This is a genomic window from Streptomyces echinoruber (assembly GCF_014651135.1).
Classification (GTDB): domain Bacteria; phylum Actinomycetota; class Actinomycetes; order Streptomycetales; family Streptomycetaceae; genus Streptomyces; species Streptomyces echinoruber.
In genome coordinates, this window is record NZ_BMWH01000010.1 from 57672 (window position 1) to 115342 (window position 57671).

Genomic DNA, 57671 nt, shown 5'->3' on the forward strand with positions numbered 1-57671 from the left:
TCGTAGGGCGGCGCGGCCGGGTAGCCGTTCGCCGTCACGCTCGCCACCTTCGGCACCGCCGGCGCGTCGAAGTCCACCGGCAGCGCCCCGCCGACCGTCTCCTCCAGCGACTTGCCGGTGCCGCCCTTCTCCGGCGTGACGTGCAGGACCGCGAAGTCGTACGGCGCGCCCTGGCCGCCCGAGGAGGAGCCGTGCTCGATCCACTGCTCGGAGGTCTGCGCCCAGTCGCTCCACCACACCCCGTAGGGGGCCACCTCGTCCCGCGTGGCGTTCTGCAGCTGCTGGGCCGACTCGCCCCGGTTGTTGTACGACGGCACGAACGCGATGTTGCGGTACCAGCCGCCGGCACGGCCGGCGTGCACGCAGTGGCCCGCCGTCCACACCAGGTTGGACTTGCCGGGGTGCGCCGGGTCCTGCACGACTGTCGCCGAGCAGACCATGTGGCCCTCGGGCGAGTCGAAGAAGACCTTGCCGGCGGTGGCGGCGTTCGCGTGGTACGGCGGCGGCACGGCGCGCGCCCGCACCGGCGCCGGAGTCGGATCGGTGACGCCCTGGTCACCGGAGATGTCGTTGGTGTCGACGCCCTTGTCGGCGTCGTCGGCGCCGCGCATCCGGTCCGGGTCCCACAGGCCCTTGATGATCGGGTTGATGAACTCGTCGGCCTCGCGCAGCCAGTCGTCCCGGTCCCAGTTCTTCCAGGCGCCGTTCTTCCACTTGTCGATGTCGATCCCGTGCTCCCGCAGCTTCTGGCGGAGGTGCTCGGGAATCTTGATCTTGCCGTCGCCGGTGCCAGAGGCGGTCGCCGACGCCGACGCCCGGCTCTCCGCGTCCGTGCCGCCGGAGCCGCAGGCGGTGGCGGTCAGCGCCAGCGCGGCGGCGAGGGCGACGGCGGCCAGGGAGCCCGGGCGGCGCGCCCCGGGCGCGGTTTCCGCTCGGGCGGGCGCTCGGCGCGCTGGGCGGGACGGCCGTATGGGTCGCATGGTGTGACTCTCCTGGGGTGAACGAACGCTGTGGCACGGGCCGTTGACGATGCCGTCGACGGCGCTCCGAACGGCACCACACCCTATGCGGTCGCTGTGCGGGACCGCCGACGGAACGGCAACGGTTCCGTCACGGGAAGGATCTTGGAGCAACCCGTAACCCCGTGCGCGATGCGGGGTTGGTAGCGGTGAGGGTCCTGATGTCCGCTTGCGGCCCCGGCCGCCCGGCCCGGGAACCTCGCGCCATTTCATGCCACCTCGCACCATCTCGCATCACTTCGCACCCACTTGCCTTCGGACAGCGGAAGGACAGGCATCCGTGACCGTGACCGAGTCTGCGCCCGGGGAGTACGTGCCGTCAGCGGGGCGCACGGCGCACGCCGGGGGCGTGCAGGACGGCATCCTGCGGCGCCAGGCGGCACGCGAGTCGGCCGCGCGCACCTACGCGCGCTCCCTGCCGATCGTGCCGGTACGGGCACGCGGGCTCACCATCGAGGGCGCCGACGGCCGCCGCTACCTCGACTGCCTCTCCGGCGCCGGCGCCCTCGCCCTCGGCCACAACCACCCGGTCGTGCTGGCCGCGATCCGCAAGGTGCTCGACTCCGGCGCCCCGCTGCACGTCCTCGACCTCGCCACACCCGTCAAGGACGCCTTCGTCACCGAACTGTTCCGCACCCTGCCGCCCCGACTCGCCCGCCACGCGCGCGTGCAGTTCTGCGGGCCGGCCGGAACCGACGCCGTGGAGGCGGCGTTCACCCTGGTCCGCGCCGCGACCGGGCGGTCCGGCCTGGCCGCGTTCACCGGCGCCTACCACGGGATGACCACGGGCGCCCTCGCCGCCTCCGGGGGCGCCGCGGACGTACGCGTCACACGGCTGCCGTATCCCCAGGAGTACCGCTGCCCGTTCGGCGTCGGCGGCGAGCGGGGCGCCGAACTCGCCGCCCGCTGGGCCGAGTCCGTCCTCGACGACCCCAAGTCGGGGGTGCCGCTGCCCGCCGGGATGATCGTGGAACCCGTCCAGGGCGAGGGCGGGGTGATCCCCGCCCCCGACGCGTGGCTGCGGCGCCTGCGGGAGATCACCGCCGCCCGGGGCATCCCGCTCATCGCCGACGAGGTGCAGACCGGCGTCGGACGCACCGGTGCCTTCTGGGCGGTGGAGCACAGCGGCGTCACCCCCGACGTCATGGTGCTCTCCAAGGCCATCGGCGGCAGCCTGCCGCTGGCCGTCGTCGTCTACCGCGAGGAACTCGACGTGTGGCAGCCCGGCGCCCACGCGGGCACCTTCCGCGGCAACCAGCTCGCGATGGCCGCGGGCACCGCCACCCTCGCCTACGTCCGCGAACACCGCCTCGCCGAACGCGCGGCCGTGCTCGGCGAGCACCTGCTGGGCCGGCTCCGCGACTTCGCGCGCGCAGTGGACTGCGTCGGGGAGGTGCGCGGGCGGGGACTGATGATCGGCCTCGAGTTCGTGGACCCGGAGGGGGAGCCGGAGCGGGCGCCGGAGGCCGGCCCGGGGGACCCGGCCGCCCCCGGCGCCGGTCCCCGCCCGGCCGCCCCCGCCCTCGCCGCCGCCGTCCAACGGGAGTGCCTGCGGCGCGGCCTGATCGTCGAACTCGGCGGGCGCCACGCGAGCGTCGTACGGCTGCTGCCCCCGCTCACCCTCAGCGACGAACAGGCGGCGGCGGTGCTCGACCGGCTCACCGACGCCATCGAGGCGGTGGCGCGCGGCCACGGCGGTCACCGCGACGGGTGAGCCGGCCGGCCCGCCCCACGTCGTGGCCTTCGTACGGCACCTGGCCTTCGTACGGCACCGCCCATCGCAGCGCGGCCGTCCCACGGCACCGCTTCCCGCGGCGCGGCCCACGGTGCGGCACCGCCCCCGCACGAGCCCTCGCACGCCACCGTCCCCGCACGCCACCGTCCCCGTCCCCGTGCCCCACGGGGCACCAGCCCCGCCGACCGGGAGAGAACCCGATGACCAGCCACCCCGCCACCACCGAAACCTTCCCCCGGCAGCGCACCCGGCAGCCCGGCGCCGGCCCGGCACCCGCCGACCCGGCCGGCCCCCTGGAATACCCCGACCCCCTGGAACATCCCGACCCGCACACCGCCGCCGACGCCGCCGCCGTGGAGAACCTGCTGCGCTGCTGGGCGCGCGAGCAGAACCTCGCCGCCCCCGGCGACGGCATCCTGCGCGTCCCCCTGCCGGCCAGCGGCACCGCCCTGCACGTCCCCGTGCACTCCTGGTCCCCGACCGGCCGGCACCGCTTCGGCCCGCCGCGCCTGGCCGGCGCACCCGAGGACGCGGCCCCGGCCGACGCCCTCACCGTTGCCGCCCTGCTCGGCCGGGAGGCCCCGGCCGGCGCGGACATCACTGACCTGGTCGCCCGCGTCGCCGACTCCGTCCGCCGCACCGCCGGCTTCCTGCGGGCCCGCCGCGAGCGGCCGGCCGACGGCCCCGACCGGTTCCTCGCCGCCGAACAGGCACTGCTGCTCGGCCACCCGCTGCACCCGGCCCCCAAGAGCCGCGAGGGCCTGACCGAGGCGGAGTCCGAGCGGTACTCCCCGGAACTGCGCGGCGCCTTTCCGCTGCACTGGGTGGCCGTCGCCCCCTCGGTCAGGGCCGCCGACTCGGCCTGGACCGAGCGCGGCCGGCCCGTGCCCGCCGACCGGCTCACCGCCCGGCTCGCCGGTCCCGGGCTGCCGCTGCCCGACGGCTGGGCCGCGCTGCCGCTGCACCCGTGGCAGCTGCGCGAGGCACGGCAACGCCCGGATGTCGCCGCCCTGTTCGACGCCGGACTGCTGCGCGACCTGGGCGCCCACGGGCCGGACTGGCATCCGACCTCCTCGGTGCGCACGGTGTACCGCTCCGGCGCGCCCGCCATGCTGAAGCTGTCGCTGGGCCTGAGCATCACCAACTCCCGGCGCGAGAACCTCCGCAAGGAACTCCACCGCGGCGTCGAGGTGCACCGCCTGCTGCGCACGGGCCTGGTAGGGCAGTGGCGGGCCGCCCACCCCTGCTTCGACATCGTCCGCGACCCGGCCTGGCTCGCCGTCGACGGCCCCGACGGGACACCCGTGCCCGGGCTGGACGTGGTGATCCGCCACAACCCCTTCCGGCCCTCGGACGACGTCTCCTGTGTCGCGGGACTCGTCTCGCCCCGGCCCTGCGCCCCCGGGGAGACGGCCCTGCGGTCGCGGCTCGCCGAGGTCGTCGCACGGCTCGCCCGGCGCACCGGCCGCCCCCGCGGCGCCGTGGCCGCCGAGTGGTTCCTGCGCTACCTGGAGCACGTGGTGCGGCCGGTGCTGTGGCTGGACGGCGAGGCCGGCGTCGCGCTGGAGGCACACCAGCAGAACACGCTGGTCCTGCTGGACGCCGACGGCTGGCCCGCGGGCGGCCGCTACCGCGACAACCAGGGCTACTACTTCCGCGCCTCCCGCCGCGCCGACCTGGCGGCCCGGCTGCCCGGCATCGGGGAACGCAGCGACACGTTCGTCCCCGACGAGGTCGCCGACGAGCGGTTCGCCTACTACCTCGGCATCAACAACGTCCTCGGGCTGATCGGAGCGTTCGGCGCGGAGCGCCTCGTCGACGAGCGGCTGCTGCTCGCCGCCTTCCGCCGCTTCCTCGCCGACGCCGCCGCCGGTCCGGCGCGGCTGCGCAGCACGCTGCCCGCGCACCTGCTCGACGCGCCGGTGCTGCGCTGCAAGGCCAATCTGCTGACCCGGCTGCACGGCCTGGACGAACTCGTCGGCCCCGTCGACACGCAGTCCGTGTACGTCACCATCGCCAACCCGTTGCACTGAGCCGTTCCGCTGCGCCGAGTCGACCGTTGTACCGGGCCGTCCCGCCCGCCGACCCCGCCACCCCGCCGAGAGGAGCGTGCCGTGCCGCCCGCCGACGCCGAGACCGGCACCGTCCCGGACGCCGTCCCCGCCCCTGCCCCCTCCGCCTCCGCCTCCGCCGCCGCCGGCGATGGTGACGGTGACGTCGACGGCGAGGACACCCCGAAGGCCGACGGTGACGGGGAGGAGACCGCCGGGCGGGGCGGAACCGGTGACGACCTGCTCGGCGGCGTCGGCGACTGGGGGCCCGTGCCCACGCGCGCGGGCGAGTTCCGGCTGCTCCCCGTGCGGCTGGAGCGGGACCTCCCGCTCGTCGCGCGCTGGATGAACGACCCCGCCGTCGCCGCGTTCTGGCTACTGGCGGGGGAGCGGAGCGTGACGGAGCGGCACCTGCGCGCGCAGCTCGACGGTGACGGGCGCAGCGTGCCGTGCCTGGGCCTGCTCGACGGCACCCCGATGAGCTACTGGGAGGTCTACCGGGCCGACCTGGATCCGCTGGCCCGCCACTATCCGGCCCGCCCGCACGACACCGGGCTGCACGTCCTCGTCGGCGCGGCCGCCGACCGCGGCCGGGGCCTGGGCACCGTGCTGCTGCGGGCCGTGGCCGACCTCGTCCTGGACCGCCGCCCGGCCTGCGCGCGCGTCGTCGCCGAGCCCGACCTGCGCAACGTGCCCTCCGTGGCCGCCTTTCTCGGCGCCGGTTTCCACTACGGCGCCGAACTCGGCCTGCCCGCCAAACACGCCGCCCTCGTGATCCGCGACCGGGCGCTGCGGCACGTGCTGTGACGGGCGGCGGGCGGTGAGGCGTACGGTGCGGCGGACGATGCGGCGTACGGTGCCGGCGTCACCCGAACGGGACGTGCGCACCCGCTTGTCGGTGCCGGGCCGTAGGGTGGTCGGGCTATGACGAAGCCCTCACTCCCCGAACTCCTGCATGCCGCCGTCACCGCCGTCGGCGGCACGGAGCGCCCCGGCCAGGTGGCCATGGCCCAGGCCGTGGCCGACGCGATCGAAGACGGCTCCCATCTGCTGGTACAGGCCGGCACCGGCACCGGCAAGTCGCTGGGCTACCTGGTGCCCGCGCTCGCCCACGGGGAACGCGTCGTCGTGGCGACGGCGACGCTCGCACTGCAGCGCCAGCTCGTCGAGCGCGACCTGCCGCGCACGGTGGAGGCGCTGCACCCGCTGCTGCGCCGCCGGCCCGAGTTCGCGATGCTCAAGGGCCGCTCCAACTACCTGTGCCTGCACCGCCTGCACGAGGGCATGCCGCAGGACGAGGAGGACGGCCTCTTCGACCAGTTCGAGGCCGCGGCCCCCACCAGCAGGCTCGGCCAGGACCTGCTGCGGCTGCGCGACTGGGCGGACGAGACCGAGACCGGCGACCGCGACGACCTCACCCCGGGCGTCTCCGACCGCGCCTGGTCGCAGGTGTCGGTGTCCTCCCGGGAGTGCCTGGGCGCGTCCAAGTGCGCCTACGGTGCCGAGTGCTTCGCCGAGATGGCCCGCGAGCACGCCAAGCTCGCCGAGGTCGTCGTCACCAACCACGCGCTGCTCGCCATCGACGCCATCGAGGGTGCGCCGGTGCTGCCGCAGCACGAGGTGCTGATCGTCGACGAGGCGCACGAGCTGGTCTCCCGGGTCACCGGCGTCGCCACCGGCGAACTCACCCCCGGCCAGGTCAACCGCGCGGTGCGGCGCGCCGCCAAGCTGGTCGACGAGAAGGTCGCCGACCAGCTCCAGACCGCCGCCGAGAGCTTCGAACGGCTGATGGAGCTGGCCCTGCCGGGCCGTCTGGAGAAGATCCCGGAGGACCTCGGCTACGCGCTCATGGCCCTGCGCGACGCCTCCCGCGCGGTGATCTCCGCGCTCGGCACCACCCGCGACAAGTCCGTCCAGGACGAGGACGCCGTGCGCAAGCAGGCCCTGGCGTCGGTGGAGAACGTGCACGACGTGGCGGAGCGCATCGCGAACGGCTCCGAGTGGGACGTCGTCTGGTACGAGCGCCACGACCGCTACGGCGCCTCCCTGCGCGTCGCCCCCCTGTCCGTCTCCGGCCTGCTGCGGGAGAAGCTGTTCGCCGACCGCACCGTCGTGCTGACCTCCGCCACGCTGAAGCTGGGCGGCGACTTCAACGGCGTCGGCGCCTCCCTGGGGCTGGCGCCGGAGGGCGTGGAGGGCGACGACCTGCCGAAGTGGAAGGGCGTCGACGTCGGTTCGCCCTTCGACTACCGCAAGCAGGGCATCCTCTACGTCGCCACGCACCTGGCGCGCCCCGCGCGAGACGGTGACCGCGCCGACATGCTGGACGAGCTGACCGAGCTGATCCAGGCCGCGGGCGGCCGCACCCTCGGCCTGTTCTCCTCCATGCGGGCCGCCCAGCTCGCCGCCGAGGAACTGCGCGGCCGCATCCCGGAGTTCCCGATCCTGCTGCAGGGCGAGGAGACCCTGGGCGAGCTGATCAAGAACTTCGCGGCCGATCCCCGGACCTGCCTGTTCGGGACGCTGTCGCTGTGGCAGGGCGTCGACGTGCCCGGCCCCAGCTGCCAGCTGGTCGTCATGGACAAGATTCCCTTCCCGCGTCCCGACGACCCGCTGATGAGCGCCCGTCAGAAGGCGGTGGAGGAGGCCGGCGGCAACGGCTTCATGGCGGTCGCCGCCACGCACGCCGCGCTGCTCATGGCGCAGGGCGCCGGTCGTCTCGTCCGCGCCTCGGGGGACCGGGGCGTCGTCGCCGTCCTGGACCCGCGGCTGGCGACGGCCCGCTACGGCAGCTATCTGCGGGCGTCCCTGCCCGACTTCTGGTACACGACGGACCGCAACCAGGTACGCAAGTCGCTGGCGGCGATCGACGCGGCGGCGAAGCAGGCGGAGGCCGAGCAGGTGGCGGGGAAGTAGGCGAGGTGAAGTAGGCGGGGGGGAACAACAGGGGTTGGTGTGGCCCGGCCGGGGTCGGTCGCCGGGCCACACCCGGGACAGCACAGGGCCCCGGAACCGGCGCAGGGGTTCCGGGGCCCGGTCAGGGAGGCGGCGCGGCGCGGCCGTGCGGCCCGCCGGTCAGACGCGCCGCAGGACGGCCACCACCTTGCCGAGGATGGTCGCGTCGTCGCCGGGGATCGGCTCGTACGCGGAGTTGTGCGGCAGGAGCCAGACGTGCCCGTTCTCGCGCTTGAAGCGCTTGACGGTGGCCTCGCCGTCGAGCATGGCGGCGACGATGTCGCCGTTCTCGGCGACCGGCTGGCGGCGGACCGTGACCCAGTCGCCGTCGCAGATCGCGGCCTCGATCATCGAGTCGCCGACGACCTTGAGCACGAACAGCTCACCGTCGCCGACCAGTTGCCGCGGCAGGGGGAAGACGTCCTCGACGGACTCCTCGGCCAGGATCGGACCACCGGCGGCGATCCGGCCGACGAGCGGGACGTACGACGCGGCGGGCTTGCCGGCGGTGTCCGCGGGCTGGACGGGAGTGGCCTGGTCGGAGCCGCGGACCTCGTAGGCGCGGGGACGGTGCGGATCGCGACGCAGGAAGCCCTTCCGCTCGAGCGCCATCAGTTGGTGCGCGACCGAGGAAGTGCTGGACAGGCCGACCGCCTGGCCGATCTCGCGCATGGACGGCGGGTAACCGCGGCGCTGCACGGAGTCCCGGATGACCTCGATCACCCGGCGCTGGCGGTCGGTGAGCCCCGAGCTGTCCGCCCGGATGCCTGGAGGTCGACCCGGCAGGGAGCGCTTGGGCCCCTCGGGAGTCATGGCTTCGTTCATTGCGTGCACCGGCTGGATTCGGCCCTGGGAGCGGTCCTGGGCGGTGATGGCGGCACTGTCTGCGGTGGTGGTCACGTCGGCCCCTCTCGGTGGTCTCCCTGCTGGCACAACGGTAGTTGCTTTCGAAAGGTTGCGCCAAACACACGTTCGAGTGAAAATCGGCGGTTAGCCTGACGTGATCATCTGTTTGGGTGTATGGCTGCCCGGGCCTCCGGCGGGCGGGGCACCCGTCTTGCGCTACTCTTCCCCGCCGGGGCGGCTGCCTCGTGGGCCGGTGCCCAGTCTGCCATCCATGATCCGGCCGCAGGTGCGTCCGCCGTGCCCGTGCCGGATTCTGCGCGGGAGTCCCACCCCTCCTCCTCGCGGCGATCACGCCGCCTCCGCACGCGCCCTGCGCGGGGCGCGGGGCGTGCGGCTCCGTCCGGGCGGGCCGGATACCAGGCCGGACGTACGGCCGGAAGCGGGGGCGGATGTGCGGTCCGTGGCCGTCTTCTCACGTGTCGTGAGGCCGGTTCCGGTGGTCTTCGGTTTTTACCCGTGTGGCGGCGTGTCGCGCTTCGTTGTACAGGCCAATCCCCACATGTAGTGGTTGGCTGGCTACAGCAGCCCAGAAGTTGTGGTCCCCCGGGACATCCGGCTCACGATCATCGCCTATGCTGGGGTCTGCTTCGAGGGGCCAGTGGGCCTGTCGAGGCTATTGAGTCTGCTGTGAGGAGGGTTGGGAGTCCATGCACTGCCCCTTCTGCAGGCATCCCGACAGCCGCGTCGTCGACAGCCGTACGACCGACGACGGCACGTCGATCCGCAGGCGCCGCCAGTGCCCGGAGTGCTCCCGGCGGTTCACGACCGTCGAGACGTGCTCCCTGATGGTGGTGAAGCGGTCGGGAGTCACCGAACCCTTCAGCCGGACCAAGGTCATCAACGGCGTGCGCAAGGCATGCCAGGGACGACCGGTCACCGAGGACGCGCTCGCCCTGCTCGGCCAGCGGGTCGAGGAGGCGGTGCGGGCCAGCGGCAGTGCCGAGGTGGCCGCCCACGACGTGGGCCTGGCCATACTCGGCCCCCTGCGGGAGCTGGACCTGGTCGCCTACCTGCGGTTCGCGTCCGTCTACAAGGCCTTCGACAGCCTGGAGGACTTCGAGGCGGCCATCGCGGAACTGCGGGAGGTGACACGGCGCCCCACGGCGGACGCCGGGGACGCCGAGGGCGCCGGGAACGGCGAGAGCGGCTCCGCAGGCGGCGAGGAAGCCGTCGCGGGGCGGACGGAGGAGGGCGGCGGGCCCGGGGGGACGGCTCAGCTCTCCCAGCCCGCGCGCGCCGCCGACTGACCGGCGGGCCGGACGCGGGCGAGGCACCCCGGATCCGGCCGGCGGTGACGAGCGGACGGCCCGTCGGCCGACCGGTGGTCGAACGGTCGAGTGGTCGAGCGGTCGAGCAGACGACGAGAAGAGCCGAGCAGACGTGTTGCGGGTGGCAGCGAGGGCCCGCAACGAACCAGCACAGAACCCAGCACAGAACACCGTGCCACGGAACAAACGGGGCACTTCAGGGCGTTTTTGCCTGTACAGGGAGGCGGCATGACAGAGACGGCGAGCGGTCCGGCACGAGGCTCTCGATCCAGGGGCGCCAAGGCCGGCACCAAGGGACTGCGCATCGATCGCATCCACACCACCCCCGGCGTCCACCCCTACGACGAGGTGACCTGGGAGCGCCGGGACGTCGTCATGACCAACTGGCGCGACGGCTCGGTCAACTTCGAGCAGCGCGGCGTGGAGTTCCCCGACTTCTGGTCGGTGAACGCGGTCAACATCGTCACCAGCAAGTACTTCCGCGGCGCCCTCGGCACCCCGCAGCGCGAGACCAGCCTCAAGCAGCTGATCGACCGCATCGTGAAGACGTACCGGAAGGCCGGCGAGGACCACCACTACTTCGCCTCGCCCGCCGACGCCGAGATCTTCGAGCACGAGCTGGCCTACGCCCTCCTGCACCAGATCTTCAGCTTCAACAGCCCCGTCTGGTTCAACGTCGGCACCAAGCAGCCGCAGCAGGTCTCCGCCTGCTTCATCCTGTCCGTCGAGGACTCCATGGAGTCGATCCTCGACTGGTACAAGGAAGAAGGCATGATCTTCAAGGGCGGCTCCGGCGCCGGCCTGAACCTCTCCCGGATCCGCTCCTCCAAGGAACTGCTCTCCTCGGGCGGCAACGCCTCCGGCCCCGTCTCCTTCATGCGCGGCGCCGACGCCTCCGCGGGAACGATCAAGTCGGGCGGTGCCACCCGCCGCGCCGCCAAGATGGTCATCCTCGACGTCGACCACCCCGACATCGAGGACTTCATCATGACCAAGGTGAAGGAGGAGGAGAAGATCCGCGCGCTGCGCGACGCGGGCTTCGACATGGACCTCGGCGGCGAGGACATCACCTCCGTCCAGTACCAGAACGCCAACAACTCGGTCCGCGTCAACGACGAGTTCATGAAGGCGGTCGAGAAGGGCGGGAAGTTCGGCCTGCGCGCCCGCCTGACCGGCGAGGTCATCGAGGAGGTCGACGCCAGGGCGCTGTTCCGCAAGATGGCCGAGGCCGCCTGGGCCTGCGCCGACCCCGGCATCCAGTACGACGACACCATCAACCACTGGCACACCTGCCCGGAGTCCGGCCGCATCAACGGCTCGAACCCCTGCAGCGAGTACATGCACCTGGACAACACGTCCTGCAACCTGGCCTCGCTGAACCTGATGAAGTTCCTCAAGGACGACGGCAAGGGCAACCAGTCCTTCGACGTCGAGCGCTTCCAGCGGGTCGTCGAGCTCGTCATCACGGCGATGGACATCTCCATCTGCTTCGCCGACTTCCCCACCCAGAAGATCGGCGAGAACACCCGCGCCTTCCGCCAGCTCGGCATCGGCTACGCCAACCTCGGCGCCCTGCTGATGGCCACCGGCCACGCCTACGACTCCGACGGCGGCCGCGCCCTCGCCGGCGCCATCACCTCCCTGATGACCGGCACCGCCTACCGCCGCTCCGCCGAACTCGCCGCGGTCGTCGGCCCGTACGACGGCTACGCCCGCAACGCCGAGGCCCACAAGCGGGTCATGAAGCAGCACGCCGACGCCAACGACAAGGCCGTCCGCATGGACGACCTGGACACCCCGGTGTGGGCCGCCGCCACCGAGGCCTGGCAGGACGTGCTGCGCCTGGGCGAGAAGAACGGCTTCCGCAACTCCCAGGCGTCCGTGCTCGCCCCGACCGGCACCATCGGCCTGGCCATGGGCTGCGACACCACCGGTGTCGAACCGGACCTGGCGCTGGTGAAGTTCAAGAAGCTGGTCGGCGGCGGCTCGATGCAGATCGTCAACGGCACCGTCCCGCAGGCCCTGCGCCGCCTGGGCTACCAGGAGGAGCAGATCGAGGCGATCGTCGCCCACATCGCCGAGCACGGCAACGTCATCGACGCCCCCGGCCTCAAGCACGAGCACTACGAGGTGTTCGACTGCGCCATGGGCGAGCGGGCCATCTCCCCGATGGGCCACGTGCGCATGATGGCCGCGATCCAGCCGTGGATCTCCGGCGCCATCTCCAAGACGGTCAACATGCCGGAGTCGGCGACCGTCGAGGACGTCGAGGAGATCTACTTCGAGGCCTGGAAGATGGGCATCAAGGCCCTGGCCATCTACCGCGACAACTGCAAGGTCGGCCAGCCGCTCTCCGCCAAGAAGAAGGAGTCCGCGCAGGCCAAGGCCGAGCAGCCGGCCGCGGAGCCCAAGGTCGAGAGGGTCGTCGAGTACCGCCCGGTCCGCCGGCGCCTGCCCAAGGGCCGCCCCGGGATCACCACGTCCTTCACGGTCGGCGGTGCCGAGGGCTACATGACCGCCAACTCCTACCCCGACGACGGCCTGGGCGAGGTCTTCCTGAAGATGTCCAAGCAGGGCTCCACCCTCGCGGGGATGATGGACGCCTTCTCCATCGCCGTCTCGGTCGGCCTGCAGTACGGCGTGCCGCTGGAGACGTACGTCTCGAAGTTCACCAACATGCGCTTCGAGCCGGCCGGCATGACGGACGACCCGGACGTCCGCATGGCCCAGTCGATCGTCGACTACATCTTCCGCCGCCTCGCGCTGGACTTCCTGCCCTTCGAGACCCGCTCCGCGCTCGGCATCCACTCCGCCGAGGAGCGCCAGCGCCACCTCGAGACCGGTTCCTACGAGCCGATCGACGAGGAGGAGGTCGACGTCGAGGGCCTGGCGCAGTCGGCGCCGCGGCAGACCGACCTGAAGGCCGTGGCGACGCCGAGGACCGCCGGCGAGGCCGCCAAGCCGGCCCCGAAGGCCGCCCACACCAGCGCCGAGCTGGTGGAGATGCAGCTGGGCATCCAGGCCGACGCCCCGCTGTGCTTCTCCTGCGGCACCAAGATGCAGCGCGCCGGCTCCTGCTACATCTGCGAGGGCTGCGGCTCGACCAGCGGCTGCAGCTGATCCCCGCGGGGCACGGCCCCGGGAGACCGACGGGCACCCGCTGAAGCGCCGCCCGAGGAGAACCCGCTGACGTGCCGCCCGAGGGGCGCCTGCTGAAGGAAGGGGCGCCGGCCAGTGCCGGCGCCCCTTTTCCTGCCGTCGTCTCTTCGCCGCTGTGTTTCTGTCGCTGTGGCTCCGTCGTTGTGGTTCCGTTGTCGTGTTTCCGCCGTGGTGCGGCGGGACGCCCGTCAGGACTGCCGCAGCCGGCCCATGCGCCGGGTGAACGTGGCCGGGTCGTCGTCGAAGCCGTGCACGCCGGGACGGAGGTTCCAGCCGCCGGAGTCGTCGTGCGTGAACTCCGCGACCGTCGCGGCCGTCGCCCAGAGCACACCGCCGAAGTCGTCCTGCACCAGGTCGGTGTAGCCCTCGCGGATGCGCAGGCCCGGATTGCGCACGTCGACGAAGGTGCGGTGACCGTACCGCTGCTGGATGACGACACCGACCACCACGCGCGCGTAGCGGGCGTCCAGCCGCTCCAGCTCCAGCGTCATCACCTCGTCCCAGCCGAAGCCGATGCCGTCCCTGCTGTCCCGGTTGAGGTAGATGGTCCCGTCGGGGGAGCGGCTGTCGAAGTGCACGACGTAGACCGGATCGCCGTACGGGTCGCCCGCCGGATAGGTCGCGGCGACGATGTCCAGGTCGGTGGGCGGGCGGCCCGCCGGGGACGGGTCCCATTTCACCGCCACCTCGACCTTGCGGATGCCTTTGCTGAGGCCGTTCACCAGCTTCCCCTTCCCGTGCCCCGTCGACTGTGCCCTGTCGACTGTGCCCCGTCGACTGTGCTCCGCCTCAACTGCCGGGCGGTGACGGCTGGTTGTCCATCGTGCCACGTGAGTGGGCGGGTCCGCGCGGTCGCCGGGCCGACGAGGGTGACCAACGCCACGCGCGGTGGCCTTACCATGGCGCGGTGCTGGTCAAGTGGATTCGCTGCACCGTGGTGGACCGCCGCGGGTTCGAGCGGGGGCAGCGAAAGTGGGCGGGGCTTCTCGGCGAGCCGGGGTTCCGGGGGCAGGGCGGCGGCTGGAGCCGGATCCGGCCGGGGGTGGCGCACATCTTCGCCTTCTGGGAGAGCCGCGCCTTCTACGACTCCTTCATGGCCCGGTCCCACGACCGGCTGGCCGCGGCCCAGGCCGGTACCTTCAAGGACGCCCAGGTGCGGCTGTTCGACCACCGCTTCGACGTCAAGACGGGCTTCGAACCCCGCTTCACCGACGCCGACCTGGTCCGGGTGGCGCTGGCCCGCGTCCACGAGGAGCGGGCCGAGCACTTCGTCCTGATGCAGGAGAAGGTCTGGAACCCGGCCATGGCGGGCTCACCGGGCATGGTGCGCGGCCTGTTCGGCGAGGCGCCGGGCCACGAGTACCTCGTCCTGTCGATGTGGCAGTCGTCCGCCGAGCACGGCAAGTACCGCGTCGAGCGCCTGGAGCGGCTCGCCCTGCGGGCCCAGACCGAGGCCGACGTCAAGGCCCTCACCGGTGACATCGTGGAACTCGAGCCGAGCTGGATCGTCTGACCCGCCTCGCGCGTGTCGTGCCGCCGTTCGCCTCGTGCGTGTGCCGCCGGTGCTCGGGCGCGCCCGCCGCGCGCACGGTGCGGTGCCTCGCGTACGGCACAGCACGGTGCCTCGCGCGGTGCGCGTGCTTCGCGCGCACGGTGCCGTTCGCGTGTGACCTACACCTTATGGGGCCCCGCGCGTGTCCGCCCGGTCGCCCGGCGATCTAGGGTTTCGGACATGGCACGACCACGGCGCATCGTCCTCGTCCGGCACGGAGAGTCGATCGGCAATGTCGACGACACCGTGTACGAGCGGGAACCCGACCACGCGTTGCCCCTGACCGAGCGCGGGTGGCGCCAGGCCGAGGAGACCGGCGAGAAGCTGCGTGCGCTGTTCGGACACGAGCGGGTGAGCGTCTACGTCTCCCCCTACCGGCGTGCCCACCAGACCTTGCAGGCCTTCCGCCTCGACCCGGAGCGCATACGGGTGCGTGAGGAGCCCCGGCTGCGCGAACAGGACTGGGGCAACTGGCAGGACCGCGACGACGTACGTCTGCAGAAGGCCTACCGGGACGCCTACGGCCACTTCTTCTACCGCTTCGCGCAGGGCGAGTCCGGCGCCGACGTCTACGACCGTGTCGGAGGCTTCCTGGAGAGCCTCTTCCGCAGCTTCGAGGACCCCGACCACCCGCCGAACGTGCTGCTGGTGACCCACGGCCTGGCCATGCGGCTGTTCTGCATGCGGTGGTTCCACTGGACGGTCGCGGAGTTCGAGTCCCTGTCCAACCCGGACAACGCCGAGACGCGGATGCTCCTCCTCGGCGAGGACGGCAAGTACACCCTGGACCGGCCGTTCGCACGGTGGCGTGATCCGGAGCCGTACGGGGTCACGGGATAGGGCGGCGGCGCGGTGAACGCCGGCTCCTCGTGCGGCGGCCGCCCCGACTCCCCGGCCGGTGCCTCCGGCCGGACTCCCGTTGCCGGGCCCGCGCGACCCGTACGGGTACTCTCCGTCCTCGATGGGAACTCTGCGTCACGGTCCGTGCGTTGTCGTGGCGAGCGCCGTGTCACCGCCGTGGTGGTGCGGCGGATGCTGCGACGTGGGCGGGGAGAGGTGTCATGCCGGTCTTGCGGATCGTCCTGGCCGTGCTGTTCGGGACCGTGGGCACGGGGAGCGCGGGCGGACGGCAGCCGGTGAACGCCGTGCGCGGCGGCGCGGCCCGGTTCCTCGCGCCGGGTGCGCGGGAAACCGGGCCGGGGGCGTGGCTCGCCCCTGTGCGCCGGTGGCCGTCCAGCGCCGTGCGGTCGGCGCCGGGTGCGTCGGCCGCGCCGTCACCGCCGGCGGCCCGGGCCGGGTCAGCCGATGGCCGGGCCGGCCGTGCCTGCCAGGGCCTCCAGGTCGCTCTTGCGGACCCGGATCACGAACCAGGCGGTGAGCAGGGCGAGCACGGCCATCGCGGCGGCCGGCACGAACGCGGTGGCGATGCCCTGGGCGAGCACCTCGTGGCTCCACGGCGCGGGCAGCTGGTGGGTCCTGGCGAACTCCGCCTTCTGCTCGGGCGTACCGTCGGCCAGGAACTTCGGCAGCTGCTTCGTCGCCTCGTCCTTGCTGGCCGAGCCGAACACCGTCGTCAGGATGGACAGACCGAGCGAACCGCCCACCTGCTGCGTGGCGTTGAGCAGCCCGGAGGCCGCACCCGCCTCGTGCTGGGCGACCCCGGCGACGGCGGTGACCGTGACGGTGACGAAGTTCAGGCCCATGCCGAAGCCGAACACCAGCATCGGGCCGAGCACTCCGCCGACATAGGTGCTGTCGGGGGTGATGAACGTCTGCCAGGTGAGCCCGACGACCACCAGCGCCGACCCGGTGAGCATGAACGGCTTGGGCCCGAGCACCGGCAGGAAGCGCTGCGACAGGCCCGCGCCGATCGTGATGGCGGCGGTCACCGGCAGGAAGGCGAGCCCGGCCTTGATCGGGCTGTAGCCGAGCACGTTCTGTACGAACAGCACGATGTAGAAGAACATGCCGAACATCGCCGCGGCCAGGCTCAGCATGATCACATACGTGCCGGAGCGGTTGCGGTCGGCGAACATCCGCAGCGGGGTGATGGGCTCCCGGGCCCGCCGCTCGGTCAGCGCAAACGCCACCAGCAGGACCACCGCGGCGCCGAACGAGCCCAGGGTCAGCCCGTCCCGCCAGCCGTCCTCCGCCGCGCGGATGAAGCCGTACACGAGAGAGGCCATGCCCAGGGTCGAGGTCAGGGCGCCCGTGATGTCGAAGCGTCCGGGATGCCGCTGCGACTCGCCGATGTAGAGCGGGGTGAGCACCGTGATCAGCACCCCGATCGGCACGTTGACGAACAGCACCCAGCGCCAGTCGAGCCACTCGGTGAGCATGCCGCCCGCGAGCAGGCCGATCGCACCGCCGCCCGCGGAGACCGCCGCGAAGACACCGAAGGCCCGGTTGCGTTCCGGGCCCTCCGGGAAGGTGGTCGTGATCAGGGCCAGCGACGTGGGCGACGCGATCGCGCCACCCATGCCCTGCAGGGCGCGCGCGGCCAGCAACTGCCAGGGTTCCTGGGCGATCCCGCCCAGCAGCGAGGCGAAGGTGAACAGCAGGATGCCGGTCATGAAGACCCGGCGGCGGCCGAGGATGTCCCCGGCTCTGGCGCCCAGGAGCAGCAGGCCGCCGAAGGTCAGCGTGTAGGCGCTGACGACCCAGGTGAGGTCGGTGGTGCTGAACCGGAGTGCGTCTTGAATGTGCGGAAGCGCGATGTTCACAATCGTCGCGTCGAGTACCACCATGAGTTGGCAGGCCGCGATGACGGTGAGCGCGATACCGGGATGCCCCTCCCGGCGTGCCACACGTGGTTTCTGGTCCTGGATCAACGGAGAGGTTGTCGTCACTATGGGTCCCCCACAGGAGCGTTAGTGAACGGTCGCGTTCACTGTCGCCCCCACGGTAGTGAGCCCCTTATAGAGAACGCAAGCGTTCACTTGTGGTGTCGTCGTGTGGAGTCCCCCTCTGCCGCCCGCGGCCGCGCCCGTCCCACCCCGAACAGTTCCGCTCCCTCGCTCCCGGAGAGACAACGATGGCTATCTCGCGCCGGCCGGCCGCACCCGTCCGGCCGGCCTCCCCGCGCCGACGCGGCGCCGTGCTGGAACGCGCGATCCTCGAGGCGGCGCTCGAGCAGCTCGGCACGGTCGGCTGGAACGGTCTGACCATGGAAGGCGTCGCCGCCGGCGCCCAGACCGGCAAGGCGGCCGTGTACCGCCGCTGGCCGTCCAAGGAGGACCTCGTCGCGGACGCCCTGCGCTCGGGGCTGCCGCCCCTGGACCACGCGCCCGACACCGGCAGCCTCCGCGAGGACCTGCTCGCGCTGTGCCGCATGCTGCGCGACGCGATGCGCTCCCGGCCCGGCAACGCGGTCCGCTCGGTGATTCACGAATGCGATCAGGCCCAGGCCGAGCGCTTCCAGAGCGTGATCATCGACGTCGTGGTGGAGCCGGTCGTCAAGCTGATCCGTGAGATCGCCACCCGCGGAATCCAGCGCGGCGAGGTGCGGCCCGAGGCGGCCAATGGCTACGTCTTCGACGCGCTCCCGGCGATGATGATGTACCGCACGAAGATGTACGGCTGCGAATGGGACGACCCCGATCTCGAGGCGCTCGTCGACCAGTTGATGCTGCCGCTGCTGCGCAGGGACGGCACCTGAGAGCGGTGGGCCCCGGTCCCCCGTGCGCCACGGGGGACCGGGGTGTCGCCGGATGATCCGGTCGGCGTACGCTAAGGGCGCCATGCCGTACGAACCGCCTACTCACGCCGTCGAGCGCTCCCTTCGGGCCACGACCGGAGCGAAGGTCATCGCCGGGATCGACGAGGTGGGGCGCGGGGCGTGGGCCGGCCCCGTCACCGTCTGCGCGGCGGTCACCGGACTGCGCCGCCCGCCCGAGGGCCTCACCGACTCCAAGCTGCTGACCGTCAAACGGCGCACCGAACTCGCCGAGGAACTGCGGCAGTGGGTGACGGCGTACGCGCTGGGGCACGCCTCACCGGAGGAGATCGACGACCTGGGGATGACGGCGGCCCTGCGGCTCGCGGCCGTCCGTGCCCTGGAGGGCCTGCCGGTGCGTCCGGACGCCGTCATCCTCGACGGCAAGCACGACTACCTCGGCACGCCCTGGAAGGTCCGCACGGTCGTCAAGGGCGACCGGTCCTGCGTGGCGGTCGCGGCGGCCTCGGTGATCGCCAAGGTGCACCGCGACACGATGATGGCCGAACTGGGCGCCGACCACGCACACTTCGGTTTTGCGGACAACGCCGGGTATCCCTCGCCCGTGCACAAGGCCGCACTGGCGGAGTGGGGACCCACCCCGCACCACCGTTTGTCGTGGGCGTATCTTGATGCGCTGCCCCGGTGGCGGCACCTCAAGAAGGTCCGCGCAGGGGTGGACGGAGGCGTTCCGGAGATCGAGGGCCAGCTCGGCTTCGATTTCTGACGATTCCGCTCGCACTTGTGTGCCACCCGTTCACGCGAGCCGCACCAGCGTTTGATAAAAAACAGCCCATGCCTCTCATTCCCGAGGAGCCTCAGATTCACGAGAGTGCCCAGGGTCCCCGCGCCACTTCGGCCGGCGGCCGCACCGTGCCGAGTCCCCGCCCCGTGCCCGGCCCCCGCCCCGCGGCTCCGCCGCGCCCAGGCCGCCCCGGTGCCCTGCGACCCACTCCCCCGGCGCAGCGCACGCAGCGCGACGCCGCGGCGGCCAGGCCGTCGGGCCCGGATGCTGCCGCCGCCCAGACGTCGGCGACCCCCCAGATCCAGCTGATCCCGGCGCCGGCCGACGGCGCGCTCGACGCCGCCGAGGAGGCCGTCGACCTGCTCCTGGACTCCGGCCGTGCCCCCGGCGACGTGCTGGTGATCACCACCGGTGAACCGCACCCGTGGGCCGCGCACGAGCTGTCCTTCGGCGAGGACTCCTACTGGGCGCAGCACGACGCCGGCGACGACGTCTTCTACACGGACGCCGCCGCGGCCTCCCGCGCCGGTTCCCGTCCCGTCGTGGTGGTCGCCCTCAACGGCGGCAGCGACGCCACCGCGGCCGCCGCGCTGCCGCTGGCCCACTCCAAGGCCGGTTCCCTGCTGATCGTCTGCGGCGACCCGCAGCGGATCAACTCGGTGCTGGGCGCGGGCGTCTGAGGCATTGGCGTACGCCCCGGTGCTGCCCGTGGGTGGACGCGGGAGCGCGTTCACGGGCGGACGCGTGCGCTCCTGCCTGCCGCGGGGCGGTGCCGAGGGGCGGCGCGTGAGCCGTGGTCTGCGCGAACCGGTCTGTGCGTTTCCCCTTGCCGCGGCGTGGATTCACGGCCGGAGGCCGGGCGCGGCTGCGGGCCCACGATGCTGGATGTCGTAGGGCTGGATGCCGGGGTTCCGGTGGACCCGTGGCGGGAAAGCGGGTGCGTGCAGCGGGTTGGCCGGGCGTCAGGCGGTCGGCGGAACCGAGGAGGCGGTCGGCGAGGGCGGCTCAGCGGGCCGCCGCGCGGCGCATGGCCTCCGAGGCGGCGCCGCCGGTGCGGGGCAGGGGAGGCCGGTCGGTGGAGGCGGTGAACGGCTCGCGCGCCGAGAGAGCGTTCGGGCGGCGGCCGCCGCGGCCCTCGCCCATGACCTGCCAGCCGTCCCGGGTCAGGGTGATGTAGGCGCCGCAGCGCAGTCCGTGCAGGGTGCACGCGTCGCGCAGGCCCCACATCCACGCGCCGTCCTCCTCCGTCCAGTGCGTGTCGCCGTCGCGGCAGTAGAGCAGCACGGCGGTGTGCACGGGAGTGCGGCGCCGCAGGTCGTGCGGGATGATCCGGCGCAACTGGGCGAGGAGCGCGTTGCGGAACATCCAGCCGTCCGCCGGCGCGCTGCCGCGCGGGAAGGAGGCACTGGCCCGCAGCCGCTCGTCCTGGTCGAGGACCGCGACCACCGCGATCGCCGGACCGGGATGGTGCCGGGCGTGCAGTCCGCTGACCACCTCGCGGGGGTTGCGCAGCAGGGGGATGCCGGCCGCGGCCCACTCCGCCGGTTCGAGCACACGGTGGACGGAGGCGGTCGACGCCGACAGCGACGCCGAGGACGGAGCGAATCCGAAGGTCACGATCCTCCCTTCTGCGACGGGCCCGTACGGCGGGCAGGGACGGATTCCGCTGAACCGCACACCACAGGGCAGCCCTGACGATCACGGGAGCTGTGCGGAGAACAGGCTTCAATTCTTCCTGTCGAACGTGAATGCGGCAACGAGCAAATGAGGCAGCCGACCGTTATCGGACCATGTGGGGCTTATATACGTGACCTTTGGTCCCGGGGGCACCGCAGAAGCCGTACGTTGCCTGTGAGGCGACTGAGCCCACACGTTCGTACGTCATGAAGGGGCGGGCCGTCCAGCGGTGTGCGCCGACCGGCGGTCGAACAGCCGTCTACCCGCGCCCGGTCCCCTTCATGCCGCGGAAGCCGTCCCGCCGAGCGGTGTGGGAACCGCCCGTCCACGCGGTGGGAGCCACCGTCTCCTTGGACGGCGCCATCCAAGGAGCGCGCCGTCCATGGGGAGAGCCTCCGTCCGTGCGGTGGGAGCCGCCATCCACACGGTGGGAGTCGCGGTGCGGCCTCGGGATGCTCATCCCTGGATGGCCAGGACCAGGGGCAGCACCGCCCGGGCGCCGGCGCGGCGGAGCAGGCGGGCGGCCACGGCGAGGGTCCAGCCGGTGTCGGTGTAGTCGTCGACGAGCAGCACGGGTCCCGGGGTGGCGGCGAGGGCGGCGGCCAGGCCGGGCGGCACGGTCAGCGCGCCGTCGAGGGCCTTGAGACGCTGGGCGCTGTTGCTGCGGGCGATCCGGGGCACGTCGCCGGCGTACTCGACGCAGCCCAGCAGCGGCAGCCGCCCGACCTGCGCGATGTGCGCGCCGAGCGAGCCGATCAACCGCGGCCGGCTGCGGGAGGCGACGGTGACCACGCCGACGGGACGCGGCTGCGCGTCCGCCGCCCCGGAGGCCCAGCCGCCCGGTCCCTTCGCCCAGTCGGCCAGCACCTCCACCACGGCCCGCGCCACATCCTCGGGCACGGGTCCGTCCGGTGCCTGGGGCGCGAGCATGGGCCGCAGCCGGTTGCCCCAGCCGATGTCCGAAAGGCGCCCCAGCGCCCGCCCCGGCGCGGCCTGTTCACCCGCCGGGATACGGCCCTTGAGGTCGACGCCCACCGCCGCCAGCCCGGTCGGCCACATCCGGCGGGGCTCGACCTCGACACCGGCGCGGCCCAGGTCGGCGCGGGCCGCCTGCAGCGCGGCGGGGGAGAGGTCCGCGGTGAAGCGGGCGCCCGCGCAGTTGTCGCACCGGCCGCAGGGACCGGCGGTCTCGTCGTCCAACTGGCGCTGCAGGAACTCCATCCGGCAGGTCGTCGTGGCGGCGTACTCGCGCATCGCCTGCTGCTCGGCCCGCCGCTGCCGGGCCACCCGGTCGTAGCGCTCCGCGTCGTACGTCCAGGGCCGGCCGGTGGCGATCCAGCCGCCCTTGACCCGCCGCACCGCCCCGTCCACGTCGAGGACCTTGAGCATGCTCTCCAGGCGGGACCGGCGCAGCTCCACCAGGGGTTCCAGGGCGGGCAGCGACAGGGGCCGGTCCGCGCGGGCGAGCACGTCGAGGGTGCGGCGGACGACCTCCTCCGGCGGGAAGGCGAGCGAGGCGAAGTACTCCCAGATCGCCTCGTCCTCCGGTCCCGGCAGCAGCAGCACCTCGGCGTGTTCGACTCCGCGTCCCGCGCGGCCCACCTGCTGGTAGTAGGCGATGGGGGAGGAGGGCGAACCGAGGTGCACGACGAAACCCAGGTCGGGCTTGTCGAAGCCCATCCCCAGCGCCGAGGTGGCCACCAGGGCCTTGACCCGGTTCGCCAGCAGGTCCTCCTCCGCCTGCTGCCTGTCGGCGTTCTCCGACTTGCCCGTGTAGGAGGCGACCGGGTGGCCGCGCTGCCGCAGGAAGGCGGTGACCTCCTCGGCGGCGGCCACGGTGAGCGTGTAGACGATCCCGGATCCCGGCAGCTCGTCGAGGTGGTCGGCGAGCCAGGCCATCCGGTGCGCCGCGTCCGGCAGCCGGAGCACACCCAGGCGCAGGCTCTCCCGGTCCAGCGGACCGCGCAGCACCAGCGCGTCGGACGTGCCGCCGGTGCCGAGCTGCTCGGCGATATCGGCCGTCACCCGGGCGTTGGCGGTGGCGGTGGTCGCCAGGACCGGGATGCCCGGCGACAGGTCACCGAGCATGGTCCGCAGCCGCCGGTAGTCCGGACGGAAGTCGTGGCCCCAGTCGGAGATGCAGTGCGCCTCGTCCACGACCAGCAGCCCGGTCGCGGCCGCCAGCTTGGGCAGGATCTGGTCGCGGAAGTCGGGGTTGTTGAGGCGCTCGGGCGAGACCAGCAGCACGTCGACGCCGCCCGCGTCGATCTCGCCCTGGATCGTGTCCCACTCCTCGACGTTGGAGGAGTTGATGGTGCGGGCGCGGATGCCGGCGCGGGCGGCGGTCTCCACCTGGTTGCGCATGAGCGCGAGCAGCGGCGAGACGATCACGGTCGGGCCGCTGCCCCGGGACCGCAGCAGTGACGTCGCCACGAAGTACACCGCGGACTTGCCCCACCCCGTGCGCTGGACGACCAGGGCCCGGCGCCGGTCGGCGACCAGCGCCTCGATCGCCCGCCACTGGTCCTCGCGCAGGCGGGCGGTGCCCGTGTCGTCCCCGACCAGCCGGGCGAGGACGGCGTCCGCCTCGGTCCGGAGATCCGTGTTGCCCGTGTGCTCCATGCGTCCCAGTCAACAGGACGGCACTGACAATCGGGCGGCGGGTCGGCGGGAGCGCGCTGCCGGACGCTCGGGCGCCGGATACGGCGCGGCCGCGCCCGGCGTCTGCACACGGACCCCGGATTGATGTGTCCCTGATGGGAGTTATCCACAGGCTCAAGCGGAATGTGGCGATCTGCGAGATCGTCGGCGCATGACGAATCACAGCGGAGACCACCGCGACACCACCGGCTCCTTCGGCAACGACGACCTCCACCGGTCGGACGCCGCCCGCGCCGCTTCGGCCGACGACCGCGTCATGCACGGCGCACACGGCACCGAGCAGCAGGTCACCTTGCGCACTCCGGCCGAACTGGCCGACGCCCTGCCCTACTTGCTCGGCTACCGCCCCGAGGACAGCATCGTCCTGGTCGCCCTGCACGACCAGGACGGCCGCGGCCGGTTCGGCGGCCGGGCCCGCCTCGGTATTCCCGCCGACGAGGCCGACTGGAGATGCGCCGCCGAGCAGCTGGCCCGTGGCCTCGTCACGGGCAGCGAACGCCGGGGCGCCAGGCCCGGACAGATGGTCGCGTTCGTGTGCCAGGAGCCCGCCCCCGGCGAAACCGGACGGCAGGTCAAGGAGCGTCTGCATCCCCTCGTCCAGGCCCTGCGCGAAGAGTGCGGACGCCTCGACGTCCCGGTGATCGAGGCGTTGTGCATCTCCGACGGCCGCTTCTGGTCGTACTGCTGCCCGATCGAGTCGTGCTGTCCCCCCGAGGGCACGCCGATGGGCCTGCCCGGCACCTCCGTGCTGGCGGCCGCGGCCACCTACGCCGGCATCCAGGTCCGCGGCAGCCTGCGCGAACTGCGCGCCCGCCTGCTGCCCTGGGAGACCTCCGCCACCCGCGAGCAGGAGGCCGCGCTGGACGCCGCGGAACGGCAACTGGTGCCCCGGATCCTGCACGACGCCACCCGGGAAGCCGTCGCCGAGGAGACCCTGGACCTCGCCGAGCGGATCATCAAGCGGTTCGCCGAGGCGCCCCCCGTCTCCGGCACCGCCCCGGCGGACCTGCGCGACGACCAGCTCCTCGGCCACGAGGAGGCCGCGGCGCTCATTCTCGGCCTGCAGGACCGCACGACCCGCGATCACGCGGCGGCGTGGATGGAGGGCGACGAGGCCGTCCCGGCGCTGCGCCTGTGGCGGGCCCTGGCCCGCCGCTGCGTCGGGCCCTACGGCGAGCACGCCGCCGCACCCCTCACTCTCGCCGGCTGGGTGGCCTGGTCCACCGGCGACGAACTGGAGGCCCGCGAAGCGCTGGCCATGGCGCTGGGCGCGGACCCCGACTACCTCTTCGCCCGGCTGCTGCACCAAGCCTGCAACGAGGGGCTGGACCCGGAGTCGATCCGCCGGTGCCTGCGGGCGGAACGAGCGGGCCGCGCCCACCGCGCACAGCGGGCCCGACAGGGCGAGCCCGAAGGGAGCGGCGGGGCGGTGTCCGGCACCACAGGCGACCCGCAGGGCCTTCCCACCCCGTTTCCGGAGGACGTGGCCGAAGGCAGCCGGCGAAAGTCCCCGTCCCATTCCACGGCAACCGGACCGGCCTCGTCACGCCGCCGCATCCGCCCGGCGTCCGCCGTCCCGGACAGCGACCGACCGGCCGTGACCAGGACGGACCCCGCGCGTCCGCACACTCCCGGCCCGACCGGCCGCCCAGCGCGTACCACCGGGAAGGGCGTTGCGCGACGCCGTGTCACAGGTTCAGGCAAGGCCCGGCAGGGCGGTGAGGCCGGGGAGACGGAGGCGTGAGCCCTTTCGGGGAGGGGACCTGTCCGCCGGTGTCCGCGGCACCGCAGCACGGGACGGACGCCGCCCCACCGAGCACCTCACGGGCGGCCCCGGCATCGCCTCACACGGAGCCCACCCGCCCGACCGCGGGACGCCGCCCGACCCCAGGACGCGGTCCGACCCCGGACGGCGGTTCGCTCCCGGACGGCGGTTCGCTCCCGGATGGCGGGCCGACCCTGGAACGCGGGCCGGCCGCCGGGCGGCAGCCCGCCCCACCGGGGGACTCCCCAGCCACCGGGTTGCTGCGCCGCGGCCCACGGGATCGCGGCCCACGGGGGACGCGCGTTGCCGCCGGCGCACGCTGCACGCCCCCGGCAGCGGTGTTCCGCTCCGCTCTGCCCGCGCCGCCCGCACTGTCCGTCCGCCATCCGGTCGGCTCGGCGGCCCGTGGGCGTGACCGACAGCAGTCCCGTTCCGTTCACCTGAGTGGCGCAGCGTCCGGACGGGCCGCGCCACCCGACCCCAGGCATTCCGGACCTCCGTACCCGGCGCCGAGCACGCCCAGGCGCACAGAGCGCAGAGGAAGCACCTCATGCACCAGCCGACTCCGCCCTCCGCCGCAGGTGACCACCCGCTCCCCGGCACACCCGCACCACTCGCCGGTGGCGGCGCGGCCGGGCCCGCCCACGACTCAGGAGGGGTACCCCACCGCCCGCTACCGCCTCCCTTCGGAGGAACCTCTTCACCGACCCCGACCCCGATCCCGCTCCCGGCTTCGGCCCTGGCCTCGGAGCGTCCCACCGGCCCGCCCCCGGCCCCGGGCCGCGCCACCGCCTTTCCTCCGGCACATCACGCCCTCGTCTGCGTCGCCCTGCCGGGAATGGTCATCTCCACGAAGGACGGCCAGTTGTACGGCCGGGGGCTGGAGGGCTTCTACCGCGGCGGCCGGCGTCTGCTCTCCCGTTGCGGGCTCCGGGTCGCCGGACACACTCCCCTGCCCGTGCAGGCCCGCAGTACGGCGGCGGATCGCGCCCGCTTCGTCGCCACCCTGCGCGCCTCCCCCGGAACGGGCCCGGACCCGGACGTCGTCGTGGAGCGCGCCCGTGACGCGGACGGCACGGAACGGATCACCCTGCGCAGCGCCGCCGCGCACCCGGTGCGCCTGCCGGTCGAGGTCGCGCTGGGCACCGACCTGGCCGACCTCGGCGCGATCGCGTCCGGCCGCGCCGGCCCGGAGCTGGCCGCGAGCGTCCGCGGCGGCGGCCTGCACTGGTCCGGGCCCGGCGCGCGCGTCTCGGTCACCGCCGACCCGGCGCCCACCGACGCCCTGGCCTCCGCGGGCCTCCTGCGCTGGGAGTTCGACCTCCCCCCGGGCGGAACGGCAGAGGTGGAGCTGCGGGTACGGCAGGACGGCGCGGGGCCCGTCCGCGCGGCGGGCCACGTGGCCACCAACCCGCTGGCCGCCGCACGCGCCGACGGCGATCACCCGGTCGTTCCGGAACTGTTGCGGACCAGCATCGAGGACCTCCGGGCCCTTCTGCTGCGCGACCCGGCCCACCCCGCCGACACCCATCTGGCGGCCGGAGCACCCTGGCGCTGCGGCCTGGCACCGGCCGACGCGCTCGCCGCCGCCCGCATGGCCCTGCCCCTGGGCACCCGGCTCGCCGCAGGCACCCTGCGCGTCCTCGCCCGCACCCAGTTCCTGGGGGCGGGGTGGCGCCAGGGGATGATCCCCGGGCCCCGGCGGGACGCCGGCGCCCACCTGCCGCCCGCCTGCACGGGCATGGAGGCCACCCTCCTGTTTCCGGCGCTGCTCGCCGAAGCCCGCAGATGGGGACTGCCGGACCGCGAGACGGAGCAGTTGATGCCGGCCGCCGAACGCTGCCTGACCTGGCTGCGGGCCGCCACCGCGGACGGCCCGTACGTCCTCGACCCGCATCCGGGCGGTCCCGCCCGCTGCGAGGTCCAGGCCCACGCCCACCGGGCCGCACTGCTCGGCGCCGACCTGCTCGACGCCTGCGGCAGACCGGGCGGCACCGAGCTGCGGCAGTGGGCGCAGGAGCTGCGGGCGGCGTTCCGGAGCGACTTCTGGATCGAGGACCGGGGCGGCGGAAGACCGGCGGCCGCACGTCTCCCGGACGGCCGCCTCCTGTCCCACCTCGGTGCGGGCGCCGCCCACCTCCTCGACACCGGCCTGCTCAGCGGCGGCGAGCAGGCACCCGGCCTGCTCGACAAGGTGCAGACCGAGCAACTGGCCCGGCTGCTCGGCGGCCCGGCCATGGACTCCGGGTGGGGACTGCGCGGGCTCGGCACGAAGGAGGCGCAGTACAACCCGTTCGGCCACCGCACCGGGGCCGTACGGGTCCACGAGACCGCCGTCGCCGTCGCGGGCCTGGCCGCCGCCGGCCACGAGCAGGAGGCAACCTCCCTGCTGCGCGGCGTCCTGGCCGCCGCTCAGACCTTCGAGCACCGTCTGCCCGAGATGTACGCGGGCGAGCAGCGGACCCCGGGCAGCGCCCCCGTGCCGCACCCGGCCGCCTGCCGGCCCTCGGCCACGGCAGCCGCAGCCGGAGTCCTGCTGCTCACCACCCTGGCCGGCATCCGCCCCGACACCCCGGCCGGAACCGTCACACTCCGCCCCGTGCGCGGCGCACCCCTCGGCGAGATCGTCCTCACCGGCCTGCGGGTCGCCGGCGCCTCCTTCGCCGTGCGGGTCGGCCGCCTCGGCCTCGCCATGGTCGAGGCGGCCGCCGACGGGCTCCAACTCGGTTCGTGAGAAAGGGACAGAGATAAGGACACGAGCACGACGACACCCGGCACCGGACGCCCCGGCCCGGGGCACGGCCACCCCCTCCGAGCACCGGACCGCGCGGAGCGGGACACGGCGGACCGACCACCGACGCGACCGGCGAAAGGAGTGCTTATCGTCAGGAAGACGACTATGATCGCGGCATGCCCTACGACCCGTCAGCCTTTCCCCCCTTCGCCGTCACCGTCGACCTGGTCGTGCTGACCGTGCGCCGCCACTCCCTGTGCGCGCTGACGGTACGCAGGGGCGAGCCGCCGTTCCAGGGGCGCTGGGCACTCCCCGGCGGCTTCGTACGGGCCGACGAGGACCTGGCACAGGCGGCGGCACGCGAACTGTGGGAGGAGACCGGTCTGCGCGTCCACGACCCGTCCGTCCCCGCCCAGGACAACGGCGCCCACCTCGAGCAGCTCGCCACCTACGGCGACCCCAAGCGCGACCCCCGCATGCGCGTGGTCAGCGTCGCCCACCTCGCTCTCGCCCCCGACCTGCCCGCCCCCCGGCCCGGCGGCGACGCCAGCAACGCGCGCTGGGCACCCGTCGAGGAACTGCTGCAGCAGGGCGGCTACGGCCGTGACGGCGAACCGGTGGCGCCGCTCGCCTTCGACCACGCCCAGATCCTCGCGGACGGCGTGGAACGCGCCCGCTCCAAGATCGAGTACTCGTCGCTGGCCACGGCCTTCTGCCCGCCCGAGTTCACCGTCGGCGAGCTGCGCCGCGTCTACGAGGCCGTGTGGGGCGTGGCCCTGGACCCGCGCAACTTCCACCGCAAGGTCACCGGCACCCCCGGCTTCCTCGTCCCCACCGGCGGCACGACCACCCGCCAGGGCGGCCGCCCGGCGCAGCTCTTCCGCGCCGGCGGCGCCACCCTCCTCAACCCGCCGATGCTGCGCCCCGAGGTCTGACGGGCCGGCCGGCTCCGCACACGGGACGCGGACCCGGAGCCGCTCCGAGGCGCCGCCCTCGGCGGAGTCCGCCCTGCGCTGACCGAAAAAACGGACATAGCGCGCTATCTTGCTGCGGGTGATCCAGGCCTTCGGACTGACCAGCGCCCCCCGCAAGGACCTCCCGCCCGCCGTCGAGGACGTCTCCTTCGAAGCCCGCGCGGGCCACGTCACCGCGCTCCTCGGTGCCCCGGGGGCGGGCAAGACGACGGTGCTCAGACTCATGCTCGAACTCCAGGAGGGCCGGGGCATCACCTGCTTCAAAGGTCGCCCCTTGCACCGCATCCCCCATCCGTCACACGAAGTCGGCGTCCTGCTCGGCGACGTGCCCGGCCACCCGGCCCGCACCGTCCGCGGTCACCTGCGCATGCTGTGCGCCGCCGCGGGCGCCCCGGCGCGCCGCGCCGACGAAGTCCTCGAAGCCGTCGGGCTGGTCAGCCTGCGCGACGAACGCCTGGGCACCCTCTCCCGCAGCATGGACCGCCGCCTCGGCCTGGCCTGCGCCCTGCTGCCCGACCCGCACACCCTTGTCCTGGACGAGCCCGCCGAGGGACTCTCCTTGCGCGAAGGCCGCTGGCTGCACGGCATGCTGCGGGCGCACGCGGCCCGGGGCGGCACCGTCCTGTTCACCACGGCCGATGCCAAGGAGGCCGCCCGCACCGCCGACCGCGTCGTCACACTCGACGGCGGCCGGCTCGTCGCCGACCAGGAGGCCGCGGACTTCGCCCGTACCCGGCTGCGCCCGCGCGTCGTCGTCCGCAGCCCCCACGCCGCCCGCCTCGCCGCCGTCCTGGCCAGGGAGGCCCGCACCGCGCACCGCTCCGTCGAGGTCGTATCCGAGGAGGGCAACCGGCTGTCGGTGTACGGCAGTACGTGCGCCGACATCGGCGAGACCGCCTTCCGCCACGGCATCCTCGTCCACCAACTCGCCGACGAGACCGGCGACATGGGACCGAAAGCCGCCACCACCCCGCTCGGCGGCCCGGTCGCCGCCGACGCACCGCCCGCGCCCGGCACCGCACCCGCGGCGGACCAGGCGCGGCAGTCCCACCCCGGGGCCCGGCCGACCGCCGGTTCGCCCCCCGCCCAGGACGCCCCGCCCCGGGCGCCGGCAAAAGCGGCGGAGGCGGCCCGTGCGCCGGGCGCCCCCGAGCCGCCCGCCACCCCCTCCTCCGGGACCTCCTCCGGGACCTCCTCCCCCCTCCCGCCCCCCATCTGCGTCCGCCCCGCCCCCAGCCCCCTCCGTCCCCTCCGCTACGAACTGCGTCGCGTCGCCGGAATCGGCACCGGTTTCCTGACCGGGGCCGTCGTCCTCGTCACCTCGGTCCTCACCGCCGTCCTGGCCGCCCGGATCGGCCACACCCCACAGGCGCGGCTGCTGGCGGCATGGCCGCGGCAGCTGCCGCTGCCGCCCGCGGCGCTCGGTGCGGGGCTGCTCGGGGCCCTCGCGTTCGGCGACGAGTTCCGCCACCCCGCCCTGGCCGCGGACCGCGGCACCGTGCCCCGCCGGCTGGGGCTGCTCACCGCGAAACTCGCCGTCGCCGGGGCCATTGCGCTGGCACTGGCCTTCCTGACCGTGGGGTGCGACGCCGAGGTGCTCTACGTGATGTACGGACGGGAAGTCGCGCAGGTCCCCGCGGACTGGCTCGCGCTGGGGGCGGGCTGGGTGGGCCTGGTCACCGGGTGCGCCTGGGCGGGCGTGCTGGCGGCCGGCGTCTTCCGCTCCACCACGGCCGGGCTCGCGGCCGTACTCGCCGTACCGGTCGTCGTCGTACCCCTGGTGCAGAAGGCACTGGAGGGGCCGGCCGTGCGGACGGCGGCCGGGTTCCAGGTGCGGATGCGCGAGGTGTTCCTGCTGCAGTGGCCCTTCGGCGGCGACCGGTACCTGGTCGCGGCGGCCAGGGTGATCGCCCAACCCGTGGGCGGCGCGCTGACGTTGTCACTGTCCGCACTGCTGTGCGCGTACTTGCTCACGACCCTGCGCAGCCGGGCGCGATGACAACGATGCGCACTCGTTCGATCTCACTGTGTGCACAACTCCCCCAAGGGAAGCCCATTTCTTTCCGATAAGGCGTCAATTACGGCGAAGGGGGCGATCACCCTTTCGTGTGCTTTTCACCAAAGCCCTCAAGGGAGTTGGAGGCAACGCCGACAAAGGATGCGTGAGTACCCTTGCGCACACCATGATGACCGCCGCCCGCTCCGCCGACTCCGGTCTGGCCGGCCCGGGCGAACTCGACCGCTACCCGTACGCCGAGACCCCCGCCGCCGACCGGGGTGCCGCAGCGCCCGTCTGGGAGGGTGCCGAACCGGAGATGGGCCGGATGAGCCGGCGTGCGGCCGGCAGCCGTGGACGCGGACTGCACGGCCAACTCGTCCAGCAGCTTGGTCAGATGATCGTCTCCGGCGACCTGGGCGCCGACCGGCCGCTGGTGCCGGAGGAGATCGGCCAGCGGTTCGAGGTGTCCCGCACCGTCGTCCGCGAGTCGCTCCGCGTCCTGGAGGCCAAGGGGCTGGTCAGCGCCCGCCCGAACGTCGGCACGCGCGTGCGTCCCGTCAGCGACTGGAACCTGCTCGACCCGGACATCATCGAGTGGCGCGCCTTCGGGCCGCAGCGCGACGACCAGCGGCGCGAGCTGAGCGAGCTGCGCTGGACCATCGAGCCGCTCGCCGCCCGCCTCGCCGCCGGTCACGGGCGCGACGAGGTCCAGCAGCGCCTGTCGGACATGGTCGAGATCATGGGGCACGCCCTCGGGCAGAGTGACGCGCTCACCTTCTCCCGGGCCGACGCCGAGTTCCACTCGCTGCTCATCCAGGTCGCCGGCAACCGCATGCTCGAGCATCTCTCCGGCATCGTCTCGGCCGCCCTGCAGGTTTCCGGCGGCCCTGTCACCGGCTGTGACCGGCCGACCGAGGCGTCCCTGACCCAGCACACCCGGATCGTCGACGCCCTCGCCGCGGGCGACGGCGCCACCGCCGAGGCGGCCATGCGCCAACTGCTCACCGTTCATCCCGAGGTGGAGCGAGTGGTGCCCGCGCCGCGGGAGCACTGACCGCGGTGGCTCCGTCCGGACCCGATCCGGACAGTGCTCGGCCCCGGCCGGTCGCGCCTGGCAGGCCCGTCCGGTCTCCTTCGGTCTTTTTCGGTCCCCTCCGGTCAGCGGCGGTGCGCGTACGGCTGCGGCCCCGTCCTTCCGCCGGCCCGGGCCGGCTTGTGCCGGCGATGCGCGCCCGCCGTGCCGGGCCGGACGCGGTCGCCGCACGGGTGATCCTTTACGTCCCTGTGTGACCGCTCTTGAGCGTTTATGGGGTGTGATTCGGGCCACGCGGATTGGGCGTAACGCTCATGGGAGCAGCGCGATGACCTAAGAGGTGACAGCCGCGGAGGGAATACGGTCGCCGGTCCACGGCGCTGTGCATCTTCCCGGCCCCCGCCCGCGCCGTCGGCCCATCCCCAGGCCGACGGTCGGCTCCTGTCCTCCCCGGACGGGGCCGGAAGCCGTTTTCCAACGTTCCGAGAGGTTGTTCGTGTCGGCCAGCACATCCCGTACGCTCCCGCCGGAGATTGCCGAGTCCGTCTCTGTCATGGCGCTCATTGAGCGGGGAAAGGCTGAGGGGCAGATCGCCGGCGACGACGTGCGTCGGGCCTTCGAAGCTGACCAGATTCCGGCCACTCAGTGGAAGAACGTACTGCGCAGCCTCAACCAAATCCTCGAGGAAGAGGGTGTGACGCTGATGGTCAGTGCCGCAGAGCCCAAGCGCACCCGAAAGAGCGTCGCAGCGAAGAGCCCGGCCAAGCGCACCGCCACCAAGACGGTGGCGGCGAAGACGGTGACCACCAGGAAGGCCACCGCCACCGCCACTCCGGCGGCTCCCGCCGCCGACACGCCCGCCGAGGAAACCCCCGCCAAGAAGACGGCCGCGAAGAAGACGACCGCCAAGAAGACGGCGGCGAAGAAGACGACGGCGGCCGCCAAGAAGACGGCGCCCAAGAAGGCGACTGCCAAGAAGGACGACGTCGAGCTGCTCGAGGACGACGTTCTGGTCGACGACCCCAAGGTCGACGAGCCGGAGGGTGCCGAGAGCGCCGGTTTCGTGCTGTCCGACGAGGACGAGGACGACGCGCCCGCGCAGCAGGTCGCCGCGGCCGGCGCCACCGCCGACCCGGTCAAGGACTACCTCAAGCAGATCGGCAAGGTCCCCCTGCTCAACGCGGAGCAGGAGGTCGAGCTCGCCAAGCGCATCGAGGCCGGTCTGTTCGCCGAGGACAAGCTCGCCAACACGCCGAACCTCGCCCCGAAGCTCAAGCGCGAGCTGGAGATCATCGCCGAGGACGGCCGCCGTGCCAAGAACCACCTGCTGGAGGCCAACCTCCGCCTCGTGGTCTCCCTGGCCAAGCGCTACACCGGCCGCGGCATGCTCTTCCTGGACCTCATCCAGGAGGGCAACCTCGGCCTGATCCGTGCGGTGGAGAAGTTCGACTACACCAAGGGCTACAAGTTCTCCACGTACGCCACCTGGTGGATCCGCCAGGCGATCACCCGCGCGATGGCCGATCAGGCCCGCACCATCCGCATCCCGGTGCACATGGTCGAGGTCATCAACAAGCTCGCGCGTGTGCAGCGCCAGATGCTCCAGGACCTGGGCCGCGAGCCCACCCCGGAGGAGCTGGCCAAGGAGCTCGACATGACCCCGGAGAAGGTCATCGAGGTCCAGAAGTACGGCCGCGAGCCCATCTCCCTGCACACCCCGCTGGGTGAGGACGGCGACAGCGAGTTCGGTGACCTCATCGAGGACTCCGAGGCCGTCGTTCCGGCCGACGCGGTCAGCTTCACGCTCCTGCAGGAGCAGCTGCACTCCGTTCTCGACACCCTGTCCGAGCGCGAGGCGGGCGTCGTCTCCATGCGCTTCGGTCTCACCGACGGTCAGCCGAAGACCCTCGACGAGATCGGCAAGGTGTACGGCGTGACCCGCGAGCGGATCCGGCAGATCGAGTCCAAGACCATGTCGAAGCTGCGCCACCCCTCCCGTTCCCAGGTGCTGCGCGACTACCTCGACTAGGCCGCCGTCCTGTGGAGCCGGCCCTGCGGCCGGTTCCACGGCACGACGTCCACCGCGCGACGAAGGCCCGGCCCCCTGGGACGCTCTCCGGAAGTGTCGCGCCACACAGGGCCGTGCTGATCGGGCCGCGAGCGGTTCAAGCAACGCCCGGCTGGGTTTTCCCAGCCGGGCGTTTTGCGTGGGAGCCCGTCGAGTCCGACGGCGACGCGTGCAGGCGCTTACGGGTGCGGACCGACGGCCCGCGGGGTTCGGCGGGTCCGCTCCGGGCTCCACCGCGGGCCCAGGCGGCCCCGGGTCCCTGGGCCCCTGGGCGAAGGCGCGCAGTTCGGCGTTCTGCCCGGTCTTTCCGGGCTCGGGCCGGGTGCTGCGACGGCCGCTGGAACGAGGGCGCGGGAGCCGTGCCTTCGGGCTGCGGGGCACTGCACCGTGAATCACTCTGGGTGTCTTGACGTCAACCCAGAGTGAGGTGTGTTGCATGCGACGTCTCGTTGCCCGGACGCTGGCCCGGCCGCTGGTCCTGGCGGCTGCCGCGGCCGCGATACCCCCGGCCTCCGCCGCACCCGCGGCCGCCGACGTCGTGGTCGGCGGCTTTCCCGTGGACGTGTCGCAGAGTCCGTGGACGGTGGCGCTCTCCAGCCGTGACCGGTTCGGCGACACCCGGGCGGGTCAGTTCTGCGGCGGGGTGGCGGTCGGCCGGACCGCCGTCCTCACCGCCGCACACTGCATGAGCGAGGAGGTCCTGGGCACCGCGCCCGGCCGGGCGTACGACCTGAAGGTGATCGCGGGCCGTACGGATCTGCTCTCGAAGCAGGGCACGGAGATCGCCGTTCGGAACGTCTGGGTCAATCCCGGCTACGACGGCACCACCAACGTCGGCGACTTCGCCGTCCTGACCCTGGCCCAGCCCCTGCCGCAGACGTCGGTGATCGCGATGGCGGGGCCGGGCGATCCGGCGTACGCGGTGGGCACGACCGCCCTGGTCTACGGCTGGGGGGACACCACCGGTGGGGGCGGGTACGCGCACGGGCTGCACGCCGCACGGGTGCACGTGCTGGCCGACGCGGCTTGTCGGGAGGCGTATCCGGGCGGCTGGGGCGGCACGTACCGGTCCGAGAGCATGCTGTGCGCCGGGGAGCCCGCGGGGGGCCGGGACGCCTGTCAGGGGGACAGCGGGGGACCGCTGGTCGCCGACGGCCGGCTCATCGGCCTCGTGTCCTGGGGGGACGGCTGCGGCCGGGCGGGCAGTCCGGGCGTCTACACGCGTGTGTCCGACATCGTGCGCACGCTTCGCGGGGACCGCGGCGCACGGGCGCGGCAGCAGGGGGCCTGAGCGGCCGGAGGCGGGTTTGCCGCGCGCGGGACCCTGAGCCGGGCGGCCGCACACCGCGGGCTCTGAGCGGCTGGTGAACGGGTCCTGGACGGCTCGATGCGCGTGCTGCGTCGGCTGCAGCGGGCGGATGAACGCGCGCAGACGAGGGAAAGAGCGCGGGCGGCCGCCCCTGGTGTCGGGGGCGGCCGCCCGTTCCCGGCCGGGCCGGGGGCGGCTCGTCGTGGTGCGAGGGTCAGCGCTCTTCGTCGGACGCGGTGGCCGGGACGGTGGTCAGGCGCGCGGTCTCGTCCTGTATCTCAGCGGCGATCTTCTTGAGTTCCGGCTCGAACTTGCGCCCGTGGTGGGCACAGAAGAGCAGTTCTCCGCCGCTCAGCAGGACGACGCGCAGGTAGGCCTGGGCGCCGCAGCGGTCGCAGCGATCAGCGGCCGTCAGCGGGCTTGCGGAAGTCAGAACAGTAGTCACGTCGCCTTCTCTCTAGCTCGACGAGCTGTCGTACCAGGGTCAACATCCAACCAGCCCCAAACGTTCCCGCTCGCGGCTTTTCCTCGAAAAGGATCTCTCCGAGGCGGCTGGCTGCTGCCGGTTGGCGGCGAATGTGCCGTAGTGCGTGTCTGTCGTGTCGTACGGGTTCGCGCGGTCGGATCCGTCCTCCGGCGGTTGCCGGTTTGTTCTTGAGGACGTGCCCGGAGCCTAAATGGTTCATGCCTGGAAGGGAACGTGATGTGGACTTCACTCCATCGAAGTATCGAACACGTATGCGACACTCTACTAGGCTGAGGAGCCGGTCCTGGGTGGCGTTACACCCGTTCTACCAGGCATCGGTACCCTCTGAGCGGCGACAGAAGCCGTGCCCTTACCCCGAAGGGCCCCACCTGAAATTCAGCGAGGAGCGAACCGCGTGACCGCCGAGACGTCCGTGCCGTCGTCCACAGCGCTGCTGGCAGGAGCAGACCGGGACGGTTCCAACTACACCGCGCGGCACCTGCTCGTCCTCGAGGGCCTCGAGGCCGTGCGCAAGCGCCCGGGCATGTACATCGGATCCACCGACAGCCGTGGCCTGATGCACTGCCTCTGGGAGATCATCGACAACTCCGTGGACGAGGCCCTCGGTGGCTACTGCGACCACATCGAGGTGATCCTGCACGACGACGGCTCGGTCGAGGTACGGGACAACGGCCGCGGCATTCCGGTCGACGTCGAGCCCAAGACCGGCCTGTCCGGCGTCGAGGTCGTCATGACCAAGCTGCACGCCGGCGGGAAGTTCGGAGGCGGCTCCTACGCCGCCTCCGGCGGCCTGCACGGCGTCGGCGCCTCCGTCGTCAACGCCCTGTCGGCCCGGCTGGACGTCGAGGTGGACCGGGGCGGCCACACCCACGCCATCAGCTTCCGCCGCGGTGTGCCGGGCACCTTCGCCGGCGACGGGCCGGACGCCAAGTTCGAGGACAAGAGCGGCCTGCGCAAGACCAAGAAGATCCCCAAGAACCGCACCGGCACCCGCGTGCGGTACTGGGCCGACCGGCAGATCTTCCTCAAGGACGCCAAGCTCTCCCTGGAGACGCTGCACCAGCGCGCCCGCCAGACCGCCTTCCTGGTACCGGGCCTGACCATCGTCGTGCGCGACGAGTACGGCCTCGGCGAGGGCGGCAGCAAGGGTGAGGAGTCGTTCCGCTTCGACGGCGGCATCAGCGAGTTCTGCGAGTTCCTGGCGAGTGACAAGCCCATCTGCGACGTCCTCCGCTTCACCGGGCAGGGCACCTTCAAGGAGACCGTCCCGGTTCTGGACGAGCGCGGTCAGATGACCCCCACCGAGGTCACCCGCGAACTCGGCGTCGACGTCGCGCTGCGCTGGGGCACCGGCTACGACACGACCGTCAGGTCGTTCGTCAACATCATCGCCACCCCCAAGGGCGGCACCCACGTCGCCGGTTTCGAGCAGGCCGTCACCAGGACGCTGAACGACGTCCTGCGCGCCAAGAAGCTGCTGCGCGTCGCCGAGGACGACATCGTCAAGGACGACGCCCTCGAGGGCCTCACCGCGGTCGTCACCGTGCGCCTGGCCGAGCCCCAGTTCGAGGGCCAGACCAAGGAGGTCCTCGGCACCTCGGCGGCCCGCCGCATCGTGAACAACGTCGTCAGCAAGGAACTCAAGGCGTTCCTGACCTCCACCAAGCGCGACGCCGCCCAGCAGGCCCGCGTCGTCATGGAGAAGGTCGTCGCCGCCGCCCGCACCCGCATCGCCGCCCGCCAGCACAAGGACGCGCAGCGCCGCAAGACGGCCCTGGAGTCCTCCTCGCTGCCCGCCAAGCTGGCCGACTGCCGCAGCGACGACGTGGAGCGCAGCGAGCTGTTCATCGTCGAGGGCGACTCCGCGCTCGGCACGGCCAAGCTCGCCCGCAACTCCGAGTTCCAGGCCCTGCTGCCCATCCGCGGCAAGATCCTCAACGTGCAGAAGTCGTCCATCACGGACATGCTCAAGAACGCCGAGTGCGGCGCGATCATCCAGGTCATAGGAGCCGGGTCCGGCCGGACCTTCGACATCGACCAGGCCCGCTACGGCAAGATCATCATGATGACCGACGCCGACGTGGACGGCTCCCACATCCGCACCCTGCTCCTGACGCTGTTCCACCGCTACATGCGGCCCATGGTCGAGGCGGGCCGGGTCTTCGCCGCCGTGCCGCCGCTGCACCGCATCGAGCTGGTCCAGCCCAAGAGGGGCCAGGACAAGTACGTCTACACGTACTCGGACCGCGAACTGCGCGACAAGCTCATGGAGTTCCAGACCAAGGGCATCCGCTACAAGGACACCATCCAGCGGTACAAGGGCCTGGGCGAGATGGACGCCGACCAGCTGGCCGAGACCACCATGGACCCGCGCCGCCGCACCCTGCGCCGCATCAACATCTCCGACGTCGAGGCCGCCGAGCAGGTCTTCGAACTGCTCATGGGCAACGAGGTCGCGCCCCGCAAGGAGTTCATCTCCAACTCGGCGGCGACGCTGGACCGCTCCCGCATCGACGCCTGACGGCCGCCCCGGGTCCGGACTCAGGGGCCCGGACCCGGGGCGGGACAGAGCGGCGTACCCGTGGGCGGCACGCCGCTCCGGCATGAGGAAGGCCCGCCCACCCTGCTGCCCGGCTCGTACGTACGGAGCCGCATCCCGGGCGCGTCCACGGGTGGAGAAAGCGGGCCGCGGCGCCGCAACACCGCGCCGCGGCCCGACGCGACCGCGGCCCGGGACGTACGACCGGAGCTGCCGTGCCCTCTGTACGCTCACGCCGCGCCCCTTGTACGTCCGCATTCCGCTCGCACCCCGGCGCCCGCCAAGACCGTTCTCCACCCGTGGGTGGAGCCCGCTCCGCGTTCGTGTCCACCCGTGATCCATCCCCGATCCGATCCGCTGAGCTGCGCGTTTCCGTAGCGTCGAAGGCGTGGCAGCACACGCTGCCGTCTCCCTGCCGCTCACGGAGGCCCCGATGCCCGGAGTTGCCGACGCGCTGCTGATCACGGCCGTGGCCGTCGTGGTGATCGCCCGCCAGTTCCGTCCCCAGCGGATCGACGCGCGGCGCCGCTGGTGGCTCGTGCCCGCGATCCTGGCGGTCCTGGCGCTGCGCGAGCCGGGGTTGCTCGACGCCCACCACCCGGTCACGTCCGCCCTGCTGGCAGGAGCCGAACTGGTCGTCGCCGTCGGCATCGGATGCGGCTGGGCCTGGACCACCCGCATCCACACGGCGGACGACGGCTCCGTGTGGGCCCGCAGCACCAGGGCCAGTGCGGGCGTCTGGGCCGCGGGCGTCGCCCTGCGCGTCGGTCTCGTCCTGCTCGGCATACCGCTCGGCGTCCACCAGGACGGCTCCGCCCTGCTGCTCTCGGCCGCCGCCCTGCTGCTGGTGCGCTCCGGGATCCTGGCCCGCCGGGCGCGGCCGCTCACCGGTGGAGCGGCCACGCGCCCGGCGTACGGTGACGGCGTGGCCCGGCCCACGTGGAAGGAGCGGGTGTGACGGAGAACGCCTGGACGCGCTGGCCCTCCCGCGAGGCACTCGGGCGGGCCGGGATCTCGCAGGCGCGGCGGCTGCTCGCCTGGGCCGTGCGCCTGCTCGTCCTCGCCATGCTGCTGTGGAGCGCCCTGACCGGCCGCCACGTCCACGGCTGGGGCATGCTCGCGGCAGCGGCCGGCGTCGTCGTCGCGGCAGCCCTCGCCCGGGCCTTCTACCGCACCACGTTGCAGCACCGGCTCCTGCCGTCGGCCGCGTGTGTCGCCGCCCTCATGGGGCTCGCGGTCCTCGCCCAGACCACCGGCCTGCGCGTGCCGGCCCTGGTTGTCTGGTGCGGCTGCGCCGTGAGCGCGCTGGAGCGGCTGCCCTTGGCGGCCGCCCTGCCCGTGGCCACCGCCGCCCTGGCCACGTACTCCGTGTTCAACGACGACGACGGGCTGACCACGGTGGTCACCTCGGTCGGCCTCGCCCTCGCCGGCTACGTCCTGCGCCTGGACGCCGAGGCCCGCGGCAACGCCCAGCGGCTGCTGGCCCAGGAGCGGGCCGCGCGGGCCGCCGAGGCGGAGTCCGCGGCGCTGGCGGAGCGGGCCAGGATCGCCCGGGAGATCCACGACGTGCTCGCGCACAGCCTCTCGGCGCAGCTCGTCCACCTGGAGGCCGCCCGGCTGCTCGTCGAGCGCGGCGCCGACCGCGCACAGATACTCGAGCGGGTGGTCGCCGCCCGGACGATGGCGCGCGACGGTCTGGACGAGACCCGGCAGGCGCTGTCCGCGCTGCGCGGGGAGATGACCCCGCTGGAGGACTTCCTGAGCGGTCTCGTCAGCACGCAGGACGGAGCGGAGGTCACCATCACGGGTGAGCGCCGGGCCCTGCCCGCGGAGGCCTCGCAGGCCGTGCGCCGGGTCGCGCAGGAGGCGCTGACCAACGTCCGCAAGCACGCACCGGGCGCCAAGGTGAGGGTGCGGCTCGACTACGGGGAGCACGAGATCACGCTCGACGTCCGGGACACCGGCGGCTCGCCGGGTGAACTCGCCGGCTCCGGGGGCGGGTACGGTCTGCTGGGCATGCGGGAGCGGGCCGAACTGCTCGGGGGCTCGCTGCATGCCGGACCGGAGGAGGAGGGGTTCGCCGTGACGCTGAGGGTGCCGGCATGACCGCGGAGGCGGAGAGGAAACCCGCGCGCGTGGTGGTGGCCGACGACCAGACCATCGTGCGGGAGGGGATCGTGATGCTGCTCGGGCTGCTGCCCGGTCTGGAGGTCGTCGGCTCCGCGGCCGACGGGGAGGAGGCCGTCCGGCTCGTCGCCGAACTCGCCCCGGACGTGGTCCTGATGGACCTGCGCATGCCCCGCTGCGACGGTGTCGAGGCCACCCGGCGCATCCGCGCCGATCATCCGGGCACCCAGGTCGTGGTGCTCACGACGTACGCGGACGACGACTCGCTCTTCCCCGCCCTGAGAGCCGGCGCCCGCGGCTATCTCACCAAGGACGCGGGCGGTGACGAGATCGTGCGCGCGGTGCACAGCGTGCTGTCGGGGGACGCCGGCCTCTCGCCCGGCATCCAGCGCAGGCTGCTGGAGCGGCTGTCCCAGGACGAGCGCCCGCCGGCCGCGCCCGATCCGGCGCCGGACGGGCTGACCGCGCGGGAGACGGAGGTGCTGGTGCTGATCGCCGAGGGGCTGAGCAACCAGCAGATCGCGCGCAGGCTGCACGTCTCCACGGCGACGGTGAAGACCCACATCAACAACCTGTTCGCCAAGACGGGCCTCAAGGACCGTGCGCAGGCGGTGCGTTACGCGTACGGGAAAGGGCTGGTGCGACCCCCTGCGGGATGAGTCACCTGATGCATCACCTTTTGGGGTGAAGAGGGGGAGGAAGAAGAGTCATGGATCTTCCCGGTCTGTCCATCCTTGGGCATGCAGTCACCCAACGCTCGTCCCTCCGGCGCCGGGGACGGTCCCCAGAGCCCGGCCGAGAACCATGAAGGTCATGCTCCCGCCCCCGCGGCGGGACCCGAGACGTACGACGATCCCTGGTACGACGCGCTCGCCTCCGGCTGGGGCGAGCCGGCAGGCCCGGACGCGGCCGTCGAGGTGCCGGCCGCGCGTCGGGTGCAGCGGCCCGGTCCGGACGGCGGCGCGGCCGGGGTGTACCTCGCGGTGCAGCGCAGCGCGGCCTTCCAGGAGGTGCGCAGCCGCTACCGGCGTTTCGTGGTGCCGATGGTCGCCGTCTTCCTCGGGTGGTATACGGCGTACGTGGTGGCCGCGACCGCCGCGCCCGGGTTCATGGCGCGACCGGTGGCGGGCGCGATGAACGTGGCGCTGCTCGCGGGGCTCGGGCAGTTCCTCAGCACCTTCCTGTTCACCTGGGCCTATGCGCGGCACGCGCGGCTGCGCAGGGACCGGGCCGCACTCGAACTGCGCTGGGACACCCAGGAGCGGGCGCGCGGACTGCGGGGCGGTGCGTCGTGACCGGCGGGCACCAGACGCTGGCGCTGCTGCTGTTCAGCGGGTTCGTCGCGGTCACGCTGGCGATCACGACGTGGGCGAGCCGCAGACGGCACGGTTCCGCCGAGGAGTTCTACGCGGGCGGCCGGCTGTTCTCGCCCATGGAGAACGGTTTCGCCATCGCGGGCGACTACGCCTCGGCCGCCTCCTTCCTGGGCGTACCGGGGCTGATCGTGCTGTTCGGCTACGACGGTGTGCTGTACGTGGTCGGCTTCCTGGTGGCATGGCTGGTGGTGCTGTTCCTCGTCGCGGAACTGGTGCGCAACTGCGGGCGGTTCACGCTGGCCGACGTCGTCGCGTCGCGGATGCGGGAGCGGCCGGTGCGGATCGCGGCGGGAGCCTCCTCGGTCACCGTGTCCGTCCTCTACCTGGTGGCGCAGATGGTCGGCGCGGGCAGCCTGGTCGCGCTGCTGATCGGCCGTACCAGCCAGGCGGCGCAGGTCTGGGCCGTCATCGGCGTCGGCGCGCTCATGGTGGTCTACGTGTCGCTGGGCGGGATGCGGGCCACCACGTGGATCCAGATCGTCAAGGCGGTCCTGCTGCTCGGCGGCACGGTCACGCTGACCGTGCTGGTCCTGCTCCGCTTCCACGGCGACCTCGACCGGCTGCTGCTCACCGCGGCCGCCCGCAGCGGCCACGGGCCCGCCTTCCTGGCGCCCGGGCTGAAGTACGGCGCCGACTGGACCGCGCGGCTGGACTTCATCAGCCTCGGTCTCGCGCTGGTCCTGGGCACCGGTGGGCTGCCGCACATCCTGTCCCGCTTCTACACCGTGCCCACCGCACGGGCGGCCCGCCGCAGCGCCGTGTGGTCCGTCGGACTCATCGGCGCCTACTATCTGATGGCGATTCTCCTCGGTTTCGGCGCGGCCGCGCTCGTCGGCCCGCAGACCGTGCGCGCCTCGAACGCCGCCGGGAACACGGCGGTCCCGCTGCTCGCCCTCGACCTGGGCGGCGGCCCGGACTCGACCGGCGGAACGGTTCTGTTCGCGGTGGTGGCCGCCGTCGCCTTCGCCACGATCCTCGCCGTCGTCGCCGGCATCACGCTCGCCTCCTCCGCGTCCGTCGCCCACGACCTGTACGCCTCGCTGCGGCGGCGCGGCGGCAGGCAGCGCAGCGAGGTGGCCGTGGCGCGCGTCGCCGCGGTCGGCATCGGAGTGCTGGCCATCGCGCTCGGCCTGCTCGCCCGCGGCATGAACGTGGCCTTCCTGGTCGGTCTCGCCTTCGCCGTCGCCGCGTCGGCGAACCTGCCCGTGCTGCTGTACTCGCTGTTCTGGCGCGGCTTCACCACTCGCGGCGCGGTGTGGGCGGTCTACGGCGGACTGGTGCCGGCGCTGGTGCTGGTCGTGCTGTCCCCGGTGGTCTCCGGCAGCCCCGACTCCCTCTTCCCCGGCCTGGACTTCCAGTACTTCCCGCTGCAGAACCCGGGCCTGGTCTCCGTCCCGCTCGGCTTCCTCGCCGGCTGGCTCGGCACCGTCACCTCCGCCGAACTCCCCGACGAGGCCCGGTACGCGGAGACGGAGGTGCGGTCGCTGACGGGGGCGGGCGCCGCGTGAGACGCGACCGCCGCGGCCCGGGCGGGGGCCGGCCGTACGGCTACGGCGCCACCCAGGCGTACCGGTGCTCCGGCCGGCCCGTGTCGCCGTACCTCAGAGACAGGCGCAGCCGGCCGGCCTGCTCCAGGCGGCGCAGGTAGCGCTGGGCGGTGGAGCGGCTCAGGCCCGTGCGGGCGGCCACCTCGTGGGCCGACAGCGGATGGCCCGCGCGGTACAGGACGGTGCAGATGAGGTCCGTGGTCGGCTCCGAGTGGCCGCCGGGCAGTCCGGGGGAGGAGGGCGCGGGCGCGGTGCGCAGCGCGCCGAAGATGCGGTCCACCTGCTCCTGCCCGGTCACTCCCCGCCCGCCGACCCGGTCGACGGTGCGGCGCAGCGCCGCGTAGGAGTCCAGGCGGGCGCGCAGCGCGGCGAACGTGAACGGCTTGACCAGGTAGTGCAGGGCGCCCAGGCGCATCGCCCGCTGCACCGTGACCACGTCGCCGGCCGCCGTGATCATGATGACGTCGGTGCCGTGGCCCTGCTCGCGCATGCGGTGGACGAGGTCGAGACCGGACTGGTCGGGCAGGTAGTGGTCGAGCAGCACCAGGTCGATCGTGCCGCGCTCCACCGCGGTCAGCGCCTGGGCGGCGCTGTGCGCACGCGCGGCCACCCGGAATCCGGGAACCTTTTCCACGTACTTGGCGTTGATCTCAGCGACACGGAAGTCGTCGTCGACCACCAGGACGTCAATCATCGGGCCTCTTTCCGTCAAGGCCTGACGGGCGTTTCGCCCGTGTTGCGGCTGGCGTTGTTGTAGCGCGAGCAAAATGAGCACAACAGCCTCTTGCGAGCAAAAGAACAGGATGCGCTCAGAAGACTGACGCCGTGGCCCGCACCGTACCTACGGTCCCGGGTCATGAGCGCAGACACCAGCCCCGCCATCGAACTACGGGGCGCGAGCAAGACGTTCAGGACCCCTTCGGGGGGTCTGCACACGGCCGTACGGGACCTCGACCTCACCGTCGGACGCGGTGAGTTCGTCGCCGTCGTCGGCCCCACCGGCTGCGGCAAGTCGACCACGCTCACCCTGGTCAGCGGCCTGGAGGAGCCCACCGAGGGCGAGGTGCTGGTCGCCGGCGAGCCGGTGCGCGGCGTCGGCGGCAAGGTCGGCTTCGTCTTCCAGCAGGACGCCACCTTCCCGTGGCGCACGGTGCTGTCCAACGTCATGGCCGGCCCCCGTTTCCGCGGCGTGCCCAAGGCGGAGGCCAGGCAGCGGGCCCGGGAATGGCTGGCCCGCGTCGGGCTCGCCGCGTTCGAGGACCGCTATCCGCACCAGCTCTCCGGCGGTCAGCGCAAGCGCGTCGCACTCGCCGCCACCTTCGTCAACGACCCCGAGATCCTGCTCATGGACGAGCCGTTCTCGGCGCTCGACGTGCAGACCAGGGCGCTGATGTCGGATCAGCTGCTGGAGCTGTGGGAGGGCAGCGGCACCTCCGTCGTCTTCGTCACCCATGACCTGGAGGAGGCCATCGCGCTGGCCGACAAGGTCGTCGTGATGACCGCCGGACCCGCCACCGTCAAGCACGTCTTCGCCATCGACCTGCCGCGGCCCCGCAAGGTCGAGGAGGTGCGCCTGGAGACGCACTTCGTGGAGATCTACCGCGAGATCTGGGAGTCCCTCGGCGAAGAGGTCCGCATCACTCGCGAAAGGGGCGCCGCGCATGTCGCCTGACGTGCTGAGCACACCCGTCGTCGACACGGTCAAGTCCCCGGACCGCGCCCGGACCCGGGCGCGTGCCGCCCGCAGGCGCCGGGTGGTGGTGAGCGCCGTGCGCGTGCTGCTCCTGGTCGGCGTGCTCGGCCTGTGGGAGGTCCTGTCCCGGGCCGAGGTCATCGACCCGTTCAACTTCTCGATGCCGTCGAAGATCTGGGACCAGATCCGGACCTGGGTGACCCACGGCACCGCCCTCGGCTCCCTGGGCGAGCAGATCTGGTACACGCTCCACGAGGCGCTGCTCGGCTGGGTCCTCGGCGTGGTCGCCGGTGTGGTCCTCGGCATCGCGCTCGGGCGCGTCGCGTTCCTCGCCGACATCCTCGGCCCCTACATCAAGGTCCTCAACTCCATTCCGAGGATCGTGCTCGCCCCGATCTTCGTCATCTGGTTCGGGCTCGGGCCGGCCTCCAAGGTGGCCTCCGCCGTCGTCCTGGTGTTCTTCCCGGTGTTCTTCAACGCCTTCCAGGGCGCCCGCGAGGTCGACCGGAACCTCGTCGCCAACGCCCGCATCCTCGGCGCGAGCGACCGCAGGGTGACGCTGCAGGTGGTCATCCCGTCCGCGACCTCGTGGATCTTCACCAGTCTGCACGTCAGCTTCGGTTTCGCCCTCATCGGCGCCATCGTCGGCGAGTACATCGGCGCCACTCGGGGCATCGGCCTGCTCGTCGCGCAGTCCCAGGGCACCTTCAACGCGGCCGGCGTGTACGCCGCGATGGTCATCCTCGCCGTCGTCGCCCTCCTCGCCGAAGGTCTCCTCACCTTCGCCGAGCGCCGCATCTTCCGCTGGAAGCCGGCCCGTTCCGACGGCTGAGCCGCCGGTCCCCCTGCCGCCACCCCCCCCGCTGCCCCGTTCCCGCACCGCCCTCTCACAAGGACGTGAACCCGCCATGCGCACCACCGCCAGAATCGCCGCACTGACCGCCGCCGGCCTGCTCGCCCTCACCTCGCTCACCGCCTGCGCCAACGACGCGGCGAGCACCACCGCCGACACCGGCGGCGGTGCCGGGGGCAAGGGCTCCGGCGAGCACGTCAAGATCATGGTCGGTGGCCTGGACAAGGTCATCTACCTGCCCGCGATGCTCACCCAGCGCCTCGGCTACTTCAAGGCCGAGGGCCTCGACGTGGAGCTGCTGAGCGAACCCGCCGGTGTCCAGGCCGAGACCGCGCTCGTCTCCGGCCAGGTCCAAGGGGCCGTCGGCTTCTACGACCACACCCTCGACCTGCAGGTCAAGGGCAAGTCCGTGGAGTCCGTGGTGCAGTTCTCGCAGGCGCCCGGCGAGGTCGAGATCGTCTCCACCAAGGCCGCGGGCGGCATCAGGTCGCCGAAGGACTTCAAGGGCAGGAAACTCGGCGTCACCGGCCTCGGCTCCTCCACCGACTTCCTCACCAAGTACCTGGCGATCAAGAACGGCGTGCAGGTCAGCGAGTTCACGCCGGTCGCCGTCGGCGCGGGCCCCACCTTCATCTCCGCGCTCCAGAAAGGCGCCATCGACGGCGGTATGACGACCGACCCGACCGTCGCGACGATCCTCGACAAGAAGGCCGGCCGGATCCTTCTGGACATGCGCACCCCGGAGGGCTCGCGGAAGGCGCTCGGCGGCCCGTACCCGTCGTCGAGCCTGTACATGCAGACGGACTGGGTCAACAGCCACAAGGACACCGTCCAGAAGCTGGCCAACGCGTTCGTCAGGACGCTCCAGTGGATGTCCACCCACAGCGCGTCCGAGATCGCCGGCAAGATGCCCGCCGACTACTCCCAGGGCAACAAGGCGCTCTACACGGAGGCGATCAAGAGCACGCTGCCGATGTTCACCAAGGACGGTGTGATGCCCGACGGCGGTCCGCAGACCGTCGAGAAGGTCCTCAAGGCGTTCAACCCCAGCATCAAGAACGCCCGGGTGGACCTGGACAGGACCTACACCACCGAGTTCGTCGAGAAGGCCACGGGCTGAGCCGGTGACCGCAGGGGCCCGGCGCCCGCCCCTCCGCGGGCCGTGCCCGCCCGCCTCTCCTCCCGCGGGCCGTGCCCGCCCGCTTCTCCCTCCCCGCGTGCCGTGCTAGACGCGGGCCGCCCACACGTAACGGTGTTCCGGGCGGCCCGTGTCGCCGTATCTCAGGGTCAGCCGCGCCCAGCCGGTGCGCTCCAGCAGCTTCAGGTAGCGCTGCGCGGTCTGCCGGCTCACGCCCGTCCGGTCGGCGATCTCCTGCGCCGACAGCGGCCCCTCGGCGTTCACCAGGGTGCGGCGCACCAGTTCCGCCGTGGCGGGGGAGTGCCCCTTGGGCAGGCCGGGCTCCGAGGACGCGGACAGCGCGCCGAAGATCCGGTCCACTTCCGCCTGCCCGGCCTCCCCGCCGCCGTCCAGGGTGCGGCGCAGCCCCGCGTACGCCTCCAGCTTGGTGCGCAGCCCGGCGAAGGTGAACGGCTTGACCAGGTACTGCAGCGCCCCGTGCCGCATCGCCGCCTGCACGGTGGAGACGTCCCGCGCCGCCGTCACCATGATCACATCGGTCTGCCGGCTCCGGCTGCGCATCTCCCGCACCACCGCCAGGCCCGTGCCGTCGGGCAGGTAGTGGTCCATGAGGACCAAATCCACCTGCGGCAGCGTCTCCAGCAGTCGCAGTGCCTCGTCGGCGCTGTGGGCCCGGCCCGCGACCCGGAAGCCGGGCACCTTTTCGACGTAGGCGGCGTTGACCCGCGCGACGCGCGCGTCGTCGTCCACCACCAGGACCTCGATCACCCTGCCTCCTCCTCGGCGGCGGTCTCCGCGCGGGCGGCCAGGGCCGGCGCCGGCTCCGGCTCGGTCAGCGCCTCCGGCAGCACGACCGTGAACTCCGCGCCCCCGCCGTCGGCCTGACCGACCGTCACACCGCCACCCTGCCGCTCGGCGAGCCGGCGCACCAGGGACAGGCCGATGCCGCGCTTGCGGTGGGCCGGCGGTTCCTTGGTCGACCATCCCTCCGTGAAGATCAACTCCCGTTGCTCCGGCGGGATTCCGGGCCCGGTGTCGCGCACCGTCAGCACGGCCGTACGGCCCTCGGCGCGCAACTCGACCTCCACGCGCGCGTGCGGCGTGCCCGCGACCGCGTCGAGCGCATTGTCCACCAGATTGCCGACGACGGTGACCAGACCCTGCGGATCGACCAGCCGGTCCGGCAGCCGCGTCGCGTCGGACACCCACAGCGCCACCCCGCGCTCGGCCGCCACTGTCGCCTTGCCCACCAGCAGCGCCGCCAGCAGCGGGTCCCGTACCTTCTCGGCGACCTGTTCGGAGGTGGCCCGGTGGTCGCCGACGACCTCGCCGACGAACTCCACGGCGTCCTCGTACATCTCCAGCTCCAGCAGCCCGAGCAGCGTGTGCATGCGGTTGGCGTGCTCGTGGTCCTGGGCGCGCAGCGCGTCGATCAGGCCGCGTGTGGAGTCCAGTTCACGCCCGAGCCGCTCCAACTCGGTGCGGTCGCGCAGGGTGGCGACGGCACCGCCGTCGTCGGTGGGCATGCGGTTGGCGACCAGGACGCGGTGGCCGCGCACGGTCAGCAGGTCGGCCCCGGTGACCCGGCCGGCCAGCACGTCGGCGGTGCGGCCCGCGCCGAGCGCCTCGTCCGGCGACCGCCCGACGGCCTCCTCACCGATGCCCAGCAGGCGCTGCGCCTCGTCGTTGAGCAGCCGGATGCGCCCGTCGCGGTCCAGGGCGACGACCCCCTCCCGGATGCCGTGCAGCATCGCCTCCCGCTCCGCGAGCAGGGCGGCGATGTCGGAGAAGGCCAGGTCGCGGGTCTGCCGCTGCACCCGGCGGGAGACCAGCCAGGCCGCCAGCGCACCGACGGCCAGCGCGCCGCCGGCGTAGGCGAGCAGCCCCGGTATGGCGCTGACGAGACGGGCCCGCACGCTGTCGTAGGGGATGCCGACCGAGACCGCGCCGACGATGGCGCCGTGGCTGTCGCGCAGCGGCACCTTGCCGCGGGCGGTGCGGCCCAGGGTGCCCTCGTCGATCTGCATGATCTCCCGGCCGGCCAGGGCCTGGGTCGGGTCGGTCGAGACGTGCCGCCCGACCTGCCGGGGGTCCGTGTGCGACCAGCGCACGCCCCGCCAGTCCAGCACGACGACGTACTCGGCCCCGGTCGCCCTGCGGATCCGCTCCGCGGTGCGCTGCACCGGACCGTCCACGGTCGGCGGCGTCGTCAGCATCTCGTGCGCCAGCCCCGGCTGCTGGGCGGTGGTCTCGGCGATGGCGAGCGCGCGGCGCATCGCCTGGTCGTCCAACTGGTGGCTCAGCGGCGCCAGGAACAGTCCGGTGGCGAGCACCGCGACTCCCGCGGCGATCGCCAACTGCATCAGCAGCACCTGCGAGAACACGCGCCGCGGCAGCCCGAGGCGCCGGCGGCGAGCGGGGGGAGTGGGGCTCATGGCCATGAACGGTACGCGGGCGGGCCGCCCCGCCCCAGGGGTACGGCGAGGCCCGGCGGCCGGACCCCGGCGGGGTGCCCCTAGGCCAGGGCTCCCTGTACGGCCGGTTCGCGCACCGCGACGACGTCCATGCGCGCCGGTGTTCCCAGCACGGACGCCCCGCAGCTCTCCCTGCGGGGCGGCCGGGCCGCGCCCTGGGCCACCTCCACCTGCCAGTGGCGTCCGTCGGCGTGGGCGACGGTCACCTCCCAGCGCGGGGCGGCACCGTCGGTCCGCGCGTCCTGTGGGTCCCGTGCGTCCCGTACGACCTCTACGACCCGTACGACGCGGAGGGCGTCCGCGCGGTCCTCGCCCGTCGCCGCACGCACGGCCAGTTCGGCCGCCTGCCCGGGCAGCTCCCAGGCCGACCTGCCCCGGCAGTCCCGGAGGCTGATCCGCCCCTCGCGCACCCGGTGCAGGATCTCGCCGGCGGTGTGCGCCCGGACCCTGCCGTAGGCGTACCCGTACGGCAGGACGAGCAGGGTGGGCGCGAACCGGTGGCCCCCCAGATGGGTGACCTCCCACACGCCCTCCGCGCCGGACGCGGCGAGCTCGGCCGCGAGGGGCCGGCCGAGCAGGGCGCAGCAGCGGTCCCGCTTGCCGTTGGTGCAGACGAGGGCGAGCGGGTGACCGGTGTGCGGGACGCCGCCCAGCACGGCGTCGAAGGAACGGTGATCGCCGCGGCCCAGCGCGGCGAGGTCCAGCGCCAACAGGAGCGCGGAGTCGTCGGTGACGGCGGCGCGCACCCACGTCCTTCCCGGCACGGTGTGCGCCGCGTACACCCGGCGCGTCTGCGGAGTGCCGCAGTCGGCGTGCCGGCCGGGCCGGCGGATGAGCGCCACACGGACCCCGGTGCCCTTGGCGGCCCGCTCCAGGGCACGCCCGACGGCGGGGTCCAGATGGCTGGAAAGGAGCGCGTTGGCACCCCAGGGGCCGGGCTGTTCCAGCAGCAGCCACGTCGTTGCCATGGCCGCGGTCCCCGCGACGGGCTCGTCGAGCTCCAGGGAGACGGTCGCGCACGTACTCACAGAGGTGAGCCTAACCTGACTTCCGGTGCGATGACTTCCGGCCGCACGACGGGACTGTTCCTGCGGGGCGGTGGGGACTGTGCGCAGGACCGCTCCTGTGGGGGCGGTGAGGACCTGTGCGCGGGACTGCGCGGGACTGCGCGGGACTGCTCCTGCGGGGGCGGTCGGGACCTGTGCGCGGGCTGCCCCGGCCGGGACGGCCGGGCGCGCGGCGGGTCACTCCGGCAGGGGGCGCGGTGGCCGCGGGCCGGTGTAGTGGCCGCTCGGGCGCATGCGCAGCGGGCGTTCCCCGTACTCCTCCAGCGCGTGCGCGATCCAGCCCGCCGTACGCGCCACGGCGAAGACGGTCTCGCTCGCGTCGGCGGACATCCCCGAGGCCACCGTGAACACCGCGAGGGCCAGATCGACGTTGGCGTGCAGCGGCGCGTGGCGCGCGGTGGTCTCCACGACGTCGCGGGCCGCGGCGAGCGCGGGCGCGGCGCCGGGCACCTCCTCCAGCAGCGCGAACAGGGCCCGCGCACGGGGATCCTCGCCTTGGTACAGCCGGTGGCCGAGCCCCGGGATGCGGCGCCCGGCGCGCAGCTCGTCCGCGACCACCGGCGCCGCGCCGCCCCGGTCCAGCACCTCCAGCAGCATCCGGTGGGCGAGCCCGCCGGCCGCGCCGTGCAGCGGGCCCTCGATCACGCCCAGGCCGGCGGAGACGGCCGCGTAGGCGTGCGCGCGGGCCGAGGCCGCGACCCGCACGGCGAGCGTGGAGGCGGCCAGGTCGTGGTCGGCCAGCAGCCCGAGCGCCGTGTCCAGGACGCGCAGCGACGCCTCGTCGGGGCCGCGGCCGGTCAGGCGTGCCCACAGCCGGCGGGCCACCGGGCCCTCGTCGCAGTCGGCGTGCCGCAGCGGCGGCAGCGCCGCGACCAGGGTGGGGATGAGGGTGCGCGCGGTGCCCAGGACGGCGTCCTCGGACAGGTCGAAGCGCAGCGGGTCCGCCACGGCCGCCGCGACGACCGCGACGCGCAGCCGGTCGGCGGGCCCGGCGTGCGCGGGCAGGGCGTCGACGGCCTGCCGGGCGGCCGCCACGGACGCCTCCGGCGCGGTGAAGGCGGCGCCGGGGCGCAGCTCCCCCGTCCACAGCCACTCGGCGACCTCCTCGTAGGAGTGCCGGGCGGCCAGCTCGGTCGCGTCGACCCCGCGGTAGAAGTACCGGTCCCGGTCGATCAACGTGAGCCGGGTGCGGACGGACGGCTCGCCGCCGGGTCCCGCGCCCGCGGCGCCGTCCCGCCGGGTGCGGCGGGCGAGCGCCTCGACCTCCTTGGCGTCGAAGGTGCTGCCCCGGCCGCCGGGCGCGCGGCGGCTGGTGAGCCGGCCGCGGCTGACGTAGGCGTACACCGTCTCGGGCTTCACCCCGAGCAGCTCGGCGGCCTCCTTGGTGGTCAGCCGGCGCTCCCCTGGAACAGGGGCGGGTTCCTGATCACGCATGGGAGTCACCGTATCCGTTCCGCCGGGCACTCATTGACGACTGAGCATTGATTCAATCAACGTTGACAGGGAGTGAGCCGGGCACGGGCAGTCAAGTCCCTCGCAGAGAGGGAACATGCCCGTCGGCCGTGCCCGTCGGCATGCCCGTCGGCCGTGCCCGTCGGCGGGGTCGGAGCGCCCGTATCCTGGGGCCGCGTCGAGTCCTGGTACACGCACCGGAGCCGCGAGCCGGTGCACACGTCGGTGGGAGAGTGGTCGCACGGTGAGCCGGCCGAGCCCGAACGAAGAGCTGGTCGCGAGTGCGGAGCCCCGCCCGGGCCCGCGGCAGATCCCGGTCGTCGTCCTCGCCGGTTTCCTCGGCTCCGGCAAGACCACCCTCCTCAACCACCTCCTGCACCACAGCGGCGGCAGCCGCATCGGCGCGATCGTCAACGACTTCGGTGCCATCGAGATCGACGCCATGGCCGTGGCCGGCGCCCTGGGCGACTCCACCGTCTCCCTCGGCAACGGCTGCCTGTGCTGCGCGGTCGACGTGAGCGAGCTGGACCTCTACCTGGAGCGGCTCACCCGGCCGGCCGTCGGCATCGATGTCGTCGTCATCGAGGCCAGCGGCCTGGCCGAGCCGCGGGAACTGGTCCGGATGGTGCTGACCAGTGAGAACCCCGACGTGGTCTACGGCGGGCTCGTCGAGGTCGTCGACGCCGCCGAGTTCGACGCCACCCGCGCCCGGCACCCGGAGATCGACCGGCACCTCGCCCTCGCCGACCTGGTCGTCGTCAACAAGCTCGACCGGGCGGCGGACGGCGAGCGGATCCTGGCCCAGGTGCGCTCCCTCGCCGACCGGGCCGCCGTCGTGCCCGCCTCCTACGGCCGCGTCGACCCGGAGTTCCTGTTCGACTGCCGGCCCAGCGAGGAGCGCGTCGGCCAGCTGTCCTTCGACGACCTGTACGGCCCCGACGACCACGAGCCCGGCCAAGAGCACGACGGGCATCTGCACGCCGCCTACGACAGCCTGTCGTTCGTGTCCGGCACGCCGATGGACCCGCGCCGGCTGATGGCGTTCCTCGACAGCAGGCCCGAGGGGCTGTACCGGATCAAGGGCTACGTCGATTTCGGCGCCCACGACCCCCGCAACCGCTACGCCGTCCACGCCGTCGGCCGGTTCCTGCGCTTCTACCCCGAGCCCTGGCCGCCCGGCGACGCCCGGGCGACGCAGCTCGTGCTCATCGGCGCCGGCATCGACACCGTGGCCCTCGGCAAGGAACTGGAGGCATGCCGGGCGGACGCCGGGCAGGCGGCCGACGAGCACGCCATGTGGGGAGTCCTGCGGTACGTCCAGGACGTCCGGGACGCGGACACCCACGCGGAAGCCCATGCGGAAACCCACGCGGACGTGCCGTACGCCGACCCCCCTCCCGGTCCGGGCGCCGGCGTGTTCGTCTCCGAGCCCGTCATCGATCCCGAGGACCCCGAGGACCTCGAGTACGCCGACACCGACGCGGGCGCGGGCGGGGACGCGGACCAGGACGTCTAGCCGCCACCCCGCCCCCGCAGGAGACCACCCCGCCCCGCAGGAGCCCGGCCCGGACCGTAGGACCACCGGCCGGCCCGGACCGTCGGACCACCGCCGGCCCGGGCGGTCCGGGACCGCCCGGCGCCCGCCGTCACGCCGGGCCCGCCACCGCCGCGATCCTCTTCGGCAGGGACACGCCCGAACCGTCGCGCCGCGAGTCCAGCGGCGGCAGTTCGGCGGCGGAGCCGTTCTTCTGGGCGGCCCGGGCCGGGGCGGGGCCGGCCCAGGCGAAGGACAGGCAGTCCTCGCCCTTGAGGAACCGCTGGCAGCGCACGCCGCCGGTGGCGCGGCCCTTGCGCGGGAACTGGTCGAAGGGCGTCATCTTGGCCGTCGTCTGCACGGAGTCGTCCAGCGTGCCGCGCGACCCCGCGACGGTCACGACGACCGCGTCGGTCGCCGGGTCCACCGCCGTGAACGAGATGACCTTGGCCCCGTCGGCGAGCTTGATGCCCGCCACGCCGCCGGCCGGACGGCCCTGCGGACGCACCTGCGAGGCCTGGAAGCGCAGCAGCTGGGCGTCGTCGGTGACGAAGACGAGATCCTCCTCGCCGGTGCGCAGCTCGACTGCGCCGACGATCCGGTCGCCCTCCTTGAGGGTGATGACCTCCAGCTCCTCCTTGTTGGCGGGGTAGTCGGGCACCACGCGCTTGACGACGCCCTGCTCGGTGCCGAGCGCCAGGCCGGGGGAGGACTCGTCCAGCGTGGTCAGGCACAGCACCTCCTCGCCCTCCCGCAGGGAGACGAACTCGGTGACCGGCGCGCCCCCGGAGAGGTTCGGCGCCGACGCCGACTCCGGAAGCTGGGGCAGGTCCACGACGTTGATCCGCAGCAGGCGGCCCGCCGACGTGACCACGCCGACCTCGCCGCGCGCGGTCGCCGGCACCGCGGAGACGATCACGTCGTGCTTGACGCGCTTGCCCTCCTGCGGGAGCGGCTCCGCGTTGGCCGTACGGGCCAGCAGACCCGTCGACGACAGCAGCACCCGGCACGGGTCGTCGGCGACCTGCAGCGGCACGGCCGCGACCGGGACCTCGGAGGCGTCCAGCAGCACCGTGCGCCGCGGGGTGCCGAACTTCTTCGCCACCTGGGCCAGCTCGCCGGAGACCAGCTTGCGCAGCTCCGCGTCCGACTCCAGGATCCGGGTCAGCTCGGCGATCTCGGCGTTGAGCCGGTCCCGCTCCGCCTCCAGCTCGATGCGGTCGTACTTGGTCAGGCGGCGCAGCGGCGTGTCGAGGATGTACTGGGTCTGGATCTCCGACAGCGAGAAGCGCTCCATCAGGCGCTCCTTGGCCTGCGCGGAGTTCTCGCTGGAGCGGATCAGGCGGATCACCTCGTCGATGTCGACCAGGGCCGTGAGCAGGCCCTCGACCAGGTGCAGCCGGTCGCGCTTCTTGCCGCGGCGGAACTCCGAGCGGCGGCGCACCACGTCGAAGCGGTGGTCGAGGTAGACCTCCAGCAGCTCCTTCAGGCCGAGGGTGACGGGCTGGCCGTCGACCAGGGCGACGTTGTTGATGCCGAAGGACTCCTCCATCGGCGTCAGCTTGTAGAGCTGCTCCAGGACCGCCTCCGGCACGAAGCCGTTCTTGATCTCGATGACCAGGCGCAGGCCGTGCTCGCGGTCGGTGAGGTCCTTGACGTCGGCGATGCCCTGCAGCTTCTTCGAGCCGACCAGGTCCTTGATCTTGGCGATCACCTTCTCCGGGCCGACCGTGAACGGCAGTTCGGTGACGACCAGGCCCTTGCGGCGCGCCGTGACGTTCTCCACCGAGACCGTGGCGCGGATCTTGAACGTGCCGCGGCCCGTCTCGTATGCCTCGCGGATGCCGGACAGGCCGACGATGCGGCCGCCGGTGGGCAGGTCGGGGCCCGGGACGTGCTTCATCAGCGCGTCCAGGTCCGCGTTCGGGTACCGGATGAGGTGGCGGGCGGCGGCGATCACCTCGCCCAGGTTGTGCGGGGGCATGTTGGTGGCCATGCCCACGGCGATGCCCGACGCGCCGTTGACCAGCAGGTTCGGGAAGGCGGCGGGCAGGGCGACCGGTTCGCGCTCCTGGCCGTCGTAGTTGGGGACGAAGTCGACGGTGTCCTCGTCGATGGACTCCGTCATCAGGCTCGTCGCCGCGGCCATGCGGCACTCGGTGTACCGCATCGCCGCGGGCGGGTCGTCGTTGCCCAGCGAGCCGAAGTTGCCGTGGCCGTCGACCAGGGGCACGCGCATGGAGAAGGGCTGCGCCATGCGCACCAGCGCGTCGTAGATCGACGCGTCGCCGTGCGGGTGCAGCTTGCCCATGACCTCGCCGACGACGCGGGCGCACTTGACGTAGCCGCGGTCGGGGCGCAGGCCCATCTCGTTCATCTGGTAGACGATCCGCCGGTGGACCGGCTTCAGGCCGTCGCGGGCGTCCGGCAGGGCGCGGGAGTAGATGACCGAGTACGCGTACTCGAGGAAGGAGCCCTGCATCTCGTCGACGACGTCGATGTCGAGGATCTTCTCCTCGTACGCGTCGTCGGGCGGCGGGGTCTTCGTGCTGCGGCGGGCCATCGCTGCCGGCTCCTTGCTGGGACGAGTGACGGGATCTGACGCGGACCATTGTGGACCTCGGGACTGACAGCGGTGCGCGGCACTCGGCCCGTGGCGCGCACCGCGCGGCCCGCACCGCCGCCCCGCCGCCCCCGCGCCCGGCTGCTTCGCCGGGCCCCGCGGGCGGCCCGCGGGCCTCGCCGGCCGGCTCCCGGATCCCGGGCCCCGCGGGCGGGACCCGGCGCACCCGGCCGCCTCCCCGGCTCCCGCGGCGCGGCCATCCGCAGCGTACGCGATCCGCTGTCGGCGTACGTCCGCCGGGAACTTCGCCGACCGTCCGCACGCTTGCATACAGTGGCAGGACCGGCAGGAAGACAGCGGTGCCGACGGTGGTGTCGGCGACCGCCACGCGATCGAAGGGATGTACATGCCCATGGGTCACACGGCCACAACCCAGGCGGGAACAGGCGGCCTGACAGCGACCGAGCACCGCCTGGACAACGGCCTGAGGGTGGTGCTCTCGGAGGACCACCTGACCCCGGTCGCGGCGGTGTGCCTCTGGTACGACGTCGGTTCGCGCCACGAGGTCAAGGGGCGCACCGGTCTGGCTCACCTTTTCGAGCACCTCATGTTCCAGGGTTCCGCCCAGGTGAAGGGCAACGGCCACTTCGAGCTGGTGCAGAGCGCGGGCGGCTCCCTGAACGGCACGACGAGCTTCGAGCGCACCAACTACTTCGAGACCATGCCCGCCCACCAGTTGGAGCTCGCGCTGTGGCTGGAGGCCGACCGCATGGGCTCCCTGCTGGCCGCCCTCGACCAGGAGTCCCTGGACAACCAGCGGGACGTCGTCAAGAACGAGCGCCGCCAGCGCTACGACAACGTCCCCTACGGCACGGCCTTCGAGCGGCTGACCGCCCTGGCCTATCCCGAGGGCCACCCGTACCACCACACGCCCATCGGGTCCATGGCCGACCTGGACGCGGCCACCCTGGAGGACGCGCGGGAGTTCTTCCGCACCTACTACGCGCCCAACAACGCCGTCCTGTCGGTCGTCGGCGACATCGACCCCGAGCAGACCCTGGCCTGGATCGAGAAGTACTTCGGCTCCATCCCCTCCCACCAGGGCAAGCCCGCCCCGCGCGACGGCACGCTGCCGGACGTCATCGGCCGCGAGCTGCGCGAGGTGGTCGAGGAGGAGGTCCCGGCCCGCGCCCTGATGGCCGCCTACCGGCTCCCGCACGACGGCACGCGCGCGTGCGACGCGGCCGACCTGGCGCTGACCGTCCTGGGCGGCGGCGAGTCCTCCCGCCTGTACAACCGGCTCGTGCGCCACGACCGCACGGCCGTCACCGCCGGGTTCGGCCTGCTGCGGCTGGCGGGCGCGCCGTCCCTGGGCTGGCTGGACGTGAAGACCTCCGGCGACGCCCAGGTGCCGGCCGTCGAGGCCGCCATCGACGAGGAGCTCGCCCGGTTCGCCGAGGAGGGGCCCACGCCGGAGGAGATGGAGCGCGCCCAGG

42 protein-coding genes (2 of these 42 cut by a window edge) are annotated in these 57671 nt (G+C 73.1%); 29 read left to right on the top strand and 13 right to left on the bottom strand.

Translation table 11 applies throughout. The annotated features are described in order from the left end of the window. A protein-coding gene (locus tag IE225_RS14315; RefSeq protein WP_190057868.1) for a trypsin-like serine peptidase crosses the window boundary here: on the bottom strand, positions 1-980 show its 5' portion. It extends 265 nt beyond the left edge of the window; only the first 980 of its 1245 coding nucleotides appear in the window; it begins with the start codon at positions 978-980; its stop codon lies beyond the left edge, outside the window. A 319-nt stretch (positions 981-1299) separates the two neighbouring features. Here IE225_RS14315 and IE225_RS14320 point away from each other — a divergent pair, with 319 nt between their 5' ends. From IE225_RS14320 to IE225_RS14335, 4 genes are all read left to right on the top strand, one after another. Next, complete coding sequence (locus tag IE225_RS14320) at positions 1300-2733, top strand: diaminobutyrate--2-oxoglutarate transaminase family protein (protein ID WP_373303187.1); 1434 nt, start codon at positions 1300-1302, stop codon at positions 2731-2733. Positions 2734-2954: 221 nt separating this feature from the next. Next, positions 2955-4787, top strand: a complete 1833-nt coding sequence (locus tag IE225_RS14325) for an IucA/IucC family protein (RefSeq protein WP_190057870.1) — start codon at positions 2955-2957, stop codon at positions 4785-4787. Positions 4788-4868: 81 nt separating this feature from the next. Then, a complete protein-coding gene (locus IE225_RS14330) occupies positions 4869-5612 on the top strand; it encodes a GNAT family N-acetyltransferase (protein ID WP_190057871.1) in 744 nt (247 codons plus the stop codon). A gap of 117 nt (positions 5613-5729) precedes the next feature. After that, positions 5730-7721 carry an ATP-dependent DNA helicase gene (locus tag IE225_RS14335; RefSeq protein WP_190057872.1) on the top strand — a complete coding sequence of 664 codons (1992 nt, stop codon included), beginning with the start codon at positions 5730-5732 and terminating at the stop codon, positions 7719-7721. A 159-nt stretch (positions 7722-7880) separates the two neighbouring features. Here IE225_RS14335 and lexA read toward each other — a convergent pair whose 3' ends face one another. Further along, complete coding sequence (gene lexA, locus IE225_RS14340; protein ID WP_190057873.1) at positions 7881-8660, bottom strand: transcriptional repressor LexA; 780 nt, start codon at positions 8658-8660, stop codon at positions 7881-7883. Positions 8661-9313: 653 nt separating this feature from the next. Here lexA and nrdR point away from each other — a divergent pair. Continuing rightward, positions 9314-9913 (top strand): transcriptional regulator NrdR, encoded by a 600-nt coding sequence (gene nrdR, locus IE225_RS14345; RefSeq protein WP_190057874.1) that lies wholly within the window; start codon positions 9314-9316, stop codon positions 9911-9913. 249 nt (positions 9914-10162) lie between these two features. Beyond that, positions 10163-13054 (top strand): vitamin B12-dependent ribonucleotide reductase, encoded by a 2892-nt coding sequence (locus IE225_RS14350; RefSeq protein ID WP_190057875.1) that lies wholly within the window; start codon positions 10163-10165, stop codon positions 13052-13054. Positions 13055-13281: 227 nt separating this feature from the next. Here IE225_RS14350 and IE225_RS14355 read toward each other — a convergent pair whose 3' ends face one another. After that, positions 13282-13815: a TerD family protein gene (locus IE225_RS14355; RefSeq protein ID WP_190057876.1), complete on the bottom strand. Its 534-nt coding sequence runs from the start codon at positions 13813-13815 to the stop codon at positions 13282-13284. 185 nt (positions 13816-14000) lie between these two features. On the opposite strand from IE225_RS14355, the gene IE225_RS14360 reads away from it, so the two are divergent. Both IE225_RS14360 and IE225_RS14365 read left to right on the top strand, forming a co-directional pair. Further along, the gene (locus tag IE225_RS14360; RefSeq protein WP_190057877.1) at positions 14001-14606 is read left to right on the top strand and encodes a YdbC family protein; all 606 of its coding nucleotides are present in this window, start codon (positions 14001-14003) and stop codon (positions 14604-14606) included. 219 nt (positions 14607-14825) lie between these two features. Continuing rightward, positions 14826-15485, top strand: a complete 660-nt coding sequence (locus IE225_RS14365) for a histidine phosphatase family protein (RefSeq protein WP_190057878.1) — start codon at positions 14826-14828, stop codon at positions 15483-15485. 458 nt (positions 15486-15943) lie between these two features. Here the strand turns inward: IE225_RS14365 and IE225_RS14370 are convergent, their stop codons facing one another. Continuing rightward, on the bottom strand, positions 15944-17452 hold the full coding sequence (locus tag IE225_RS14370) for an MFS transporter (RefSeq protein ID WP_190057879.1): 1509 nt from the start codon (positions 17450-17452) through the stop codon (positions 15944-15946). 227 nt (positions 17453-17679) lie between these two features. On the opposite strand from IE225_RS14370, the gene IE225_RS14375 reads away from it, so the two are divergent. The 3 genes from IE225_RS14375 to IE225_RS14385 all read left to right on the top strand — a co-directional run bounded on the left by IE225_RS14375 (position 17680) and on the right by IE225_RS14385 (position 19785). Then, a complete protein-coding gene (locus IE225_RS14375) occupies positions 17680-18303 on the top strand; it encodes a TetR/AcrR family transcriptional regulator (protein WP_190057880.1) in 624 nt (207 codons plus the stop codon). Between the two features lie 82 nt (positions 18304-18385). Beyond that, positions 18386-19087: a ribonuclease HII gene (gene rnhB / locus IE225_RS14380; RefSeq protein WP_190057881.1), complete on the top strand. Its 702-nt coding sequence runs from the start codon at positions 18386-18388 to the stop codon at positions 19085-19087. Between the two features lie 68 nt (positions 19088-19155). Continuing rightward, a complete protein-coding gene (locus IE225_RS14385; RefSeq protein WP_190057882.1) occupies positions 19156-19785 on the top strand; it encodes a hypothetical protein in 630 nt (209 codons plus the stop codon). Positions 19786-20110: 325 nt separating this feature from the next. On the opposite strand, the gene IE225_RS14390 is transcribed toward IE225_RS14385, so the two are convergent. Continuing rightward, positions 20111-20722 carry a hypothetical protein gene (locus IE225_RS14390; protein ID WP_190057883.1) on the bottom strand — a complete coding sequence of 204 codons (612 nt, stop codon included), beginning with the start codon at positions 20720-20722 and terminating at the stop codon, positions 20111-20113. A gap of 516 nt (positions 20723-21238) precedes the next feature. Further along, positions 21239-23404 (bottom strand): RecQ family ATP-dependent DNA helicase, encoded by a 2166-nt coding sequence (locus tag IE225_RS14395; protein ID WP_190057884.1) that lies wholly within the window; start codon positions 23402-23404, stop codon positions 21239-21241. A gap of 190 nt (positions 23405-23594) precedes the next feature. Between IE225_RS14395 and IE225_RS14400 the strand changes: the two genes are divergently transcribed. The 7 genes from IE225_RS14400 to IE225_RS14430 all read left to right on the top strand — a co-directional run bounded on the left by IE225_RS14400 (position 23595) and on the right by IE225_RS14430 (position 35307). Continuing rightward, the gene (locus IE225_RS14400) at positions 23595-25187 is read left to right on the top strand and encodes a DUF4192 domain-containing protein (protein WP_190057885.1); all 1593 of its coding nucleotides are present in this window, start codon (positions 23595-23597) and stop codon (positions 25185-25187) included. A gap of 859 nt (positions 25188-26046) precedes the next feature. After that, positions 26047-27942, top strand: a complete 1896-nt coding sequence (locus IE225_RS14405) for a glycogen debranching N-terminal domain-containing protein (RefSeq protein ID WP_190057886.1) — start codon at positions 26047-26049, stop codon at positions 27940-27942. A gap of 176 nt (positions 27943-28118) precedes the next feature. Continuing rightward, positions 28119-28877: an NUDIX hydrolase gene (locus IE225_RS14410; RefSeq protein WP_190057887.1), complete on the top strand. Its 759-nt coding sequence runs from the start codon at positions 28119-28121 to the stop codon at positions 28875-28877. A gap of 118 nt (positions 28878-28995) precedes the next feature. Next, positions 28996-30915 (top strand): ABC transporter ATP-binding protein, encoded by a 1920-nt coding sequence (locus IE225_RS14415; RefSeq protein WP_190057888.1) that lies wholly within the window; start codon positions 28996-28998, stop codon positions 30913-30915. 163 nt (positions 30916-31078) lie between these two features. Beyond that, positions 31079-31969 carry a FadR/GntR family transcriptional regulator gene (locus IE225_RS14420; RefSeq protein WP_190057889.1) on the top strand — a complete coding sequence of 297 codons (891 nt, stop codon included), beginning with the start codon at positions 31079-31081 and terminating at the stop codon, positions 31967-31969. Between the two features lie 475 nt (positions 31970-32444). Then, on the top strand, positions 32445-33977 hold the full coding sequence (locus tag IE225_RS14425; protein WP_190057890.1) for an RNA polymerase sigma factor: 1533 nt from the start codon (positions 32445-32447) through the stop codon (positions 33975-33977). A 475-nt stretch (positions 33978-34452) separates the two neighbouring features. Then, a complete protein-coding gene (locus IE225_RS14430; protein WP_190057891.1) occupies positions 34453-35307 on the top strand; it encodes a serine protease in 855 nt (284 codons plus the stop codon). A 232-nt stretch (positions 35308-35539) separates the two neighbouring features. On the opposite strand, the gene IE225_RS14435 is transcribed toward IE225_RS14430, so the two are convergent. Next, positions 35540-35770 carry a DUF7455 domain-containing protein gene (locus tag IE225_RS14435; RefSeq protein ID WP_190057892.1) on the bottom strand — a complete coding sequence of 77 codons (231 nt, stop codon included), beginning with the start codon at positions 35768-35770 and terminating at the stop codon, positions 35540-35542. Between the two features lie 436 nt (positions 35771-36206). On the opposite strand from IE225_RS14435, the gene IE225_RS14440 reads away from it, so the two are divergent. From IE225_RS14440 to IE225_RS14465, 6 genes are all read left to right on the top strand, one after another. Next, complete coding sequence (locus IE225_RS14440; RefSeq protein WP_190057893.1) at positions 36207-38333, top strand: DNA gyrase/topoisomerase IV subunit B; 2127 nt, start codon at positions 36207-36209, stop codon at positions 38331-38333. A gap of 451 nt (positions 38334-38784) precedes the next feature. Beyond that, complete coding sequence (locus IE225_RS14445; protein ID WP_190057966.1) at positions 38785-39309, top strand: DUF1453 domain-containing protein; 525 nt, start codon at positions 38785-38787, stop codon at positions 39307-39309. Beyond that, the gene (locus IE225_RS14450; protein ID WP_190057894.1) at positions 39306-40457 is read left to right on the top strand and encodes a sensor histidine kinase; all 1152 of its coding nucleotides are present in this window, start codon (positions 39306-39308) and stop codon (positions 40455-40457) included. The genes IE225_RS14445 and IE225_RS14450 overlap by 4 nt, the downstream gene beginning before the upstream one ends. Further along, positions 40454-41137 carry a response regulator transcription factor gene (locus IE225_RS14455; RefSeq protein ID WP_190057895.1) on the top strand — a complete coding sequence of 228 codons (684 nt, stop codon included), beginning with the start codon at positions 40454-40456 and terminating at the stop codon, positions 41135-41137. Before IE225_RS14450 ends, IE225_RS14455 begins: the two co-directional genes overlap by 4 nt. An 81-nt stretch (positions 41138-41218) precedes the next feature. After that, the gene (locus tag IE225_RS14460; RefSeq protein ID WP_190057896.1) at positions 41219-41773 is read left to right on the top strand and encodes a DUF485 domain-containing protein; all 555 of its coding nucleotides are present in this window, start codon (positions 41219-41221) and stop codon (positions 41771-41773) included. Next, the gene (locus tag IE225_RS14465) at positions 41770-43362 is read left to right on the top strand and encodes a monocarboxylic acid transporter (protein WP_190057897.1); all 1593 of its coding nucleotides are present in this window, start codon (positions 41770-41772) and stop codon (positions 43360-43362) included. Before IE225_RS14460 ends, IE225_RS14465 begins: the two co-directional genes overlap by 4 nt. A gap of 40 nt (positions 43363-43402) precedes the next feature. On the opposite strand, the gene IE225_RS33745 is transcribed toward IE225_RS14465, so the two are convergent. Beyond that, positions 43403-44095 carry a response regulator gene (locus tag IE225_RS33745; RefSeq protein WP_190057898.1) on the bottom strand — a complete coding sequence of 231 codons (693 nt, stop codon included), beginning with the start codon at positions 44093-44095 and terminating at the stop codon, positions 43403-43405. Positions 44096-44257: 162 nt separating this feature from the next. Between IE225_RS33745 and IE225_RS14475 the strand changes: the two genes are divergently transcribed. The 3 genes from IE225_RS14475 (at position 44258) to IE225_RS14485 (ending at position 47067) form a co-directional block, all read left to right on the top strand. Next, positions 44258-45073, top strand: a complete 816-nt coding sequence (locus tag IE225_RS14475) for an ABC transporter ATP-binding protein (protein ID WP_190057899.1) — start codon at positions 44258-44260, stop codon at positions 45071-45073. Then, a complete protein-coding gene (locus IE225_RS14480; protein ID WP_190057900.1) occupies positions 45063-45926 on the top strand; it encodes an ABC transporter permease in 864 nt (287 codons plus the stop codon). The genes IE225_RS14475 and IE225_RS14480 overlap by 11 nt, the downstream gene beginning before the upstream one ends. 76 nt (positions 45927-46002) lie before the next feature. Then, the gene (locus IE225_RS14485) at positions 46003-47067 is read left to right on the top strand and encodes an ABC transporter substrate-binding protein (RefSeq protein ID WP_190057901.1); all 1065 of its coding nucleotides are present in this window, start codon (positions 46003-46005) and stop codon (positions 47065-47067) included. A gap of 105 nt (positions 47068-47172) precedes the next feature. Here IE225_RS14485 and IE225_RS14490 read toward each other — a convergent pair whose 3' ends face one another. The 4 genes from IE225_RS14490 to IE225_RS14505 form a co-directional block, all read right to left on the bottom strand. Then, the gene (locus IE225_RS14490) at positions 47173-47853 is read right to left on the bottom strand and encodes a response regulator (RefSeq protein ID WP_190057902.1); all 681 of its coding nucleotides are present in this window, start codon (positions 47851-47853) and stop codon (positions 47173-47175) included. Then, positions 47850-49520 carry a sensor histidine kinase gene (locus tag IE225_RS14495; RefSeq protein WP_190057903.1) on the bottom strand — a complete coding sequence of 557 codons (1671 nt, stop codon included), beginning with the start codon at positions 49518-49520 and terminating at the stop codon, positions 47850-47852. Before IE225_RS14495 ends, IE225_RS14490 begins: the two co-directional genes overlap by 4 nt. Positions 49521-49600: 80 nt before the next feature. Continuing rightward, complete coding sequence (locus IE225_RS14500; protein ID WP_190057904.1) at positions 49601-50587, bottom strand: ferredoxin family protein; 987 nt, start codon at positions 50585-50587, stop codon at positions 49601-49603. A gap of 216 nt (positions 50588-50803) precedes the next feature. Next, the gene (locus IE225_RS14505) at positions 50804-52060 is read right to left on the bottom strand and encodes a citrate synthase (RefSeq protein WP_190057905.1); all 1257 of its coding nucleotides are present in this window, start codon (positions 52058-52060) and stop codon (positions 50804-50806) included. Between the two features lie 262 nt (positions 52061-52322). Here IE225_RS14505 and IE225_RS14510 point away from each other — a divergent pair, with 262 nt between their 5' ends. Then, positions 52323-53594, top strand: coding sequence for a CobW family GTP-binding protein (locus tag IE225_RS14510; RefSeq protein ID WP_229879548.1), 1272 nt, complete (start codon positions 52323-52325; stop codon positions 53592-53594). A 130-nt stretch (positions 53595-53724) separates the two neighbouring features. Here the strand turns inward: IE225_RS14510 and IE225_RS14515 are convergent, their stop codons facing one another. Further along, positions 53725-56175, bottom strand: coding sequence for a DNA gyrase/topoisomerase IV subunit A (locus IE225_RS14515; RefSeq protein WP_190057906.1), 2451 nt, complete (start codon positions 56173-56175; stop codon positions 53725-53727). A gap of 406 nt (positions 56176-56581) precedes the next feature. Between IE225_RS14515 and IE225_RS14520 the strand changes: the two genes are divergently transcribed. Further along, positions 56582-57671, top strand: partial view of a M16 family metallopeptidase gene (locus IE225_RS14520; RefSeq protein ID WP_190057907.1) — the 5' portion only. The gene runs 299 nt beyond the window's last position; only the first 1090 of its 1389 coding nucleotides appear in the window; the start codon lies at positions 56582-56584; its stop codon lies beyond the right edge, outside the window.

Excerpts from the sequence above, each read along its gene's own strand:
- IE225_RS14325 (WP_190057870.1), top strand. The coding sequence starts at position 2,955 with ATGACCAGCCACCCCGCCACCACCGAAACCTTCCCCCGGCAGCGCACC.
- IE225_RS14335 (WP_190057872.1), top strand. The coding sequence starts at position 5,730 with ATGACGAAGCCCTCACTCCCCGAACTCCTGCATGCCGCCGTCACCGCC.
- nrdR (WP_190057874.1), top strand. The coding sequence starts at position 9,314 with ATGCACTGCCCCTTCTGCAGGCATCCCGACAGCCGCGTCGTCGACAGC.
- IE225_RS14350 (WP_190057875.1), top strand. The coding sequence starts at position 10,163 with ATGACAGAGACGGCGAGCGGTCCGGCACGAGGCTCTCGATCCAGGGGC.
- IE225_RS14365 (WP_190057878.1), top strand. The coding sequence starts at position 14,826 with ATGGCACGACCACGGCGCATCGTCCTCGTCCGGCACGGAGAGTCGATC.
- IE225_RS14375 (WP_190057880.1), top strand. The coding sequence starts at position 17,680 with ATGGCTATCTCGCGCCGGCCGGCCGCACCCGTCCGGCCGGCCTCCCCG.
- rnhB (WP_190057881.1), top strand. The coding sequence starts at position 18,386 with ATGCCGTACGAACCGCCTACTCACGCCGTCGAGCGCTCCCTTCGGGCC.
- IE225_RS14385 (WP_190057882.1), top strand. The coding sequence starts at position 19,156 with ATGCCTCTCATTCCCGAGGAGCCTCAGATTCACGAGAGTGCCCAGGGT.
- IE225_RS14395 (WP_190057884.1), bottom strand. The coding sequence starts at position 23,404 with ATGGAGCACACGGGCAACACGGATCTCCGGACCGAGGCGGACGCCGTC.
- IE225_RS14400 (WP_190057885.1), top strand. The coding sequence starts at position 23,595 with ATGACGAATCACAGCGGAGACCACCGCGACACCACCGGCTCCTTCGGC.
- IE225_RS14405 (WP_190057886.1), top strand. The coding sequence starts at position 26,047 with ATGGTCATCTCCACGAAGGACGGCCAGTTGTACGGCCGGGGGCTGGAG.
- IE225_RS14410 (WP_190057887.1), top strand. The coding sequence starts at position 28,119 with ATGCCCTACGACCCGTCAGCCTTTCCCCCCTTCGCCGTCACCGTCGAC.
- IE225_RS14430 (WP_190057891.1), top strand. The coding sequence starts at position 34,453 with ATGCGACGTCTCGTTGCCCGGACGCTGGCCCGGCCGCTGGTCCTGGCG.
- IE225_RS14445 (WP_190057966.1), top strand. The coding sequence starts at position 38,785 with ATGCCCGGAGTTGCCGACGCGCTGCTGATCACGGCCGTGGCCGTCGTG.
- IE225_RS14455 (WP_190057895.1), top strand. The coding sequence starts at position 40,454 with ATGACCGCGGAGGCGGAGAGGAAACCCGCGCGCGTGGTGGTGGCCGAC.
- IE225_RS14460 (WP_190057896.1), top strand. The coding sequence starts at position 41,219 with ATGCAGTCACCCAACGCTCGTCCCTCCGGCGCCGGGGACGGTCCCCAG.
- IE225_RS33745 (WP_190057898.1), bottom strand. The coding sequence starts at position 44,095 with ATGATTGACGTCCTGGTGGTCGACGACGACTTCCGTGTCGCTGAGATC.
- IE225_RS14475 (WP_190057899.1), top strand. The coding sequence starts at position 44,258 with ATGAGCGCAGACACCAGCCCCGCCATCGAACTACGGGGCGCGAGCAAG.
- IE225_RS14480 (WP_190057900.1), top strand. The coding sequence starts at position 45,063 with ATGTCGCCTGACGTGCTGAGCACACCCGTCGTCGACACGGTCAAGTCC.
- IE225_RS14485 (WP_190057901.1), top strand. The coding sequence starts at position 46,003 with ATGCGCACCACCGCCAGAATCGCCGCACTGACCGCCGCCGGCCTGCTC.
- IE225_RS14495 (WP_190057903.1), bottom strand. The coding sequence starts at position 49,520 with ATGAGCCCCACTCCCCCCGCTCGCCGCCGGCGCCTCGGGCTGCCGCGG.
- IE225_RS14505 (WP_190057905.1), bottom strand. The coding sequence starts at position 52,060 with ATGCGTGATCAGGAACCCGCCCCTGTTCCAGGGGAGCGCCGGCTGACC.
- IE225_RS14515 (WP_190057906.1), bottom strand. The coding sequence starts at position 56,175 with ATGGCCCGCCGCAGCACGAAGACCCCGCCGCCCGACGACGCGTACGAG.